The sequence below is a fragment of the Streptomyces massasporeus genome (assembly GCF_014648995.1).
GTDB classification, from domain to species: Bacteria; Actinomycetota; Actinomycetes; order Streptomycetales; family Streptomycetaceae; genus Streptomyces; species Streptomyces massasporeus.
In genome coordinates, this window is record NZ_BMSE01000016.1 from 173,014 (window position 1) to 227,272 (window position 54,259).

The following is a 54,259-nucleotide window of genomic DNA, read 5'->3' on the forward strand; positions in this document are numbered from 1 at the left end:
CGGCTGCAGGAAGCCCGCGTCCAGCTCGCCCGCGCCACCGAGGAATTGCGCAGCCGGCTCGGCCGCACCCCCACGGTCAAGGAACTGTCGGAGCTGATGAGCCTGCCCGAGGACGAGGTACGGGAAGCCCGACTTGCCGCCAACGGCTACAACTCCTCCTCCCTGGACGCCGCGATCGGCGGCAGCGAAGACGGCGAGAGCGCTCTGCAGGACTTCATCGGCGCCGAAGACCAGTCGCTGGAACTGGTGGAGGACTTCCACACCCTCGCCCCGCTCCTCGCCGAACTCGACGAGCGAGACCGGCAGATCATCCACATGCGGTTCGTGGAGGAACTCACCCAGGCCCAGATCGGCGAACACCTGGGCGTGTCCCAGATGCACGTCTCCCGACTCCTGGCACGGACCCTGGGCCGCCTGCGCGAAGGCATGCTCACTCAACGCTGAGACCACCGGCGAAAGCGACGCCAGGTCCGCAAAGTCCGCCGATGGACGTCGGCCAGAACCGGGCGACTGCGCTGCCGTCGAGGTGGGCGGTTGCCGAAGTCGGCCGATAAAGACGCCGGACGAAATGTGGATGACCACGCGCACGGAGACAGGGCCTCTCGGTAGCTCGGGCAGGCAAATCCGACCGAGCAGTGGGGGAGGCCCTGGTGTCCTTGTTGCACGTGTCCGAGCCGGTCCAGTTCAACTCGGCTGATACGGCCACCACTCCCGATGCCCGGTCCCAGCAGGACCGGACCGGGCATCGGGAGTCATAGGGGGCTGCCTGGGTCACGCCTCGGCCAGATCCAGGACTCCGAGCGCGATCTGCGTAACACGCCCCGGCACGTACTGCACGCCGCCTCGTCTGGTGAAGGTGCCAGCCTCAGCAGGCCGGCCTTGAACCACTGACACGCGCTGTGATCGGGAGCGGCCAGCTCAGAGCCGGTAATCCGCGGTGAGAGGGCCGGGTCCAATCTTTGAGGGAACACGTGCCGTCGTGGCGGGTTGACGCGTCAGCTCAGTTTGGCAGGACGGTGGTGCGTGCTGTCGCAGGCCATGCGCTCCACCTCGGTCGGCTCACGGGTTTCGGCGTCGGTGGAGACCCGGGTCATTGAGCCGTGCTCGCCTGTACTGGTGGATGGGCTGTCGGTCATGGTGGTGAGTGCTTCGGCGGCGGTGGCGTGGACCGGCAGGACTGCGTCGACGCCGGTGAGGGTGAGCATGCGCATCAGGCGGTCGGGGACGTGGGCGAGTCTGAGTGCACCGCCCGCCGCCTGGGTGGCGTGCCAGAGGCCGATGAGTGCGCTCAGACCGGCGGAGTCGCAAAAGCCGACCCGTGACAGGTTCAGGATCAGGTGCGGACACCCTTGCTGGATGATCTCCGAGGCTTCGCGGCGCAGGGTGTCCGCGGTGCGCGTGTCCACGTCCCCGGAGATTGTGGCGATCGCGAGGCCGGGACGGGGGTGCCGGACGGTCAGCTGGAGCGTGTCGGTCACGTCGGTCATCACTCCTGGCCGAAGTGTTCGGGCGCGGCGGCGGTGTGGGCGGTGGCAGCGACACCGCCGTCGGGTGTGGTGTGAGGGTGGGGGACGGACAGGGCCAGCAGGGCCACGTCGTCGCCGGCTCCGTCGGGCAGCGAGGCCAGCAGGGTGATGCTGTCCTCGACCAGGGAGGTGGCGGTGACGGGCGCGGTGCGCTGGTGGAGGAAGCCGGTCAGGCCGTCCTCGCCGAGCATGGCGCCCTCGGTGGTGCGGGCCTCGGTCAGCCCGTCGGTGTAGAGGAACAGGCTTTCCCCGGTCCTCAGGGAGAACGTGGTCTGGGCGAAAGGCGCCTGCGGGAAGGCGCCGACGAGCATGCCGCCCTTGGGGTGTACGGCCCGCACCCAGACGGCGCCGCTGTCGTCGGGACGGACATGGTAGGCCGGCGGGTGGCCACCGGTGGTGACGGTGACGGTGAAGCCGCCGTCCTCCCTGGGCTCGAGGAGGCCGAAGAGGACGGTGCAGAAGCGGCGGCCGGCGGTGACGTCGGTGAGCAGCATGGTGTTGAGCGAGCTCAGCACGGTGACGGGGTTGGTGTTGATCTGGGCCGCGGCGCGCAGGGTGTGGCGGGCCAGGGCGGTGACGGTCGCCGCCTCGGGTCCTTTGCCGCACACGTCACCGAGGAAGAACGCCCACCGGCCGCCGTCGAGGGGGAAGACGTCGTAGAAGTCGCCGCCCACGTCGTGCATGGAGGCGGTGCGGTAGTGGCAGGCCAGTTCCAGGCCCGGCACCACGGGAAGGGCCGGGGGCAGCAGGGTGCGCTGCAGGGTGGAGGCGAACGCGGCGATGGCGGCCTTGTCCCGCTCCGCGTTCTCCCGCGCCTCCCGTTCCGCCTCGGCCCGCGCCCGTTCCGCCTCGGCGTGCCGCCTCTCCGCTTCCCGGCGGGCCTGCTCGTCGCGCAGCGCGCGCAGCGCCGACAGCCGCAACTCCATCTCGTCCAGCACGATTGCGGCGAGATCGGCCAGGGTGGCAGTGTCCTCCTCGGTGATCGAGCGCGGCCGGGTGTCGAGGACATTGACCGTGCCCAGCCGGTGCCCGTCGGGGGTGATGATCGGAGCGGCGGCGTAGAAGCGCACGCCCATCTCCCCGGCGACCAGCGGATTGTCCACCGCGATGGGGTCTTTGAGGGTGTCGGGGATGACCATCGTGTCATCGCGCAGGATCGCCGAGCCGCACAGGCCCGGATCACGGCCGATCTCCGCGACACCCTCCAGGCCGTGGGCGGCCTTGAACCAGATGCGGTCGGTGTCCACGATCGTGACCGTTGCCACCGGCACGTCGAAGAGGCGGGCGGCCATCGCCGCCACCCGGTCGAACGCCCCGTCGGGCGGAGTGTCGAGGATGTCGTAGCGGCGCACCGCCGCGATCCGGGCCGCCTCCGCATCCGGGTCAGGGACCAGCTCGGGGCGGCGCCCGGGAGCCGGGTCGGTGGCCGATGCCTGCTGCATTGTCGGCTTTCCTCTCCGTCGATGGGCTGCCGCCGTGAACGACACGAACCGACGCAGCCTAAGTCGACCACACGTCCGAACGCCAATGCCGTCGTCAGCCGGGCCCACCGGCCCCGCGGACTGTTGGGCATGACGCTCGTTTGACGCTCTGGGCGTCCACACACGGGACAGCGAGTCGACGAAGGTGTTCTGACCTGGTCTTTTGTGCGACTCGCGCAGGCCGACATCATTCCGATGACGTCGCATGTGGAGTGCGTGGCTATGCTTGAGCCCGCGCAAAGGGCATCTGACCTGCTGATTTATCGATACCCCAGGTTGCGGGCGAGTCGTGCCGACATGTTTCCGTAGCAGAGGGGTCGTGGGTCGAGAACGCTCTGACTCAACGCCGTAAGGGATGGGTTCGGGAAATGGCTTGACGCTCGTTCGACGCTGTTCCTGACGAAGCGTGAGGTGGTCGTCACCTACACCTACGACCACTCCGCCGAGCCCCGCGGTCCGGCCACCGCGATGACCGACTCCTCGCCGGCACGTTCAAGGCGTCGTACGACGTCGACGGCGACCTCGTGAAGGAGACTCTGCCCGGCGGCCACACGATGACCCAGACCGCTGGCAAGCCCGGTCTTGGTGTCCGTCATCTGGGCGCTCAGGGCTTCAGGAGTAGGTTCGCGTGCGCGTGCCGCACAGGATCCGGACGGCGTCGCGCCGCCGGTTCCTCGGGCTTCGTCCTGGTTCACCAGTTCCCGTAGTCCTCCACATAGGTGGCGATCAGCTCGAGCAGGGCGTCGGCCCGGTGCCGGTCCTCGCGTTGCTCGCGCAGGGCCTTGTCGGCGGCCTGGAGGCGGGCCAGGGCGGCCGGTTCACCGTCGACCAGGTCGTCGACCACCGGCACCGTGGTGACCAGGTCCAGGCATTCGGTGAGCAGGCGGCGGGTGTCCGGGACGGGCGGAGCAGGGTCGGGGGCGGCGAAGTTGGTGGTCAGGTAGCGCGCGGGGTCGGTGAGGCTCCAGCCGACGACGGTGCCGTGCTGGACGAGGAGCGCCACGTCGGGGGCGATGCCGATGCGGGCATCCAGTGGTTCGTCGAGGACGTCGAGGTCGCGCAGGCAGGTCAGCACGGCATCGCCGGGAGCGCGGCACAGCACCGTGCACATCTCGTGCCGGAAGTCCTTGACCTCGTCCGCGCGGAGCCCGCCCGGGCGTACTTCGGGCTGGACGGGAATGCGGGCCGAGTCCTCGGCTGAGGCGGACTCTTCCGGAATTCGGAATGCAGCCCCGACCAACTGTCGGTCGCTCGGGGCGAAGCGGAAAACGTCGGGGAGGTCCCACAGCAGGTCCTGGCTGCCGAACGTCGCCGCGAGGAACTTCTCCCGTTCCACCCGGTCCGCATAGGGGGAAACGATCAGAGAAGTACCGTGGAGACGGGGAACGAGGTCGAGCGGCTCGTCCGTCACCGACGCGGACCCGCCGCCGTCGAACTTCAGTTTCGTCGTCATTACTGCCTCATCTTGATCTGTACCGCGGGAGGCTGGAAGCGGCCGTCCTTGGCGGGAATCCTGCCGTTCAGGATGTCCTCGTGCGTCACCGGGCGCCGGGGTCCGTGGGTTTCCCGCCGAGCGCTGTGGCCCTGGACTCGCCCTTGACGCCCGAGGGACCCTGCGCCGTGATGGCCTGGCCTTCCGCTGCCGGGCGATGTTGTGGGTGCGCTGTTCGCGGCCGGTCTTCAGCCGTGCGGCACGCTCCGACACCTGGTCAGAGGTCTGCCGCCCGAGCCGGTCCAGCCGCTGGGTGAAGTGCCCTGCGAGCTGCCGGATCTCGGCCTGCTCGGCGCGGCCGACGTTCCTGCCGCGTCCGGGGCGCCGGGCCCTGAAGTAGGTCGGCGCGGGTGCCGACGGCCTGGCAGAGGATGCCTGCGTCCACTCGTCGTTTGGATCCCGCCGGAAGGTTCCGGTGGCCGCTCTCCAGCTGCGCGCGAACCAGGTAGTGGCTCCGACGTTGGAAGACCGACTCTCACGCCGTGCGCCGTGGGGGTCGGGGTCTTTCAAACGGGATACGCCGTATGGATATGGCCGTCGCGGATGACGACTTCCACGTCTCTGGTCTCCCGCCCGCTGCCGTTGATGCCCACGGGCTCGCCGTGTTCGAAGCGGTGCAGATGGCTGTCCTGCCCGGCCCTGGCACGTGGGTTGGGGGTAGCAGGGGTGCCGTCGACGCCCTCCCGGAGCCGTCGGCCCAGGACGAAGTCGTCGCCCTCCCAGAAGAAGCCCTACCGCCCAGTGGCGCGGTGACTGAGTCGGGCAGTCCCAGTGGCCCCGGGTGGACGCGGTGGGTCGCTCCCAGGGAGTTGGTGACGCCGAGCAGGCCACCGGAGGGTTCATAGGTGTAGGTGGTGACGGCACCGTCGGCGTCGACGGTCGCTGTCGGGTGGCCGTGCTCGTCGTACGCGTAGCCACGCCTGCCGCCGTTCGGCAGAGTGATCGACAGGGGACGGTCGGAGGAGTCGTACGCGCAGGTGGTGGCCGTGCCGTCGGGGCGGATCACGGAGATGAGGTTGCCGCGCTCGTCGTAGCCGAAACGGGACGTATGGCCCAGCGGATTCGTGCGCGAGAGCAGCCGGTTGTACGCATCCCACTCGGCGTGGGTGGTATTGCCGAGCGGGTCGGTCTGGGCGACGACCTGTCGGCGCTCGTTGTACCGGTAGGTCGTGGTGTGGCCCAGCGAGTCGGTGTAGACAAGGCACGTACGCCTCAGCAAAGTTGCTTGATCTCCTGCTCGTAGGCTCGGGGGCGTGAGCCCCAACGGAGAGACGCCCGGCGACAGCCCTTCCGATCGCCATCGCCGGGAGCGGCCCGGGCCGGAGTCGCAGCATCTGGCTGAGCTCGGACCGGAAGGAACGTACGAAGCGGCGCAGCGGCTGTGCCGGACGGCGGCCGGCGACGGGCCCCGGGCAGCCTCCGTGGCGCGGACCGTCGGACGGATCGCCGAGACCCTCGCCGACACGCGTTCGCGGGACTGTGTGACGTTCGCTGTGGACCTCGTGAGTCGACTGCTGCCCGAAGGGGCCATGTCCCCCTGCGAGAGCGATCGACTGCTGCGTTCCGTGGCCGCGAAGCTGGTCAAGGCTCAGCATCTGCGCGACATCGAGCCTCTCTTCGGCGAGTTGCCGGACGGACTCCTGGGTCCGGCGGTCGAGCTGCGCGCCTGTCTCCTCGGAGAGCTGGCGCTGATCGGCTCGGGGACCGGTCGGCGCTCCCTGGACGCGTACGCCGAGAAGCTGCGTGAGCTGGGGCACCCGCTGGCCCGGCTGCCCAGGACGCGACTGGACGTGGAGCACCGGTTCACCGTTCGGGTCCGGGGACTGGGGTCGATCAAGACCACGAAGCAGCTCCGGTCGCGTTTCCCGGAGGCTCCCTCGACCGACGGCGGTGCGGTCGCCGGTCGCGGTGCCGGGGACGCTCGGGACGAGGGACGGGCGAACGCGGCTGCCCGGCCGTTCCGGGCCGGCGGATGGGCCCGTGAGCCCGAGGCGCGGTTCTTCACGCTGGCGAGCCCGCTCAGCCCCGACGACTTCGGCATCTCCTTCCTCAAGGAACTGCCCTTGGGCTGCCTAGAGGGCGAGGGCAGCCGCCGGGGAAGCGCGCTCGCCTGCGCGACGACACCCGACGACGTTCTCAACGAACTCTTCTCGGCTTCGTACGTCGGCGGAGTGAACGGCCACGGGCAGGGCGCTGCGTACGCGCGGCTGTACGCCTGGGAGAGTCTCTACGCGCTCATGGGGTTGCCCGGCGGGGTGCCTCTCCTGGAAGCCGTGCGGCGCGCGGCGGATCACCGGTGGCTGCGGTTCATGGCGTTCACGGACTGGTTCCACCACGACACCTCGGACGTGGCCTTCGCCGTACTCGATCCGACCCGGACCCGGGTCGCCGTCCTGGCAGCGACGGATACCGACGTCGACCGCGACGTTCTCGGGTAACGGAACCCCCTGCCGGTCCGGCCCGGCTCATCCGGAGCCGGGCCGCTGCCGACCTGCGCGGCGGATGCGGATGGGCCCGCGGGCCTCGGTCTCCGTGACGGGCCGGCCGGACCGGGTCACCTCGACCTTGCCGGCCGTCACCAGACGCCAGGCCGCTCGCCGGGCCGGTTCCATCAAAGCGCGCCAGCCCTCGTCGTCACCTTCGTAGGCCTCGCGGGCGGCGTCGGACGGACAGATCGAAGACGTGGCCGCACGCCGCTCCAGCAGGTTCATGATGACCTGCTCCAGTCGCCGGGTGAGCTGCCGCTCCGTCTCCGTCACGCCATCCAGTGTGCACCGCTCGACGGGCGGACGACGCTCGCCCACCCCGGGAACGTCAGGCGGAGTCGCCGCCTCCGCCCCGGCGCCGGGGGCCGGCGCCAGCATCAGCGCGCCGGTCACCAGCATCAGCACGCCCGTCACCGCGCGGCCCGCCGTCATGGTCCGGGCATCCAGGTCCGCCTCGCGCAGCGCCTCCGTCGGGCGGACCCGGGCGGCTCGCCGCGAGGCGGCCAGGGTCCCCAGCACGGCCATGAACAGGCCGCCGGCCTCCGCGAGCCGGCCGCTGTACCGGCCCAGGGAACCGGTCGGCTCGTCGGCGAAGACGATCTCCGGCTCGGCCACCAGCGTCCGCGCGATCGCGACCCGCTGCTGCTGGCCGCCGGACAACTGCGCGGGCCGGCGGTCGGCCTTGTCCGCCAGACCCACCTCGCCCAGCGCCACCATGACCCGGTCCCGCTTCACCGGCCGGCGCCGCAGCCGCAGCGGCAGGGCCACGTTCTCGAACTGCCACGCCGAGAGCAAGGGCGACGAACCTACCGGCGAACAGGCCGGCCGCGCAGTTCAGCAGCGTCGTCTTGCCGGATCCGGACGGCCCCATCGCAGCGGTCAGTGCCCGCTGCGAAAAGCCGAGACTGACCTCGCGCAGCACCGGCACGCTGCCTGCGGCGCCCGGGTAGCTCTTGGAGACGGCGGACAGCTGGACGGCCGGCAGTTGGATGCCGGTGAGCAAGGGACATGCTTCCAGTCCAGCAGCACGGGCCGCCCGGGTCAGTGGAGCTGCGGGGAGTCCTGGGGGTGGGTTTTCCCTACCGTCCGCCGAGGCCGGCGGCCGATTAGAGTGACCGGCGGACCAGCCCGCGCACGGCCCCGGAGGATACGCACCATGACCGTCGCCGTCTGGGAGGCCCTGCGAGAACGCCCCCTGCGTTTCGCCCTCTCCCTCTGGCCGCTGCGGTGCTGGGCGTTCCTGCTGAGTGGCACGGTCGTGGGCTTCTTCGCCCTGCTCCTGCTGACGGTCCTCCTCTTCGTGGGGGTGGGACTGTCCGTCGTGGGCGTCGGGGTGCTCGTCCTCATGGGAGTCGCCGTGCTGGGCATTCCCGTCGCCGCGCTGGAGCGGCACCGGTTACGGCTCGTCGAACCGGAACCTCTCCTCGACCCCCACGGTTCGCTCCCCGGCACGGGCGCCTGGCCCTGGCTGCGCACCCGGCTGCGCGAGCGGGCCACCTGGCGGGAACTGGGATACACCCTCGCCCTGGGCGTGGTCTTCACGGCCACGGGGATCGGCTTCGCCGCCCTGCTGGGCCTGTCGGTGCTGCTGACGGCGACACCGGTCATCGTGTGGGCGATCGCCCCCGACACCGTGATGCTGGTGCCCGGCCGGCCCATCTCCGACCCCGTCGCGGCCCTGCCCGGCAGCGCCGCGGGCCTGCTCGGACTGCTCGTCTGCGCCTACGTGGGCGGACTCCTCGCCGGCGCTCAGGTGTGGGTCGCCCAGTCCCTGCTGTCGGCGCGGGACGAGGACTTGAGCACTCGGGTCATCGAACTCACCCGTTCCCGCGCCCGGTTGGTCGACGCGTTCGAAGCGGAGCGACGACGCATCGAACGCGATCTGCACGATGGCGCCCAGCAGCAACTCGTGGCGCTCAGCATGACGTTGGGACTGGCCGAACTGGAGCTGCGAGGCCAGGACTCGCCGGCCACCCCCCTCATCGCCCGCGCCCGAGGCGAGGCCCGTCAGGCACTGGACCAGCTGCGTTCCCTGGTGCGCGGCATCCACCCCCAGGTCCTCACCGACCACGGACTGCCGGCCGCCGTGTCCGAACTGGCCCTGCGCAACCCGATCCCGGTGACCGTGGAGATGCACCTGCCGGACCGGTTGCCGTCGGCGGTCGAGACGACGGCCTACTTCACCGTCACCGAGGCGCTGACGAACGCCTCCAAGCACAGCGGCGCCGACCAGGTCAGCGTCGTCGGCCGACTGCGCGACGGAAAACTGGTCCTGCTCATCACCGACAACGGGCACGGCGGCGCGGACCCGGCAGCCGGAGCCGGACTGCAAGGATTGGCGGACCGTGTGGCCATTCTCAAAGGGAGACTCGTCGTGACCAGTCCCGTCGGCGGACCGACCCAACTGCGGGTGGAGGTGCCGTGCTCCGCGTAGTGCTCGCCGAGGACGCCGTCCTGCTGCGCGCCGGTCTGGTGGAGGTGCTGTCCCGAGTCGGACATGTGGTGACCGCAGCCGTCGGGGACGCCGGAGAACTGGCGCGCGCCGTGGACGCCGACCGGCCGGACGTGGTCATCACCGATGTGCGGATGCCGCCCGGCTTCCGCGACGAAGGGCTGAAGGCGGCACTGGAACTGCGCGGCCGGCACCCGGGCCTGCCGGTCGTGGTGCTGTCGCAGTACGTCGCCACGGCCTACGCGACGCAGTTGTTCAGCGGGGCTTCGTCGGCCGAGGGCGGACTCGGCTACCTGCTGAAGGACCGGGTCGGGGAGGTCACCGACTTCCTCGACGCGCTGGACCGCGTGGCGGGCGGGCAGACCGTGATCGACCCGGAGGTGGTCCGGGTGCTGCTCCAGCAGCGGACCGCCGACGAACCGCTGCAGCGCCTCACGCCCCGCGAGCGGGAGGTGCTGGCTCTCATGGCGGAGGGGCTCAACAACCAGGCGATCGCGCAGCGGCTCACCATCACGGAGGCATCGGTGGTCAAGCACTCGAGCAACATCTTCATGAAGCTGGATCTCGACCCGGCCGAGGGAAACCGGCGGGTCCTGGCGGTCCTCGCCCACCTCCGCCGGGAGGCCCCGCAGGTCTGACCGGGGCACCGACGGCTGCCGGGGGAGGGCCGGAGCCGTGTCAGCCCTCCCCGTCGCCCCGGCCGGACACGGCTGCCTCGAGGTCGGCGCCCGGGGAGAGCAGTCGCGTCAGCCGCTGCGCCGACGCGTCCCAGGACCACTGCGAAGTCACCCATGCCCGCCCGGAGTCGCTCATCGCCGCGGCCCTCTCGGGGGTGCGCAGGATCCCGGACACGGCGCGGGCCACGGCCCCCGTGTCCGCGCCGTCCACGACGGTGCCCGTCACCCCGTCGACGACCGCGTCCGGCGCACCCCCCGAGTCCCCGGCGACCACGGGCAGTCCGCTGGCCGCCGCCTCCAGGAACACGATGCCGAGCCCCTCCGCCTCGAGCCCTGCCTTCCGGGTCCGGCACGGCATGGCGAACACGTCCGCCGCCGCGTAGTACGGGGCCGTCGCCTCGTGGTCCAGCCCGCCGACGAACACCACGTGTCCGTCGGCGTGCCGGCGCGCGAGCTTGCGCAGCCGCTCCTCCTCCGGGCCGCTGCCCACGATCACCAGCACCGCCTCCGGCACGGCCCGCCGTACGGCGGGCAGCGCCCGTATCAGCATGTCCTGCCCCTTGCGCCGGACCAGCCGCGAGACGCACAGAACGACCTTGCGGCCCACGATGCCGTGCCGCTCCCGGATCTCCCGGGCCCGGCCGGAGACGGGCAGGAACGCCGCCGCGTCCACGCCTGGAACCAGCCGTACCAGTGCGGCCCGCGGCCCCAGCGCCGGCGCGATGCGGCGCCGGGTGTACTCGCCGAGGTACGTCACGGCGTCCACGTGGTCCCCGATGCGCCGCATCACCCGCCTGGCGCCCGGTGTGCGCGCCCACCAGATCTCGTGACCGTGCGTCGTGGCGACCATCCGCCGTATCCCACCGCGCCGCAGTGCGGGCGCCATCGCCGCGAGCGGCGCGGCCGCCCCGAACCAGACCCGGTCGCAGCCGTGCCGCCGGGCGATCTCCAGCGTGCGGCGGGTCACCCTGGGGGTGGGCAGCAGCATACGGCTGGGGTCCCGGACAACCGGGAACGGCAGAGTGGCGTCGTACGCGGCGGCACCCGGCTCGCCGGACGTGTAGACGACCACGTCGTTGCCCGGGATGCGGGTCGCCATGGCGTGGACGAAGGTCTCGATGCCGCCCTGGCGGGGCGGGAAGTCGTTGGTGACGATCAGGGTGGTGCCCATGGTGGTCGCTGCCTCAGGGTAGGGGGTGGTCAGGCGGTGAAGAGGTAGGTGCGGCAGTCGTCGGTGACGTGGGCGACGGGGCCCAGTGGCTGTGCCGCCGGCGATGGGCCTGGTAGCCGAAGCCGCGCAAGTGCCGCAGGACGTCAGCCGGATGCACGCCGTACTTCGCCGGGTGACGGCGCTCGATCTCCAGCAGCAGCGTGGGCCGGTGGCGGCGCAGCGTGGCCGAGCCGCCTTTCAGAACCGCGAGTTCGGTTCCTTCGACGTCGGCCTTGACGAACGCCAGCCGCTCCGTGCCGCTCTCGCGCGCCAGCTGATCGAGGGTACGGACGGGCACCGGCACGGTGTGGGGGGCGCGGAACTCGGCATGGGGCCCGGCCCGTGAGCACCGTCGGTGAGGTAGGCCCGGCCGTGTACGGGCAGCCCTCGCCGTACCGGCAGGCTGAGCCGGCCGCGCCCGCGCCGGTCACCCAGGGCGGCGCGGCGCACGGTCACGTTGCGGGCGCCCAGGAGCCGCGCGGTGACCCGCAGCCGGCGACAGGGGCCGGGCAGCGGCTCGACGCTGTGCACCCGGCCGGACGGCCCGGCCAGGGCGGCCAGCACCCTCGTGTGGAGCCCGTACTCGGCTCCCGCGTCCACGCACACCGACCCCGCCGGCACGAACGCCCGCAGACCCGCCACCTCGTCCTCGACGCACGGGAACCGGCGGGCGCTCCACCGCAGGGTGGCCCCCACCACCGCGGTGCGACGGGCCCTCACCGGGCACCCCGCGAGGCGGGAACAGGGGCCGGACGCGCAGGACGGGAGATCCGTACGACGAGGTCGTGCGCGGGCTCCTTCCGGTGGGCGCCGCCCGCCAGCCGGGCGAGCACGGCCAGGGTGACCGGCAGGGCGAGGTACCCGAAGCGCCCGGCCGGCGCGAGGAGGAACGCGACGCACAGGCCGACGGCAAGCCGGTCGGCGGCCGACACGAGGTCGTGCGGAGGCCGGACCAGGAGGGACACGAAGACGGCCAGCCCACCGGCCAGCAGGAGTGCGACCGCCGCGTACCAGCCGACCGGCCCGAGGTCGGCGAGCAACCGGCCCGGCAGCGGACTGGCCGCCGGGGTCTCGAACGGCCCGCGCCCGGTCGGGAAGGCGAACACCTGCTGCACCAGGGGCCCCGGTGACAGCAGCGCGCTCGGCAGAACGAGCAGGACCGTGCCCCCCACCGCCACGACCGCCGCGCGCACGGCCGCCCGGGTCCCCCCGCGGTGGGCGAGGAGCGTCACGGCGACCGCGACGGCGGGCCAGGCCGTCCACTTGAGGGAGCAGGCGGCGGCGAGCGCCAGCCCGGCGGCCACCGGCCGACGCCGCGCCGCGAACACCAGCGTGAGGAACAGCAGTCCGGTCAGCGGCAGGTCCACGCCGCTGACACAGAGCGGAAGCGCCACAGCCGGCGAGGCGACGAACGCGCCGACCGCGTCGCCACGCGACGCGCCGCCGCCGACCGCCGAGCGGCCGCCGGCCGGGCGCCGAGCCGCCCACAGACAGCCGAGGAACGCCACGGCGCACCAGAGCCGGGCGTCACCCAGCACCCCGGGCAGGGGACCGCTCTCGCCCAGCACCGCGCGCGGCAGCCCGAACACGGCCATGCCCGGCAGGTACGGGGTGACCTCGCCCACCGTGTGCGGGTCGGGCAGGTACGGCGTGGTCTGGCGCAAGGTCAGCAGCCCGGAGCGCTCGACCACGCCGACCTCGCTCTGCGCCGTGCCGGTCAGCACCAGGAGCACGAAGGGCACGACGACGGCCCCACCGAGGGCCAGGCAGACCGAGATGGCGCGGCCGCGTGGGCGCGACGACAGCGCGGCGACCGCCGCGCAGAGGTAACCCAGGCAGGCGCTCATGCCCCACACACGGTGCGGCTCGGGTGCCATGATGAAGGGAAAGACAGCGGCCCAGGCGGCTGCCACGAGCCAGCCGCCGCACCACAATTTCCGCTTGTCCGGACGAAGTTGAGCCCGATGAATCAGCACCCGTCCATTGCATCCGGAGCGTCGGGTCAGGTCATGACAGCCAGGTCGAGACCTGACGGTCGGGTTTTCCCCACCATCGGGCGTCCCGTCGCACAGGTCGGGGAGTCAGGGAGTCAGCCCCGACACGGCGGCCGTCGCGCGAGTTCAACGGCGACCTCGTCGGCCGTCGGATGGTCGATCTTGCCGACCACACGACCGCCGACGAGGAAGACGGCCCGGTCCGCGCAGGCCGCAGCCGCCGGATCGCGTGTCCCCATGACGACGGTGCGTCCGGCCTGCTCCACCAGGGTGCGCAGCACATCCATGATCCGGCGCGCACCGGCGTGGTCGAGCGCGTCCGTCGGTTCGTCGATGAACAGGATCCTGGGGCCCGCCGGCAGGGTTCTGGCGATATGGTCTCCAGCTCCCGGGAGCCCTGGAACACCTTGCCCTGGCTCGGCCGTTCCAGGCCCGAGGCGCACCGCAGAAGGGCGCTCTTGCCCGCACCGGAAGGACCCACGACCGCGGTGAGGGTTCGCTCCGGGAAGCCCACACTGGCTTCGAGGAGTGCCCCGCCACGGCCGGCGGCGCCGCGGTGGTCGACGGAGACCCTGACCAACTGGACAGCGGGGAGACGGACATCGTTTCTCTGCGACATGTCGGGCAGCCCTCGTCGAAGTCGGGATCTGGGGAGGATCCCAGTGCAACAGGGCGGCCGGGGGGAGGCAGTGGACCTGGCAGGAGAGTTCGGGGGTGGGTTACCCCACCACCTGCCATGTCTCAAAGTCGTCAGCAGGGGATCGGTGGGTCCTAGGCTCGGATGCGTCTTGTGATCTCGAAGGAGCCAGAGCAGCTGTGACTGACGGACGAGTGGTTGTCGTGACCGGTGGAGGCTCGGGCATCGGGGAGGCCACCGCCCGGCTGTTGCGCGAAGCAGGTCACCATGTGGTCGTCTCGGGCCGGCGGAGCGAGCCGTTGCGCCGTCTCGAGAAGGAGATCGGGGTGCTCGCGCATCCCTCCGACGTGAGGGACCCGGAGGCCGCCGACGGTCTCGTCCAGGCGGCCCTGGCCGCGGACGGACGACTCGACGGCCTTGTGCTCAACGCGGGCATCGGGCGCGGGGGGACCGTGGGCGACCTGTCGTTGGAGGACTGGGACGAGGTGATGCGCACCAACGTCACCGGTCCGCTGCTGCTTCTGCGCGCCGCGATCCCGCACCTGCTGGAGGCGAGGGGGGCGGTGGTCGCCGTCGCCTCGGTGTCCGCCCTGCGCAACGGTACGAGCAACGCCCCGTACGCCACGTCCAAGGCGGCCCTGCTCCAACTCTGCCGTTCGGTCGCCGTCGACTACGGGCGTCAGGGGGTGCGGGCCAACATCGTGTGTCCGAGCTGGGTGAGAAGCGAGATGGCCGACCGCCGCATGGCGCGCTTCGCCGCCGAGGCGGACCTGCGGGGTGAGGGCGTGGACGGCGCCTATGAGGAGGTGACCGGACTTCTTCCCCTGGGGCGTCCGGGTGAGCCGCGTGAGATCGCGGAGACCATCAGCTGGCTGCTGTCCCCGGCGGCGTCCTATGTGAACGGCGCCGTGCTGACCGTCGACGGCGGGGCGACGGCCCTGGATCCCGGGACGCTGGCGTTCGACTTCCGTGTCGCGCCCCGCCACGACGAGGCACCCGGCACTCCTCGATAGCGGCCCGGCCCTGTGGCTGCCGTGCTGCCCGCCCGTCACTCGCGGTGGGTCGGTGCCACCGGGTCGACTCGCTCGTCGTGCGGCCGGGGCAGCGCATCCGTCATCGACGGCCACATCCGGGCGATCCCCAGCAGTGTCGCGGGGCTGCCGTGTTCCACGCCGGGCAGCGGACGGGGGACGGACGGGGGCGCACCGACGAGCTTGGCCCGGCGGGCCCGGCCCAGCGATCCGGCCTGTGCGGCGGCGAGGCGGTGCTCGGCACCCCTGCCCGCCGGGCATGCCGGTGCGCCTCTTCATAGACGCCGGGTTGGACGAATCGCTGCAGGTCCAGGAGCGCGTCATAGGTCGACCAACGCGCCCCTCACCGTTGTCAGCCCCGCCGTCACGGTGAGACGCAGGGAGCGCACCCGGGTGGAATCGACCAGGAAGAGGAGGACCAACCCGGCACCGAGGACGCCGATCAGGTTCCGGGTCAGGGCGACCGTGTGGAGTTCCACGGCGGCGTGCGTGAGCCGGCCGACTACCCCGGGCTGGAAGAGCGTGATGGCGATGGCCGCAGCCAGGACCGTGAGCCACAGTCCCCGCCGGTGCGGCTGGCGCAGCGCGGGCCGGGCACGCAGGACGAGGGCGAACCACATGGTGACGATGCTGAGGAGCCCCACCTGGGTCGCCAGCTCAGATGCCGACGTCGTCCGTCACTCCCAGAAACGCGCCGAGACGGCCGAGACAGCCGGCCACCGGGCCGGTCTTCCCGGCGCACAACCTGACCCTGCACCGCCTGACACATCTCGGCGAGGCGGTACTCGGCCGCAGGGACCGACCGGCTCCGGCAACGGCCGGGACGGCCTGACCGTTCACGGCCTCACGGTGCCCGCGGGCCTGTCTCCGCCAAGGCCTCCGCCTCGTGGGTGCGTCGGGTGCCGGCGGTGAACTCGCGCGTGTAGGTCGCCTCGTCCATCGTGGCGCGCAGGCGGGCCGCGATGCGTTCCACGTCGCCCCGTTCCGCCGGGGGATGCGGAGCGCCCGCCCGTTCCCGGGTCGCCGCCGCCGTGCCGAGGAGGCGGGTCGCGCGGTGCGGGGCGCCTGCCAGGGAGTAGGCGCCGGCCAGCCCTTCGAGGGCCAGGGCGACCGAGCGGGGGTCCTTGGTCGTCGCGGCGGCGGCGAGGCCGTCCCGGTGGTGGGCCAGGGCCCGGTCGGCGTCGCCGCGCTGTTCGGCGATGAAGCCCAGTTCCGCCAGGACCAGTGCGAGGCCGGGGCCGTCACCGCGGCGGCGGTTCCAGGCGAGCCAGGGGCGCAGCCACTCCTCGGCGGCGTCGAGGCTGCCCTGGCGGCGGGCGCTCAGCGCCAGGCCCAGCGCGGCGAACTGCTCGGCCGGCTGGTTGCCCTGCCCGACCGCGATCCGCAGGGCGCGCCTGTGCAGGTCGTCGGCCTCGTCGTAGCGCTGGGTGAGCAGGGCGATCCTGCCGAGCCCCGACAGCTTCGTGGACATCTCGGGCCAGGTCTCCAGGGCCTGGGCGATCCGCAGGCTCTCCCGGTGCAGCTGGGCCGCGAGGTCGTAGTCGCCGTTGATCTCGGCGAGCCTGCCGAGCACGTCCGTCGTCTTCAACCGGCCCCACAGATCGCCCAGTTCCGCGAAGTGGGCGCGGGCCTCCTCGGCGTTGCCGCGCAGCGACTCCAGGTCCCCGCGGGCCAGGGCGAAGCACGCGCGGGTGGTCAGCGCGGCGGCGGTGCCCCACGCGTCGCGCAGGGTACGGAAGCGGACCAGGACACGCTCGACCCGCTGCTCGCCCTTGACCAGGGCCCCCACCGTCCACTGCGCGTGCGCCAGGAACCACTGCGCCCTGGTCGACTCCAGGGTGGACTCGGGCGGGTACTCCTCCAGGACGGCGCACCCCCGGTCGTGCTCGCCGAGCAGCAGCCGGATGCCCGTGTACCAGAACTCCGCCTCCACGCGCTCCTCGGGCGCGGCCTCGCCCGCCGTGTCCAGGGCCGTCGCCAGCGCCCTGCGGGCCTCGCCCAGCCGGCCGCGGACATACCAGTACCAGGTCAGCGAGTTGACCAGGCGCAGTGCCTCCTGCGCGGCCCCGGCCCGGTCGGCCTCGGCCAGCGCGCGCTGCACGTTGGCCGCCTCCAGGTCCAGGTACTGGAACCAGCGGGACTGCTCCCGCTCGTGCAGATGCGGCCGGGCCCGCTCGGCGAGGCGGACGCAGTGGCGCAGGTGCCGGGCGGCGGTCCCGGCGTGCTCACCGGACTCGGCGAGTTTGTCACGCGCGTAGACCGCGACCGACTCCAGCAGCCGGTAGCGCGGGCCCTGCGGTCCTTCGGTGCGGACGGCCAGCGAGCGCTCCACGAGCAGGCTCAGCGCGTCGAGGACGTCGGCGGGGGACACGCCGTCACCGGAGCACACGTCCTCCGCGGCCCGCAGCCCGCATCCCTCGCCGAACACCGACAGCCTGCGCAGCACGGTCCGTTCGCGGTCGTCGAGCAGCCCCCAGCTCCAGTCCAGCGTGGCCTGCAGCGTCCGGTGGCGTGACGGGGCGTCCCGGTAACCGCTGTTGAGCACCTTGAAGCGGTCGTCGAGCCGATCGTGCAGCTCCCGGATGCCCAGCGACCGCACGCGCGTGGCGGCCAGTTCCAGGGCGAGCGGGATGCCGTCGAGACGCCGGCACACGTCGGCGACCAGGGGAGCGGTGGTGGCGTCGAGCACGAACTCCGGGTCGGTCGCCCTGGTCCTGTCCACGAAGAGACGTACGGCGCCCGCACTCGTCAGCGCGTCGAGGTCCGGTCCGTCCTCCGGGGGCAGCGACAACGGCGTCACCGGGTACACCGTCTCGTCCCGGGTGCGCAGGGGCTCCTGGCTGGTCGTCAGGATGTGCAGGTGAGGGGCCCGGCCCAGCAGCAGGCCCGCCAGGTGCGCGACGCCCTCCACGACATGTTCGCAGTTGTCCAGCACGAGCAGCAGCCGCCGCCCGGCCAGGGCGTTCGCCAGGCGGTCCGCCGGGCCCCTGGCGTCGTCGTCCGAGCTGTTCTCCCGGATACCCAGCGTCGCCATCACCTGCTCGGCCAGCGCCTCCGCGCCGGCGAACCGCTCCAGGCCCCCGGCGTCCGCGAGCTCCACGAGCCAGGTGCCGTCGCCGAACGCGCCCGCCAGACTCTCCGCCGTGGCCTGGGCGAGCCGGGTCTTGCCGACGCCGCCCGGGCCGGTGAGCGTCACCAGGCGCCGCTGTAAGAGCAGCGCCCGGATCGCCCGCAGGTCCTGCTCGCGGCCCACCAGGGGCGAGGCCGAACCGGCGGGACCCGGACCCGCCTGACCCCCCGCGGCGGACGGCGCCGGAGGCTCCGGTCTCGCCAGGACCGGGTCGTGGCGCAGGATGGCCTGCTGCAGCGCCTCCAGGGACGGGCCGGGGGTCAGCCCCAGCTCCTCGTCGAGCCGGCGCCGCAGATCGTTGAAGCAGTCGAGCGCGTCGGAGGAACGCCCCGCCTGGTACAGCGCCCACATCAGCGCGCCCCGCAGCCCTTCGCGCAGCGGATGCTGCTCCACCAGCTCCGTCAGCTCGCCCACCAGCAGGCTGTGCTCCCCCAACTCCAGGCGCACCGCGGCGTGTTCCTCCACCGCCGTCAGGCGCTCCTCCTCCAGGCTCGCCGCGGTCGGCCGCACCGACGGCTGGTCGGCGAACTCGGCGAAGGCCGGCCCCCGCCACAGCGCCAGCGCCTCGGTGTACAGCGCCGCCCGCGTGACCGGGTCCGCGCCGGACCTGGCCCGGGCGACCAGGTCGCGGAACCGCCCGGCGTCGAGCGCCGCGGCGGGGACGTCCAGGACGTATCCGGGCGGCCGGTGCGCGATCAGTTCCCGGCCGCCCGCCTCCGCGTCCTCCAACGCCCGCCGCAATTGGGAGACTTTGGCCTGGAGCGACGCCGTCGGCCGGGCCGTGAACGTCGAGCCGCCCCACAGGTCCTCGATGAGCCGCGCCGCCGGGACGACCTGCCCGTGGTGGGCGAGCAGATCGGCGAGGAGCATGCGCACCTTGACTTCGGGTACCCGCACGACACGACCCTCGTCCGTGCGCACCTCCAGCGGCCCCAGCACCCCGAATTCCATGATCTCAGCGTAACCGGCCGACGACCGGCGCGACGTGCGACGAAAAGGGCTCGGCCACCGGCCCCGAAGGGCGCCCCGCGGCGTTTCCGAAGTCGTCCGAAGCGAATCCGAAGGGGCATATGCCAGGGTTCCCCGAGGAATGCGGTTCGGCGCTGGGGCGGAAGGCGGGGGCAGGTGGCCGAGAATGAACGACTGCGGCTGGTGATCATCATCGGCAGCATCAGGAAGGGCCGGTTCGGGCACGTCGCGGCGGAATGGCTGGCCTCGCGGGCCCGGTTGCGGCCCGACTTCGACGTGGACGTCATAGACCTCGCCACGGCCTGGCTGCCCGACGTGATGTCCGCCGACCCGTCGGCGCCCCGGCCCCAGGCCGTCAAGGACCTCGCGCCCTGGCTGCGGGCGGCCGACGCGTTCGTGGTGGTCACCCCCGAGCACAACCAGACCTTCCCGGCGTCCCTGAAGAACGCCATCGACTGGTACGACACGGAATGGCACGCCAAGCCCGTCGGATTCCTCTCCTACGGCGGCCCCTCCAGCGGATTGTGCGCGGTGGCGGCCCTGCGCCAGGTCTTCGGCGACGTCCACGCCGTCCCGGTGCGCGAGACCGTGAGCTTCCACAACTACTGGGAGCGGCTCGGCCCCGACGGCACCCTGGCCGCCTCCGACGACTGGGACGTGTCGGCCCGGCTGATGTTCGACCGCCTCAGCTGGTGGGCCGGTGTGCTGCACCGGGCCCGGGCAGAGCGCGGCTACCACGTACCCCAGGTGAACAGACAGGAGGGCAACGCGCCATGGACGGCCAGTGGTTCCGACGTTTCGCCGATCCCGAGCCCGACGCTCTCCGGCTGATCTGCTTCCCGCACGCCGGGGGCGCGGCCAGTGCGTACCAGCCGCTGTCCCGGCGGCTGCGCCCGCACGCCGAGGTGCGGGCGGTGCAGTACCCCGGCCGCCAGGACCGCCGGCTGGAGACGCCGGTGGCGGACATCGGGGAACTCGCCGCGGTCGTGGCCCGGAAACTTCAGGACGACGAAATGGCGGCGCCCTTCGCGTTCTTCGGCCACAGCATGGGCGCGCTGGTCGCCTACGAGACCGCCCGGATCCTGGAGGAGCGCGGCGGCCCGTCGCCCCGCAGGCTCTTCCTGTCGGCCCGGGGAGCGCCGGGGCCGCGGCGCAGTCCGCACGACGTCCTCCCGGACGACGACGCGATCCTGGCCGCCGTACGCCGGCTCGGGGGGACCGGCGTGACCCTGCTCGACGACCCGGAGCTGGTGGCAATGGTGCTGCCGGCTCTGCGAGCGGACTACGCGGCCCTCGCCGCGTACTCCTGGACGCCCCGGGAGCCGCTGCACACGCCGGTCACCGTGCTGTGCGGCGACGCCGACCCGGTCGTCTCCGTCCAGGAGGCGTCCGGCTGGCGGGCGTTCACCCGCGCCGAGACCGAGGTGCGGGTCTTTCCCGGCGGTCACTTCTATGTGGACCAGCGGCTCGACGACGTGGCCGAGGTGGTACTGCGCGGCGTCCGCTCGACGAGCGCCGCTCGGGCGGGCAACGACGCCCGCCATGACTGATCACGGGTGTTCGACGTACGGGGGTAGGCGTGGAATTCAAGGTTCTCGGGCCGCTTGACGTGGTGAGCGGCGGGCGCAGTCTGCCACTGGGCGGCGTCAAGCAGAGAGCGGTCCTCGGACTGCTCCTCCTCCACGCCAACCAGGTGGTCGCCACCAGCCAGCTCCTGGAGGCCCTGTGGCCCGAGGACGCCAGGCCGGTCACGGCCCGCAAGATGGTGCAGAACGCCGTGTGGGGGCTGCGCGCGCTGCTGGAGAGCGGTGACGGCGAAGGGCACGCGGCGCCCCGACTGCTCACCCGGGCACCGGGATACGTCCTGCGCGTCGACCCCGAGCAGCTCGACGCGACCCGCTTCGAGCGTGCCGTCGCCGCCGGCCGGGCCCGCCTGGACGCCGGGGAGGCGGCCGAGGCCGCCGAGCTGCTGGGGGAGGCCCTGGCCGAATGGCGCGGCTCCGCCCTGTCCGACCTGGCCGAACAGGGCGTGGAGTGGGCCGAACTGACCGCACTGCGGCAGCTGCGCCTGGACGCCATGGAGGACCGCTTCGAGGCGGAGCTGGCGTGCGGCCGGCACCACGCCGTGCTCGGTGAACTCACCTCGCTCGCCGAGGCCGAACCCCTGCGGGAGCGGCTGTGCGGGCAGTTGATGCTCGCCCTGTACCGCTGCGGGCGGCAGGCGGAGGCGCTGAGCGTGTTCAGCAGGGTGCGCCTTGCCTTGGTGGAGGAGTACGGCCTGGAGCCGTCCGCCGCCCTGCAGACCCTGCAGCACCGCATCCTGCGCCACGACCAGGCGCTCGCCGGCCCCACAGAGGTCCGCGCGAAGCCGGGCACCCCCGAGACGAGCGCACCGGGACGCCACGCGGCAGGGGAGACGAGTGCCGCGCGGGCCCCGGTCCGGATCACCGCGGACACCGCCTTTCCCGGGGCGGCCGGACCGGACGTCATGGCACCGGAACCCCTGAGGGCACCCGCCCTCCTGTCCGTCGGTGCCGCGGAGGCCGGGGACCGTACCGGCACGGCGGCCCCGTACGGCGTTGCGAAGCGCGGCGAACAGCCGGGCGTGTCAACGGGATTCGGCGTCACCGAGGGGGGCGCCGTCGCCGAGCGGCGGGACGTGTGCGTGCTCGTGGTGTGCACCGAGTCCGCCGGGGACGCCGCGGCCATGGGGGGCGAACAGCTGGACACCTCCCTGCACGACGCGGTCACCGTGCTCACCGAGAGCGTCGAGGACCGCTCCGGGACGGTCGTCGGCTCCATGGGCGGGCTGTGCGCCGCGCTGTTCGGACTGCGGTCGGAGCGCCCCGAGGCGTCGCTCGACGCGGTGCGCGCGGCCTTCGCGGCCCGTGACCGGCTGGCCTCACGGGCGGGCATGGTGATGCGTGCCGTGGTGATCTCCGGCAAGGCGATCGTGCGGCACGACCCGCACGACCCGAGCGCCGCCGTCTCGGTGGTGGGCACTCTGCTCGACAAGGCGCACGGACTGCTCTCCGGCGTCCCGGAGGGCGAGCTCTACGTGAGCGAGGACGTGGCCGGCGACACCGGCGCGTGGGTGAGCTACGACGAGACGACCGGCGCCGCCGACGGCGCCCCCGGCATCCGCAGGGCCCGGGCCCTGCACCCGGACGAGCCCGCCGGGCACGGCACCGACGCCCCGCGCCGACCCGAACTCGCCCTGCTGGAAAACCTGCTGGAGTACTCGCGCCACCATGACGTGCCCTCCCTGCTGACGGTGCTCGGCGATCACGGGGTGGGCAAGTCCCGCCTGCTCGCCCAGTTCGCGCACCGTGTCGCGGGCGACGCCGACGGGGTGCGGGTCGTACGGCCGCGCGTTCCGAGGGACGGCCAGGACGCCGCGGGTGTCGCGGCGGCGCTGCTGGAGGCATGGGCGCCGCGGCACGGGGCGCGGCACGACCCGCCGGAGCAGCGGATCAGGGCAGTGGTCCGCTCCGCCGTCGACTCCGACGTGGACGCCGCGCGGCTGCTGCGCGTGCTGTGCCCCGCGCCCCATCCCGGCCCGGCCGGACGCGGGGTCGACCTGCTCGCCGCCTGGGGCGAGGTGATCGAGCACGAGGCACGCCACCGCACCGTGGTGCTCTGCCTGGACGACCTCCACCTCGCCGACGACGCGGTGCTGGACTGGGCGGAGAGTCTGGGCGGCGCGGGCACCGGGGCGTTGCTGGTCGTCGCGTGCGGCCACTCGGACCTGCTGCGCCGTAGGCCCATCTGGGGCAGTGCCTGCGAGCACGCCGGCCGGCTGACCCTGCCGCGCCTGCGCGAACCGGCCGCCGCTCCACCGCCGCGGCGCACGCTGCCCTTCCTGGACTGCCGCCCCCGCCGCCAGGAGGAGCGGGCGCGGCCCTCCGGCCGGATCCACGCCGGGTTCCGGGGCAAGGCGGCCGAGCCGGTCGAGGTCCGACCCGGGCGACGGGCGGTGTGAGAGCGGGGTCGGCCGGGCGGCGCCACCCGCCATGACCGCCCGGCCGTCGTCACGCCGCCCCGGTGATCACACGCCCGCCACGCGGCGCCAGGCGGTCTTGGCGGGGGCCGGGGCGGTCGTGGCGCGGTTTGGGCGGTTGTGGTGTGAGGTGGGCTCTGGCGGGGTTCGGGCGGTCGTGGCGCGGTTTGGGCGGTTGTGGTGTGAGGTGGGCTCTGGCGGGGTTCGGGCGGTCGTGGCGCGGTCTGGGCGGTCGTGGTGCGAGGCGGGCTCATGGCGGGGCCGGGGCGGTCATGGCCAGGTCCGGAGCGGTCATGGCGCGGTGATGACCGGGCCGAGGAGTCGCGAATGGGTGGCGTGTGGGCGGGACTTGGTGTGCTGTCCGTATGGACATCGCATCCCCACAGACCCGCCGCCCCGCGCACGCCTCACCTCGCCCCGGGCGCGGATCCGCCGCCGAGATGGACACCCCGATGGCCGTCTTCGTCGGCGAGCGGTTCGCCGCGGCCCTGCACGAAGGACTGAGCCGGGCCGGCCGCCCCCGGCAGACCGGCCCGGCGCGGCCGGGCGACGCCGAACCGCTCGCCCGCCCGCCCGGGCACACCGTGGCACGGCAGGACGCCCTGCTCGCCGAGCACGCGGCGGAGATCCTGGCCCGCTTCGGCGTGGGGCTCAGGGCCGTGCCGGGCGTCACCGCGGCGGACCGGGCCAGGATGACCGCGTGGGCGCGGCGGGTGCTCGGCGAGGCCGGGCCCGCCGGACCGGTGGGGGCGGGCAAGCCGGCCCCCTGGGCGGCCCTGGCCGGGTCCCTGCTGGTCGAATCGGCCGCGGACGTCCTGCCCGACGGGTCCGTGGACGGCACGCGGGCCCTGGGCGCCCTCGCCCGTGCCATACGCCTCAGCGGCACGGGCGGGACGCGCTCAGGCGACCTCGGACTCCCGGACCGGCGGAAGCAGGGACTCCAGTAGCCGGTCCAGGGCGTCGCCCGTCTCCGGGCTGAGGCTGAGGGTCACCGTGCGCGGCTGCGCGGTGGCCCAGCCCGGCCGCCGGTCCGGCAGCCGGGAGTCCGCGCCGACGACGGTGAGCAGCGGCACGCCCGCGTGGGTCTGCGTGAGCCGCTCCACCATGTCCAGCAGCGTGTCGTCGGCGTACTGGAGGTCGTCCCAGATCAGCACCAGCGGCTGCTCGCGCGCCGCCCGCGCCAGGAACGCCCCCCAGGCCCGGAGCATCTCGCCGGGCATCTCCCATTCGTGCGCCGCCCGTTGCGGCGACAGCAGCCGGGCCAGGGGTGCGAACAGATCCGCCGCGCCGGCCGCGTCGCCGCCGAGACGGTTCAGGGTGGCCCGCAGCCGCGCCGTGGTGTGGGGTTCGAAGCAGTCGGGGTCGAGGCCGCAGTAGGCGGCGAGGATCTCCGCCGGCACCGACAGGGCGGAGCCGGTGTGCGGCGCCGGAACCGTGCCGGCCAGCACCCGCACCGGGCCGCCGTGGCTTTCCTCGACCCGCCGCTGAAACTCCATCAGCAGGCGTGTCCGGGCGCGACCGGACCCTTCGATGAGGGTGATCAGATGCGCCGTCGAGCGCTGCCGGGTGTGCGACAGCGTGTGGTGCATCAGCTCCAGCTCGCTGCCGTGGACGGCGGCGCCCGCCGGGCCCCACGCCAGGTCCGTGACGTCGTCGTGCAGGGCGTGCAGCTCCCACGGGGCCATGGCGGACGCGCAGGCACGCCGGAACGTCGCCGCCCGCTCGACCTGCCGGTGCGTCTCCTCGCAGACGTGGATCTCCCCGGCCTGCACATGGGCCAGCATCGTCCGGCAGGTGTCGACGAGCCTGCCGCCGTTCCAGGGCGGGGGCGGGTCGTCCGAGGGCCGGGGCGGAAGCAGGGCCTCCCCGGACGCCACGGCAGCGTGCACGGTGAGGCCGCGCACGGCGGCCTGCGGTGGTGCGAGCGTGCCGGTGGGGACGCTGAGGCTGTCGCGGACGGCGGCCGCGGTGCGGACGGCGCGCTCGGCGCGGTCGGCCGCGTCCGCCCCGTCGGCGAACACGGAGAGCACCGTCGAACCGAGCATGGCCGTGACCCGGCCGCCGTGGAGTCCGGTCTTCTCCCGGGCGATCTGGGTCAGCGCGTCGACCACCCGGTCCCGGTCCTCGGCCAGCACTCGCCCCAGTTCCGCGCCGAGCCCGAAACGGAACATGACCACGCTGGCGGTACGGGACGCCTGCCGACCGGGGGAAGGGACCTCGGCGGCGGAGCCGGCCGGCCCGCCGCGCGCGGGCGGATCGGTGCATGCGGCCCGCGTCGCGGGGGTGACGGCGGCAGGGACGGTGCGTAGGCCCGGCTGCGTGGGTGCGGCCGGTGTGGTGGGTCCGCCCGGCTCCGTGGGTCCGGTCGCTGTGGGTGGTGCGGCCGAGCCTCCGGGTGTGGCCGGGCCCGCGGGTGTGGCCGGGCCCGCGGGTGTGCCCGGGCCCGCGGGTGTGCCCGGGCCCGCGGATGTGCCCGGCCCGGTGTGCGCGGCGGCCGGTGCGGTGGCGATGCCCGGCCCGGTGTGTGCGGCCGGTGCCGTGCATGCGCCCGGCTGTGGGGGTGCGGCCGGTGCGGTGCTCGTGCCCCGCTCCGTGGGGGCGGTCGGTGTCGTCAATTCCACGGGAGCGGCCGACGCGCCGCGTGCGGCCGGACCCGCGGAGGCCGTCGCTGTCGCCGCGGATGCGGGGGCCGCGCCGGGCAGGGGCAGGGGCGGGGACGGCGCGGGCCGGGGCGCCGGGGCGAAGTCCGCCGGCTCCCTGTCGCCCACCGTGCGAGGCACCTCCAGCGTCGGGTCCTGGGTGAGGATCGCCTGCTGGAGCCGGTGCAGTTCGCGCCCCGGCTCCAGCCCCAGCCCCTCCACGAGCGCGGTACGCACCCGGCCGAAGACCGCCAGGGCCTCGGCCTGCCGCCCGCACCGGTACAGGGCCACCATGAGCTGCCCCGAGGCGCGTTCCCGCAAGGGCTCGGCGGCCACCAGACTCTCCAGGTCGGGCAGGACCAGCTGGTGTCGGCCGCAGGCGAGGGCGGCCTCGAAGTGGTCCTCCATGACATCGAGCCGGCGGTTCTGCAGGGCCGTCAGCTCCGGCCAGCAGATACCTTCTTCCACCAGGTCGGACAGGACCGGCCCGCGCCACAACGCCAGCGCCTCGCCCAGCGAGCGGCGGGCGGGCTCCACCTCGCCCGCCGCCAGGGCGGCACGGCCCGTGACCACCCGCTGCTCGTAGTCGAGCAGGTCGACGCGCTGCTGCGGCACCCGCAGCAGATAGCCGGGCGCGCGGGTCAGCAGCTCGGGCCCCTGCTCGCCGCGCGGCGGCCGGGACAGGACACCGCGCAGCTTCCAGACGGCGTTCTGCAGGATCTTGCGCGCCGTCATGGGCGCTTCGTCGTCGGCCCACAGGGCCGACAGCATCTGGCTGGTGGACACCACCTTGTTCGCGTGCAGCAGGAGATACGCCAGGACGGCGCGCTGCCGGTGCCCGCCCAGGTCCACCAGGCTGCCCGGCGGTCCTCCCGCCGGCTCGACTTCAAGTGGCCCCAGTAAGCGGAACTGCATGAACTCCCCCGTTTCGCTTGCTCCGGCGTACTGCGTTACCCGGGACCGGTGTGTCGCCCGAAGCTCGTCGACGCGGTCCGCTTCCCGTGGTGCCTCCGGTCGGGTGGGCCGGACCGGTCATGGCCGGCACCCGGCCGGAATGCCCTGGGAGTCCGCCGGTGGGGGGAGGCGGCGGCCCCAGGGTGGATCAGTGGCCCGCGGCGGTGAGTTCGTCGCCGGCCTGCTTGCGCAACAGTGTGCACACGTCGTGCAGTCCGGCGTACAGCTGTCCCAGTTCGGCGTCTGTGACATAAATCGAGGGTTCAAAACGCAACGTGCCGACCGCGCTGGCCGTCGGGAACGTCCGCACCCGGTGCCGGCGCAGCAGATGGCCCGCCAGGAAGTAGCCGAACAGGCCGCTCTGCGCGATCTGCCGCAACTCCGGCGAGGACGCCTCGGACTGATCGTGGAATTCCAGGCCCTGCATCAGCCCGTGTCCGCGTACGTCCGCCACCACGTCGGGGAACTCCGCCCGCAGCGCGTCGAGTGTCGCGTGCAGCGCCGCGCCGCGCTCCTCGGCCTGCCGGTAGGCCGCGCCGCCGTCCCGCTCCAGCAGTTCGAGGACCTTCAGGGCGATGTGGCAGGAGAAGCTGTCCTTGGCGAAGGTCGAGCTGTGCACGATCTCGAAGTCCCGGCGGTAGCGCTTCTCGCGCACCAGCATCACGGACGCCTTCGCGATGCCGCCGCCGAGTGTCTTGGCCAGGGTGTAGTAGTCACCGCGCAGGCCGGTCCGGGAACTGGCGAGCAGGGTGCCGGTGCGGCCCATTCCGCTCTGGATCTCGTCGACGACGACGGGGCAGTCGATCCGGGCGCAGAACTCCTGGATCTCCCGGGCGAACGCGCGGGACAGGACGCGGATTCCGCCTTCTCCCTGGATCGGCTCGACGAGGAAGGCGCAGAAGACGGGGAATTCGTGCTCCGTCACCGTGATCCTGCCGTTCTCCGTGCTCAGGCCGAGCAGGGTCCGGCGTTCACGCGCGTGGACCGCGTTCAGGTCCTCGGGGCTGTCGTGCGGGACGAACCGCGCCTGTGCGGCGAGGGACTTGAAGGGCAGCCGGTAGCCCTCGTTGTGGGTCAGCTGCACAGTGCCGGCGAGCTTGCCGTGGAAGCCGCCCTCCAGGGCGAGGAACAGCGGCGGGGCCGCGGCGACCTCGTCGTTGTGGCGTCTGATCGCCGCCTCCAGCAAGCCGAGGGCATCGTTGTCGTCCGCGGCGAGGGCGACCCCGAGGCGGGCGGCGGCCTCCCCGTGGACGGTGGCGGACCCGTCGTCCACCGCGGCCCGCGCCCGCGCGAGTCCGGCGTCGACGGAGCCGAGCAGTTCGGACACGCGTATGCCCCGGTCCAGTTCGGCGTGCTTCACGGCGGCTTCCACCGCTTCCGCGCCACTGTTCCCGAAGATGGCGTAATAAGGCTCGTCGTCGGAGAGTTCACGCGCGATGATGCGGTTGAGTTCGGCGGCCAGCCGGTTGGCGTACGGGTGGCGCGAGAACTGGGCGTGCACCGGTGTATGTTCGGCGAGCAGTTCACGGGCGTACGCGGTGATCTCGGGGTGGTGATGGCCGAGCAGCACCGAGCCGTAACCGCCGGCGAAGTCCACGACCGGGAACTCGGTGCCGTCGTCGTCCCGTACGTACAGCGTGTTCCCCTCGGCGCGCACGTACTCCACCGCCAGTCCCGCGGTGTCGAGTACCTGGCGGAGATAGGGCTCGGCGAGTTCGCGTTCCGCGGCTGCGGCGGAGGTCTCAGTCATGTCCTCAGGGTCCGATGGACGGGTAAACATCCGGTCACTGAAAGGTCATCGGTGACGGTCGGTCACTGAAGGCCCCCCGGTTACCCGGGCATGAAGGATCCGCGAGACGCCGCGACTACGTTGATTGCGCCGGCTGCCCCTTTTCGTGCGGACGGCACTGACGTGTCCCGTGACCCATCGGAGAGTGGCATGAATTCCGCGTCCGCCGAACTCGAACACGCTGCCGTGCGTTCCGGGCACGAGCCGGTACGCCCGGACCGGCTACGCGGGGTGATGTCCCGCTTCGCCACCGGCGTCACGGTCCTCACCGTGGGCGGGGAGCACCTGCACGCCATGACGGCGAACGCCTTCAGCTCGGTCTCCCTCGACCCCCCGTCGGTGTTGTGCAGCGTGGGCCACAGCGCGGTCATGCACGGCGCGCTCACCGGGGCCGGGCGCTTCGCCGTGAACATACTCGGCGCCCACCAGGAGCCGCTCGCCCGGCACTTCGCCGACAAGAGCCGCACGCTGGGTGCCGCCCAGTTCGAACGCGTCGACTGGCGCGCCGGCGAGCACACGGGGGCGCCGCTGCTCGACGACTCCGTGGCGTGGCTGGAGTGCGAGCTGACCGAGTCGCACGCGTTCGGCGACCACACCATCTTCATCGGCACCGTGCTGGCGGCGGGCGAGGGCGGGAGCGTTGACGAACTGCTCTTCGTCAACGGCCGCTTCGGGAAGCCGGCCACCGGCTCCTGACGGCCACGGCCCGACCGCCGCCGGTCCGGCGGGCGGACACGGCAGGGCGGCACCACCCACCGGTGGTGCCGCCCTGCCGTGTGTCTCGCACTGCGGTGTGTGGTGCACTGCCGTGCGTCATGGCCTGCCGTGTGACATGGCCTCCCGCCGCCGCGGGAGGCCGGCCGTCACAGGAAGTACGTGCCCGGGTCCATGCCGACCAGGACCCGCCCCTGGACCTCCAGGTTGGCGTCCCGCTGGACCAGGGCGTGCAGCGAGAAGCCCTGGATGTCGCGGTGGAACCGCTGCAGGGCGACCTCGCGCCGGATGACCGAGCCGCCGCTCGCCGTGTACAGCAGCTCGACGGCCTCCTTGGCGAGCTGCGCCGCGTACGCCGTCCGGCCGCGGATCACGGCCTTCTGCTCGTCGGTGGGCTGCTCGCCGGCGTCGGCGCTCGCCTGCAGGACCTCCAGCCACAGGTCCGCCAGGCCCTCGGCGGCGTCGATCTTGTTGGCGGCCGTGGCGACCTGGATCTGGGTGAGCGGGTGCAGCTTCTGGTCGGTCCAGTCGGTGTACGTGATCCCCCGGCCGGGCAGGCGCTCGAGGAACAGTTCGTACGCGCCGCGCGCGATACCGGTGAAGGCGGCCGCGACGCCGGACAGGACGTAGCCGAGCAGACCGTAGTTGCGGCCGGTGGCGCCCGTGTTCTCGCGGTCGCCGGTCGCGCTGACCATGGCCTCCTCCAGGGAGACCACGCGATGGGCGGGCACGAACAGGTCCTCGGCGGTGGTGGTGCAGCTGCCGGTGGCGGCTCCCGCGCTGACGTGCCAGTCGTCGGTGACCTCCAGCTCGGAGACCGGGACCAGCGCGACGAGTTCCTCGTGGGCCCCGTCGGGGTGCTCCACCATCGCGGCGAGCAGGTCCCAGCCGGCGCCCCGGACACCGGAGTTGTAGCGCCACGTGCCGTTGAGGCGGTAGCCGCCGTCGACGGGGGTGAGGGTGCCGGTCGGGGCGAAGACGATGGACACCCGGGTGTCGCCGCCTTCGAACACCTCCTTCTGCGCCCGGTCGGGGTAGAGGGAGGCGCACCAGGTGCTGGTGAGCCAGACCATGGTCAGCCAACCGGTGGACGGGCAGCCGCGCGCGACCTCGGCGATGACCTTGAACTGGTCGGCCACGCCGAAGTCGAGCCCGCCGTGGGCGCGGGGCACCGCGGCGCGGAACACCCCGGCCTTCTCCAGCAGTTGGATGTTCTCCTCGGGGATCCAACGCCGTTCCTCCGCCTCCGCGCCGTTCGCGCGCAGCGTGGGGACGGCATCGCGTACGGCGTCCAGTACGGACGCCAGTTCCTTCTGGTCGGTCATTGTCTCTCCGTCTCTCGTCGGGCCATCTGGGGGTTTTCCGGCACGGCGGAGCCCCCCTGGCGCACCAGGGGGGCTCCCTCTCGCGCTAGTCCGCGACGAGGCCGGTCGCGGCCACCGGGCGGTCGATGGCCATCAGCCAGCGGCCGTCGTCGGTCTTGCGGAGCACATCGGTGCAGACGCCTTCCAGCAGGACCGGCTCACCGTCCGGGCCGGTGGTGTCGATGGAGTACTCGACACCGATCAGCGCCACGTCACCGGCCACGTACGAGTGGGTGACGCTCGCCTTGAGGGTCGGCTTCGAGGCCAGGAACTCCTTGAAGAAGGCCAGCCGGTCGGCGCCGGTCAGGGGTTCGCCGGAGAAGTTCGAGACGGAGTCGTCGAGGTAGAGGCGGTTGAACAGCTCGCCGTCGCCCGAGTTGAAGACCTGGATGAAGATCTCGTTCTGGATGTCGGTGTCGGCGGTGAGGTCGGGGCGTTCCGGGTCGAAGGGGACGGTGAAGGACGTGGCTGACATGGGGATGCGGTTCCCTTCCGGGGGGTGGGTGGGTGATGCCTCGGTGGTCATTCCTCGCCCGCTGCCTGCCGGGCGGCACGCAGACCGGACTCGATGGCGCCGTCGATGTAGCCGCTCCAGCCGTTGGCTATGTCGCCGCTGGCGAAGGAGAGCCGCCCGCTGGTGTAGGTGACCTCCGGGTAGAGCGTGGTGAGCTGCTTCGGCTTGCGGAACGCCCAGCCGCCGCGCGCGTAGGGGTCGCGGCCCCAGTCGTGCGCCTTGACGCCGATGATGTCCAGGTTCACGCCGAGCTGCTGCACGGCCTTCTTCACCTGGGCGGTGTTGGTCGGGTCGAGCCCGGGATCGGTACTGAAGGCGATGTAGAGCATGCCTTCGGACGTTTCCTTGAACGGCAGCAGCATGGGGATCTGCGAGCCGCCCTCGGCGCCCTGGCCGTAGACCCGGCTGGCTCCCTTGCGGGCGTGGATCCACAGCTTCACCGCGTTCTTCACGGCGATGCCCTGGGTCGTCGCGGTGGTGAGCGCCGCAGGCAGGGACGGGCTGAACTTGACCGTGCTCAGGGCGTTGACCGGCATCGCGACGACGACCGCGGTGGCGCTGTAGCGGGTGCCGGAGGTGGTGGTGACGTACACCAGGGATCCGGTGTCGTTCACCGAGGCGACCGGCGAGCTGAGCTTGATCGTCGGCTTGGCCTCGTTGACCATCGCCTGGAGCAGCGCCTTGGTGCCCTTGGCGATGCGCCAGCGCATGGTGTCGTTCCAGCCCGCGTTGGTGTGGCCGGCCAGGGCCCACCAGTGGGCGAACATCGTGAAGGCGCCGTCCGTGCTGGCACCGCCGGCGTAGACCGCCGTCTGCCCGTTGACGAGGAGTTCCTCCTCGGGCGTGAGAGCCAGCTGGGTCAGGCGGTCGCGCAGCGTCAGCTTGTCCAGGCTCTGCAGCAGGTCGGCCCGGTGCAGGGGCTGGAAGGGCTTCTCGAAGTACGTCCGCGTGCCGTCGAACATGCGCTCGAAGACGGTGCCCATCCGGCCGAAGCCGTCCTCGGGCGTGAACTGCCGCGGGCCGGCCGGCGTCGGCAGCCACGTGGTCGAGATCGGCTCGTCCTCCTCCAGCGCCAGCTTGTAGCGCGTGAGTTCGGCGCCGAGGTAGGGCTGGGTCGGCTCGACCCAGGTCCCGCCGCGCTCGATCAGCTGACCGCCGTAGGTGTCCGTCCAGGTGCGGCCGCCGATGCGGTCGCGTGCCTCCAGGACGAGCACCCGCTTGCCGCGGGCGCGCAGTTCGCGGGCCGCGGTGATGCCGGCGAAACCCGCGCCGATGACGATGACGTCCCAGTCCGCCGCGGCACCGCGGGTGGCGGCCGAGGCGGCCGGGGCGAACGGAGTCAGGGCGGGTACCGCGACGGCGGCCGCCCCGGCCGCCTTGAGCAGGGTGCGGCGCGTCGGCCGCCGCCCGCCGATGGGTCCGGTGCTGTGCATGGTGCTGTGTGTCCCCCGTGTACTCGGTGCCGGCCCGCCGTGCGGAACCGGCATCTCACTCATGAGCCAAGGTGTTTTCGGTGCTGCGTGCCGTGGCGCTCGTGCCGGTCAGCTCGCCTGGCCGTACGGGTCGTCGATGGCGTAGCGCCACACCCCGTCCTCGCCCCGGGTCAGCACGTCCACCCCGACACCGGCCAGGTGGTCGGTGGTGCCGTCGGCGCCGGTGATGTCGATCGTCCAGTCGACGATCATCAGCGCGGTCTCGCCGGTCACGAACACCTGCCGGGGCTTGGCCGCCATACGCGGCCCGGCCTCGAGGAATTCCCGCTGGTACTTACGGCGCTCGTCACCGCTGAGCGGCTTGCCCGGTTCCCAGACGGCGACAGCGTCGGCGGTGTAGAACTTCTCGACCGTCTCGTAGTCGCCGGCGTTGACGGCCTCGACGTAGCGGGCGGTGTGGTTTTCCAGTTCCGCGACGATCTCGGACATGGCGGAAATCGACCTGCCTTCTTGGCTGGAGAAACGTTTGAGGGGAACGTTCAGGGAAAGGAACGTCCACGCGGCTGCTGCACGGGCAGTGCGGGTGCTCGTGCATTTCCGTGGCCGACACTATTCGGGCGGGTTCAACGTTCCAGCCACGCTGCGGTAATGCCGTGGTCTCCCCGCGGGCGGGGCGCGACATGACAGTGCCGCCGGGCGACTCTGTCCGAGTCGCCCGGCGGCACGTGATCCGGTGAGCGGGGGAAGGGCGGCAGGGGCCTCGGGCCGCGCGCGTCCCGGCATGCGGCGCTCTCGGGCCCGGCACTCCCGGGCCTGGCGCGGCCTCAGGCCTGGCGCACCCGGCCGTCCCAGCGCCAGGCGCCGCGGCGCGGCAGCCCGGGCAGCGCGGCGCGCCCGGTGCACCACAGCAGGGTCTCGGCGGGGGAGTGGCCGGTGGGCGCGTCGGGGAAGAGCCGCTCGACCACGGGCGCCGCCAGGGCGTCCGACGGGGTGTACTCCACGCCTACCGCCTGCGCGATGTCCCGCCCGTGGACGACGAGTTCGAGCACGCCCATCGCGGCGAAGCCGGCCGCGTCGGAGTGTCCGTAGGGGTGCCAGGCGCGGACCTCCGGCGGGGTGTCGCGGACGGTGCCGGCGAGCAGCGTGCCCGCGATCCGGATGCCCTCCAGGGCGGCCGGGACCGGGGCGTGTCCGTCGATCGAGGAGAACAGGGTGATGTAGCGGTCGGTGGGGCGGGCGATGAGCAGACCCGCGTACCCCACGACCCCGAGCGCGATGTGCGAAAGCGTCTCCCGACAGCTCCAGTCCAGATCACCCGCCTTTCCGCGCCAGTCCTGATCGGCTCCCTTTTCGAGTGCCGAGGTCGTGTCCTCGGCCGCCGTCGTCACGAGTTCGGGCCATGAAAGAGTCATGCTGGGATGTTCCCATACGGGCCTTTGCGAGCATCGCCCGCTCATTTCCCGGTCAGTGCCCGGTAATTGTCGGGTAATGGTGCGTCAGATCGTCTCCGGTTTCCGGAGGTACGGCAGTGATGACCAGGCGATGAGTGTGCTCTTACTCATTTCTCCGGGGCCTTCGTTAAGGTTTTGAACTGCCGGGGAGCGTATGGGTTCTCACGCCTCTCGACCGGCAGTAGGAATCACAATCGAGGAGCCGGAATGGCCACGAACGACGACCTGGCAGCCGTACTGGAAGCCGTGGACAGCATCGTCCCGACCCTGCGCGAGAACGGCCGCGCCGCCGAGGACCGCGGCTGGCTGCTCGACGAGAGCATCGAACTCCTGGAGAAGGCCGGGGTGTTCCGCATGGCCGTGCCGCGCCGGTTCGGCGGGCTCGACCTGCCGCTCGCCGACCAGGCCCGGGTCATCACCGAGATCGGCCGCGGCTGCCCCGCCGCCGCCTGGGTGACGATGGTCTGGGTGACGAGCACCTGGACGGCGACGCTCTACCCCGACCGGGCCCAGGAGGAGGTCTTCGCGTCCGGCTCCGTCAAGATCTCCAGCGCGTTCGCGCCGACCGGCGTCGCCGTCCCCACCGAGGGCGGCTACCTCCTCAACGGCACCTGGAAGTTCAACACCGGCTGCAAGGGCGCCGACTGGGACTTCACCGCCGCGATGGTGCGCAACCCCGACGGCACCGAGGGCGAGATCATGGCCCTGGTCCCCATGTCGGACCTCAAGATCGTCGATGACTGGGACGTCTCGGCCGGCGCCGCCACCGGCAGTGCCACCGCGGTCGCCGAGGACGTCTTCGTACCGGCCCACCACGCCGTGTCGTTCGAGGAGGTCATGGTCAGCGCGACCGGCGACCGCTCCAACATGGGTGCCACCGGCCGCAACTACGGCCTGCTCAGCTTCGTCATGGCCGAGTGCGCCGCCGTGTTCATCGGCATCGCCCGCGGCGCCTACGAGCTGTTCCTCGAGCGCCTCCCCGGACGCGGCATCACCTACACCGACTGGACCGACCAGAAGCTGCACCCGCTCACCCAGATCCAGGTCGCCACGGCGGCCAACAAGATCGACGCCGCCGAGGCCCTGTCGGCCCGCTGGCTCACCCTCCTCCAGGAGCGCGCCGACGCCGGCGAGCAGCCCACCGACGAGGAGAAGGCCATCGTGCGCGGCCAGACCGGCTTCGCCGCCCAACTGGCCAAGGAGGCCGTGGAGATCCTCCACAACGCCAGCGGCGGCTCCGTCATCCGGCGCGACGTCCACCTGCAGCGCTTCCACCGCGACATCCAGGGCTTCTCGCTGCACGCGCTCGCCAACGCCGACGTCAACCTCGAACTCCAGGGCCGCGTCCTGGTCGGCCTGGAGCCCGGCACCGTCTTCCTCTGAGTCGACGCCCCGGACCCCCTCTTTCACCGGCGCGCCCCGCGTGCCGGTTCGCTCAGCACACCACTTTCGTACTGGAGGAACTGATTCATGGGTGACAACCACACCTCGGTGTCGGTGCTCGGCCTCGGCCTGATGGGGCAGGCCCTGGCCGCCGCCTTCCTGAAGGCGGGTCACGCCACCACCGTGTGGAACCGGTCGGCGGACAAGGCCGACGGCCTCGTCAAGGACGGCGCCGTCCTCGCCGCGAAGCCCGCCGACGCCGTCGCCGCGAGCGACCTCGTGATCGTCTGCGTGTCGACGTACGACGTGGTGCACGACGTCATCGGCTCGCTCGGCGACGCCCTGCGCGGCAAGACCGTCGTCAACCTGACCACGGGCTCCTCCGAGCAGGCCCGGCAGACCGCCGAGTGGGCGGAGAAGAACGGCGCCAAGTACCTCGACGGCGCCATCATGATCACCCCGCCCGGCATCGGCGCCGAGACCTCCGTCCTCTTCTACGCGGGCGACCAGGCCGTCTTCGACGCGCACGAGCCCGTGCTGAAGCTCCTCGGCGGCGGCACCACCTACCTCGGCACCGACCACGGCAAGCCCGCCCTGTTCGACGTGTCGCTGCTCGGCCTGATGTGGGGCGCCCTCAACAGCTTCCTGCACGGCGTGGCCATCGTGGAGACCGGCGGCGTCAAGGCGCAGGAGTTCCTGCCGTGGGCCCACATGTGGCTCGACGCCATCAAGATGTTCACGGCCGACTACGCCGCGCAGATCGACGCCGGCGACGAGAAGTTCCCGGCCAACGACGCCACCCTGGAGACGCACCTGGGCGCGCTCAAGCACCTCGTCGAGGAGTCCGAGGCGCTCGGCGTCGACACCGAACTGCCCAAGTACTCCGAGGCGCTGATGGAGGGCATCATCGCCCAGGGCCACGCCAAGAACAGCTACGCCAGCGTCGTGAAGGCGTACCGCCGCCCGAACCAGTGAGCATCGGGCCCGGTATTCGCTTCACCCCCTGACGAAGGGGCCGGTTCCGAATCCCCCGTCGGAACCGGCCCCTTCCCCATGCCCGGAACACCGGCGCCCCGGAATCGGACGCGCCCAAATCTTCCTGCGTTTCCAGACCTCGTTTCCAGACCTTGTTTCCGGACCTTGTTTCCGTCCGCCGGTCACGTCGATCCCGTGCGCTTTCCGTCCCGCAATTCCCGCTCTTCGCGAAAGGTGTGTTCCATGACCGAGAACGGCGACAGCACGACCCCCCGCGCCCACGGACGCGTCACCAGAAGAACCGTTCTCAAGGCGGCGGGCGCCTCCGCACTCGCCGCCGGTGCCGTCACCGCGACGGGGTCCTCCGCCGCGGCGGAGGACGGCAAGCCCTACGACGCCATCGTGGTCGGCGCCGGATACGCGGGCGGCACGGTCGCCCGCGAACTGGGCGCCCGCGGCATGAAGGTCCTGGTGCTGGAGGCCCGCGGCCGGATCGGCGGCCGCATCGAACCCGGCACCCTGGCCGGCCAGCACATCGAACTGGGCGGCGGCTGGTTCGGCCCCGGCCAGGACCTCGTGGCCCGCGAACTGAAGCGCTACTCGCTGACCACCACCGAGGACGTCCACGCCACCCGCATGGTCATGCCCGGACCGAACGGCTACGCCAGCCACTCCCCGCAGGAGGCGGGCGCCCGCCTCAACAGCCTCTTCGCGGACTTCTACGCCGGCTCCGAGCAGTACTTCGAGCGGCCCTACGAGCCGCTCCACCGCAAGGACCTGCTGGCGTCCGTGGACCGCCTCTCGCTCGCCGACCGCATCGCCCAGCTCCAGCTGACCGGCGTCGACCACGACTGGGTGAGCGGCGCCACGTCGGTGTTCGCCGGCGGCAACCGCACCGGCTCCCTCACCGGCCTGGCCCAGTGGTACCAGCTCGCCGGCGGCACCTACGACAAGTTCCTCTCGGTGATGAGCGAGCTGCCCCAGGGCGGCATGATCTCCATCCTGGAGCGGATGCTGCGCGAGTCCGGCGCGACCGTCAGCCTCAACTCGCCGGTCACGGCGATCCGCGAGCGCGGCGGCCTCACCCACGTCGAGGTGCGCGGCGGCCGGGTCCACCAGGCCCCGGTGGTCGTGCTCGCCACGCCCGTCAACATGTGGTCCACGCTCACCTTCGAGCCGGGCCTGCCCAAGGTGTACGCCGACGCAGCCCGCGAGGGTCTCGGCGTCCCGCACGCCACCAAGCTGTGGCTGCGCGTGCGGGGCACCTCCGAGGCGGTGTCCGCCCAGGCCCCGGAGGGCGCCCCGATCCTGCTGCTGATCCCGCAGAAGCAGCTGCCCGACGGACGCATCTTCGTCGCCTTCACCGGTCCGGCCCTCGACGTGTCCGACCCGCAGGCGGTACGCGCCGCCGTCCGCGGACTGCTGCCGGAGGCCAGGGTGGTCGAGTACCGGGCGAAGGAGTGGCACAAGGACCCGTACGCGCGCGGCGGCTGGGGCCTGCGCCGACCGGGACAGCTCCTGCGTCAGCTGCCGGACATCCAGCAGCCGTTCGGCCGCATCGTCTTCGCGGGCGGTGACATAGCGAGCGGCTGGAACGGGGCCTTCGTCGAAGGCGCCCTGGAGTCCGGCTTCCGAGCCGCGGAACAGGCCGCGACCCTCGCGGGCTGACCGACGGCAGCGCCATGACCGGGCGGTGGAAAACGGGGAGTGCGGTCCCCGACCACCGCCCGGTCATGGCGCCTTCTCCTTTTCCCCTCCTTTTCGTCCGGACCGAATTACCGAAGCGAGGCCGGACACTGAGAAGGGTGAGAGACCCCCCTGCCTACGATCGGGCCGAACATTCCCCCACTCAGCAGTCTTGCGGTAATTCGGCCGAAAGGGCAGTCGAGCGCGATGACGAATCAGCACCAGTCCGAATCGATCGGGACGCGCCGTGCACGGAGCGAGGACATCGCGGTCGTCGGCCTTTCCTGCCGTCTGCCCGGAGCGGGGAATCCCGAGGCCTTCTGGGATCTGCTCAGCACCGGCACCTCCGCCATCACCCCGGTCCCGGCGGACCGCCTGAAGCCCGCGACCTCCGGCGAGGCCGCGTCCGAGGGCACCGGACCCGGCGTGCGCCACGGGGGCTTCCTGGAAAGCGTCGACACCTTCGACGCCGGCTTCTTCGGCATCGCCCCGCGCGAGGCCCGCGTCATGGACCCGCAGCAGCGCCTCGTGCTCGAACTGGCCTGGGAGGCACTGGAGAACGCCGGGATCGTCCCGGCCACCCTGCGCGGCAGCCGCACCGCCGTGTTCGTCGGCACCCTGCGCGACGACTACGCCGCGCTGCTTTACCAGCACGGCGCCCGAGCCGTCACCCAGCACACCATGACCGGAGTCAACCGCGGCGTGATCGCCAACCGGGTCTCCTACCACCTCGGCCTGCGCGGCCCCAGCCTCACCGTCGACTCGGCCCAGTCCTCCTCGCTGGTCGCCGTGCACCTGGCGTGCGAATCCCTGCGCGCCGGCGAGTCCGACGCCGCCATCGTCGCCGGAGTCAACCTCAACATCCTCGCCGAGGCCGCAGTCGCCGGGGAGCGCTTCGGCGGCCTCTCGCCCGACGGCACCACCTACACCTTCGACGCCCGCGCCAACGGCTTCGTACGCGGCGAGGGCGGCGGCGCCGTCGTCCTCAAGCCGCTGTCCCGGGCCCTCGCGGACGGCGACGACGTCCTCGGCGTCATCCACGCCAGCGCCGTCAACAACGACGGATCCACCGCCGGACTGACCGTGCCCGGCCAGGAGACCCAGGAGCGGGTGCTGCGCGAGGCCTACGAACGCGGCGGCCTCGCCCCCGAAGCCGTCCAGTACGTCGAGCTGCACGGCACCGGCACGCCGGTCGGCGATCCCATCGAGGCCGCCGCACTGGGCGCGGTGCTGGGTACGGCCCGCTCCGACGCAGGTCCGCTGCGGGTCGGGTCCGCGAAGACCAACGTGGGCCACCTGGAGGGCGCCGCGGGCATCGTCGGCCTGATCAAGACCCTGCTGGCCCTGCGCCACCGCCGCCTGCCCGCCAGCCTCAACTTCGACACCCCGAACCCGGCGATCCCGCTGGCCGAACTCGGCCTGGAGGTGCAGCGCGAGACGGGTGACTGGCCCGCCCCCGACCGGGCGCTCATCGCCGGTGTCTCCTCGTTCGGCATGGGCGGCACCAACGCCCACGTGGTCCTGGGGGAGGGGCCGGCCACACCGGCACCGGCCGAGGCCCCGGACGGGGACGGCGTCCTGCTGCCCTGGGTCGTCTCCGGCCGCGACGCCGCCGCCCTCGCCGCGCAGGCGGACCGGCTGAGCGCCGCCGTGACCGCCGGACCCGGGCCCCGCCCCGAGGACATCGGCCACTCCCTGGCCACCACCCGCACCGTCTTCGACCACCGGGCCGTCGTCCTCGCCGACGACCGGGCCGGCATGGTCGCCGGCCTGACCGCCCTGGCCGGTGGCCGCGCCGCCGCGCAGGTCGTCACCGGAGCCGTCCGCCCCGGCACGACGGCCTTCCTGTTCACCGGGCAGGGCGCCCAGCGCGCCGCCATGGGACGGGAACTGCGCGACGCCTTCCCGGTGTTCCGCGCCGCCTTCGACGAGGTGTGCCGGGCCTTCGCCCCGCTGCTCGACCGGCCCCTCGCCGAGGTGATCGACTCCGGGACCGGCCTGGACGACACCGCCTGGACCCAGCCCGCGCTCTTCGCCGTCGAGGTCGCCCTGTACCGCCTCGTCACCTCCTGGGGCGTCACCCCCGGCCACGTGGCCGGGCACTCCATCGGGGAGATCGCGGCCGCCCATGTAGCGGGCGTGCTGTCCCTCGACGACGCCGCCCGGCTCGTCGCCGCCCGGGGCCGCCTGATGCAGGAACTGCCCGCCGGCGGCGCCATGGTCGCCGTCGAGGCCACCGAGGACGAGGTGCTGCCCCTGCTCGCCGCGCAGGACGGCCCGGTGGCCGTCGCCGCCGTCAACGGGCCCCGCGCGACGGTGCTCTCGGGCGCGCTCGACAGCGTCACGGCCGTCGCGGAGCAGCTCGCCGCGCAGGGCCGCAGGACCCGCCGTCTCACGGTCAGCCACGCCTTCCACTCGCCGCTGATGGACCCGATGCTGGAGCCCTTCCGCGCGGTCGTGGAGGAGCTGACGTTCCACGAGCCGCGGATCGCCGCCGTGTCCACGGTCACCGGCGCCGCCGTCGCACCGGGCGAGTGGACCTCGCCCGCCTATTGGGTCGAGCAGGTGCGCCGTCCGGTCCGCTTCCTCGACGCCGTCCGCACCCTGGAGGACCTGGGCGCCGCCACCCTGCTGGAACTGGGCCCCGACGGCGTCCTGACCGCGCTGGCCGCCGCGAGCGCCCGCGACACCGGGGCCACCGCTCCCGTCGCCACACTCCGCGCCGGACGCGCCGAGACCCGTTCCCTGCTCACCGGCGTCGCCGCCGCGTTCGTCCGCGGCACGCCCGTCGACTGGGCGGCCGTGCACGCCGGCGGCCCGGGCCGCCGCGTCCCGCTGCCCACCTACGCCTTCCAGCGCGAGCGCCACTGGATCGACGGCCCGGCCGCACCCGCCGCACAGGCGCCCGCGCCGGGCCTGCCGGACGCCGCTACCGCCACCACAGGAGCCGGGACCGCCACCACAGGAGCCGGGACCGCCATCACAGGAGCCGGAACCACCGCCGCGGCCCCGGACGCCCCGGGCCCGCACGCCCCCGACGCCACCGCCCTCGTGCTGGAGCAGGTCGCGGCCGTCCTGGAGCACACCGACGTCCGGCGCGTCGATCCGCACGCCGCGTTCAAGGACCTCGGCTTCGACTCCCTGATGACGGTCGAGCTGCGCGACGCCCTCGCCGCCGCCACCGGCCTGAAGCTGCCCAGCGGCCTGCTGTTCGACCACCCCACCCCGGCCGCCCTCATCGCCCACCTCACCACCCTCCTTGCCGGCCCGGACACGGCCGCCCGCACCGAGGACCGGCCGGGCGGCACACCCGACATGGCGCACGAACCCATCGCCATCGTCGGCATGGCCTGCCGCTACCCGGGCGGCGTCACCTCTCCCGAGGAGCTGTGGAACCTGGTCGCCGACGGCCGGGACGCCATATCCGGCTTCCCCGGCGACCGCGGCTGGGACGCGGGCCTGTACGACGCCGACCCAACCCACGGCGGTCACAGCACCGTCCGCGAGGGCGGCTTCCTGCACGACGCCGCCCTGTTCGACAACGAGTTCTTCGGGATCTCGCCCCGCGAGGCCCTCGCCATGGATCCGCAGCAGCGCCTCCTCCTGGAGACCGCCTGGGAGGCCGTCGAGCGGGCCGGCCTGGACGCCGCCGCCCTCAAGGGCAGCCGTACCGGCGTGTTCGTGGGCGCCACCACCCTCGACTACGGGCCCCGGATGCACGAGGCCCCCGACACCGTCGAGGGACACCTCCTCACCGGCACCACGCCGAGCGTCATGTCCGGCCGCATCGCCTACCAGCTCGGTCTGCTCGGCCCGGCCGTCACCGTCGACACGGCCTGCTCCTCCTCGCTGGTCGCCCTGCACATGGCGGTGCGCTCCCTGCGCTCGGGCGAGACCAACCTGGCCCTCGCGGGCGGCGCGACGGTCATGTCGTCGCCCGGCATGTTCGTGGAGTTCTCCCGCCAGCGCGGCCTGGCGGCCGACGGTCGCTCCAAGTCCTTCGCCGCGTCCGCCGACGGCACGTCCTGGGCCGAGGGCGTCGGCCTCCTGGTCGTGGAGCGGCTGTCGGACGCGGTGCGCAACGGGCACCGGGTGCTTGCGGTGGTGCGGGGCAGCGCGATCAACCAGGACGGCACGGGCAACGGTCTCACCGCCCCGGTCGGCCCCTCCCAGCAGCGCGTCATCCGCGACGCCCTTTCCGATGCCCGTCTCGCTCCGGCCGAGGTGGACGCGGTGGAGGCGCACGGCACGGGCACGCGGTTGGGTGACCCGATCGAGGCGCAGGCGTTGCTGGCGACGTACGGCCAGGATCGTGAACAGCCGCTGTTCCTGGGTTCGTTGAAGTCGAACATCGGGCACGCCCAGGCCGCCGCGGGTGTCGGCGGTGTGATCAAGATGGTGCAGGCGATGCGGCATGGTGTGCTGCCGCGGACGCTGCATGTGGACGAGCCGTCGCCGTTCGTGGAGTGGGATACGGGCGCGGTCGAGTTGCTGACCGAGGAGCGGGAGTGGACCGCGCGTGACGGTGAGCCGCGTCGCGCGGGTGTCTCGTCGTTCGGTATCAGCGGGACGAACGCGCATGTGGTGGTCGAGGAGTTCGTCGCGGCGCAGGACGAGGCGGAGCGGCCGGAGCCGTCCGGGCCCGTTCCGTTTGTGCTGTCCGCGCGGGACGAGGCGGCGCTGCGCGCCCAGGCCCGGCGCCTGCACGACGTCGTCACGGAGAGCGGCACGCACCCCGCCGACCTCGGCGCGTCCCTCGCCGTCACCCGCACCGCACTGCCGCACCGCGCCGTGGTCACCGCCACGGACGCCGACACGCTTCTCGCCGGTCTCGCCGCCCTGGCCGACGGCGAGGAGACCGCCCAGGTCGTCACCGGTAGCGCCGCGGGCGCGGGCCGCACCGCCTTCCTGTTCACCGGGCAGGGCGCCCAGCGCGCCGGCATGGGTCGCGAACTGTACGCCGCGTCCCCGGTGTTCGCGGCGGCCCTGGACGAGGTGTGCGAGGCCCTCGACGAGCACCTCGAACCGCCGCTGCGCACGGTGATGTTCGCGGAAGCCGACACCGAGCCCGCCCGGCTGCTGCACCGCACCGCCTACACCCAGCCCGCCCTGTTCGCCGTAGAGGTCGCCCTGTTCCGGCTCCTCGCCCACCACGGCACCACACCCGACCTGCTCGCCGGGCACTCCATCGGCGAACTCGCGGCGGCCCATGTCGCGGGCGTGCTGTCCCTGGCCGACGCGGCCCGGCTGGTCGCGGCCCGCGGGAGGCTCATGGAGGCGGCACGCGCGGGCGGCGCCATGATCGCCGTGGAGGCCACCGAAGCCGAGCTCGCCGACGACCTTCAGAAGGCGGCGGGCCGATTCGACCTCGCCGCCGTCAACGCCCCCGACTCCCTCGTGATCTCGGGCGACGAGGACGCCGTGGAGGAACTGGCCGGACAGTGGCGCGCCCGGGGCCGCCGCACCCGCCGGCTCCAGGTCAGCCACGCCTTCCACTCGCCGCACATGGACGAGATCCTCGACGAGTTCCGCACGATCGCCGAGGACCTCACCTTCCACGCGCCACGCATCCCGATCGTCTCCACGGTCACCGGCGAACTCGCCACCCCGGACGAGCTGACCTCGCCCGGCTACTGGGCACGGCAGATCCGCCGGCCCGTACGGTTCGTCGACGCCGCCCGGGCCCTGCACCGGCACGGCGCCACCGTGTTCGTCGAGACCGGCCCCGACGCCGTGCTCGCCCCGCTGACCCGGGCCGCCCTGACCGACGCGGACGCGGTCGTCGTCCCGATGCTGCGGGCCGGGCGCCCCGAGGGCGAGACCTTCCTCGCCGGGATCGCCACGGCCTGGACCGGCGGCGCGCCCCTCGCCGCCGAGACCTTCCACCCCGGCGCCCGCCTCGTCGACCTGCCGACCTACCCCTTCCAGCGCGAGCGCTACTGGCTCGCGCCCGAACGCCCCCTCGACGCCCGGGGTCTGGGTCTGGACCCGGCCGGGCACCCGCTCCTGCACGCCTCGATGGAACTGGCCGGCAGCGACGGGCTGGTGCTCACCGGCCGCCTCGCCGTCGCCGACCAGCCCTGGCTCGCCGACCACACCATCACCGGCACGGTCCTCGTGCCCGCCACCGCGTTCCTGGAACTGGCCCTGACGGCGGCGGGCCGCCTGGGCATCGACCAGATCGACGAACTGACCCTGGAAGCACCCCTGGAGCTGCCGGAGCAGGGCGCCGTGCGCGTCCAGGTCGCCGTCGGCGCACCGGACGCCTCCGGCAGCCGGCCCGTGGAGATCCACGCCTGCCCGGACAGCGGTCCGGACGCCGAGCAGCTGTGGACACGGCACGCCTCCGGCACCCTCGGCGGCACCCTGCCGGCCGGCCCCGACCTGAGCCAGTGGCCGCCCGCCGACGCCGACGAGATGCCCCTGGACGACGCCTACGAACGCCTCGCCGGACTGGGCTACACCTACGGCCCGGCCTTCCAGGGCCTGACCCGCCTGTGGCGCACGGCCGACGCGCTGTACGCCGAGGTCGCCCTGCCCGACGCGCACAGGAGCGGCGCCGACCGGTTCGGACTGCACCCCGCCCTCTTCGACGCGCTCCTGCACCCCGTGGTGCTGCACGCCGCCGGGGACGACACCGCCGCGGACACCATCCGGCTGCCGTTCGCCTGGTCCGGAGCGTCCCTGCACGCGGGTGGCGCCGACACCCTGCGGGTGCGGATCGAGCCCGGTGGGTCCGGCACCTACGCGCTGCACGCCGCTGACGCCGTCGGTGCTCCCGTCATCAGCGTGGAGTCCCTCGCCCTGCGCCCGGTCGCCAAGGACCGGATCCGCTCCGCACCACGGCTATACGACGCCCTGTACGGCGTGGAGTGGACGCCGGTCGCGATGCCCGGGGGCGATGCGCCGAGTGTCGTGGAGGCGACCGATCTCACGCAGGTGGACGGCACGGCCGATGTGGTGCTCGTACGCGCCCCGGCCGGTGACGGACACGGCGATGTGGTGGCCCGTGCCCACCACACGGCGGAGGTGTTCCTGCGCCTGGTGCAGGACTTCCTCGCCGACGAGCGCCTGGCCGACGCGCGCCTCGCGGTGCTCACCCGGGGCGCGGTGGCCGCCGCACCCGGCGACCTCGTCTCCGAGCCCGCCCAGGCACCTCTGTGGGGCCTGCTGCGCAGCGTGCAGTCCGAGCATCCGGACCGGGTGGTCCTGATCGACGCCGACGTCCCCACCGACGACCGGCTCCTGGCCGGCGCCCTCGCTTCGGGTGAGGCGCAGGTGGCGGTGCGGTCGGGTGGGTTGGTGGTGCCGAGGCTGCGGCGGGCGGTGCCGGGTGGGGGTGGTGCGGTCGCCTGGGGCGAGGGCCCGGTGTTGGTGACGGGCGGTACCGGTGGTCTGGGTGCCGTGGTGGCCCGGCATCTGGTGACGGTGCACGGGGTCCGCTCGCTGGTGCTGGTGAGCCGGCGCGGTGAGGCGGCACCCGGCGCGGCGGAGCTGCGGGCGGAGCTGGAGGCTCTGGGCGCAGCCGTGAGGCTCGCGGCATGTGATGTGACCGACCGGTCCGCCCTGGCCGAACTTCTCACCGAGGTGGGCGAGTTGTCGGGCGTGGTGCACACGGCGGGTGTGCTGGACGACGCGACGGTGGAGGGGCTGACGCCCGAGCGGTTGCATTCCGTGTTGCGTCCGAAGGTGGACGCGGCGTGGCATCTGCACGAGCTGACCCGGGAGATGGGCCTTCAGGCGTTCGTCCTGTACTCGTCGGTGTCGGGTCTGCTGGGTACGGCGGGTCAGGCGAACTACGCCGCCGGCAACGCGTTCCTGGACGCGCTGGCGGCGCACCGCCGGGCGGCCGGACTCCCCGCGACCTCCCTCGCCTGGGGCCTCTGGGACGGCACCCACGGCATGGGCGGCACCCTCGGCGATGCCGACCTGGCCCGCTGGACGCGCCAGGGCATCAGGACCCTCACCCCCGAGCACGCCCTGGCCCTCTTCGACGCGGCCCTGGCCGGTGACGACGCGCTGCGCGTGCCCGTGGTCTTCGAGCAGCGGGCACTGCGCGCCGAGTCCTCACCCCTGCTGCGCGACCTGGCCCCGGCACCCCGCTCCCGGCGCACCGCCGCCCGCGCCTCCGACGCGGGCACCGAAGGCACCACCTGGGCGCAGCGGATCGCAGCCCTGCCCCAGGAGCGGCGCCGCGAGACCGTCCTCGACCTCGTCCGCGGCATCGTGGCCGGCGTCCTCGGCCACACCGACCCGCAGCGCCTCGATCCCAAGCGCGCCTTCAAGGAGAGCGGCTTCGACTCCCTCGCCGGCGTCGAACTGCGCAACCGCCTGAACACCGCCACCGGACTGCGGCTGTCCGCCACCGTCGTCTTCGACCACCCCACACCCGACGCGGTCACCGACCACCTGCTCACCCGGATCGAGGACACCGCCACCCCCGCCCCGGCCCGCGCCCCGCGGCCCACCGCCGCCCGGGACGAGCCGATCGCGATCGTCGGCATGGCCTGCCGCTACCCGGGCGGCGTCGCCTCACCGGACGACCTCTGGCGGCTGGTCTCCGAGGGCGGGGACGCCATCAGCGAGTTCCCCGGAAACCGAGGCTGGGACCTGGACGGCCTCTACGACCCGGACCCCGCCCACACCGGCACCTCCTACGTCCGGCACGGCGGATTCCTGCACGACGCCGACCGGTTCGACCCCGCCTTCTTCGGCATCCCGCCGCGTGAGGCGACCGCCATGGACCCGCAGCACCGGCTGCTGCTGGAGACGGCCTGGGAGGCGTTCGAGCACGCCGGCATCGACCCGACCGGCCTGCACGGCTCGGACACCGGCGTGTTCGCGGGCGCCATGTACGACGACTACGCGTCCCGCCTCGCGGCGAGCCCCGAGGAGTACGAGGGCTTCCTGCTCGCCGGCAACCTCTCCAGCGTCGTGTCCGGCCGGCTCTCCTACACCTACGGCTTCGAGGGCCCGGCGGTCACCGTCGACACGGCCTGCTCGTCCTCGCTGGTCGCCCTGCACCTCGCGGCGAACGCGCTGCGCAACGGCGAGTGCTCGCTCGCCCTCGCCGGCGGCGTGACCGTCATGGCCGGGCCGCACGTCTTCGTGGAGTTCTCCCGCCAACGCGGCCTGTCGCCCGACGGCCGATGCAAGTCCTTCGCGGCGGCGGCCGACGGTGTGGCCTGGTCGGAAGGCGTGGGCCTGCTGGTGGTGGAGCGCCTGTCGGACGCGATCCGCAACGGACACCAGGTGCTGGCGGTCGTGCGGGGCAGCGCGGTGAACCAGGACGGCGCCTCGAACGGCCTGACGGCACCGAACGGCCCGTCGCAGGAGCGCGTCATCCGCCAGGCACTGGCCTCGGCCGGTCTGTCCGCCTCCGAGGTGGACGCGGTGGAGGCACACGGCACGGGCACGCGGTTGGGTGATCCGATCGAGGCGCAGGCGTTGCTGGCGACGTATGGCCAGGATCGTGAACAGCCCTTGCTGCTCGGGTCGTTGAAGTCGAACATCGGGCACGCGCAGGCCGCCGCGGGTGTGGGTGGTGTGATCAAGATGGTGCAGGCGATGCGGCATGGTGTGCTGCCGCGGACGCTGCATGTGGACGAGCCGTCGCCGTTCGTGGAGTGGGACGCGGGTGCGGTCGAGTTGCTGACCGAGGAGCGGGAGTGGATCGCCCGGGACGGCGTGCCGAGGCGTGCGGGTGTCTCGTCGTTCGGTATCAGCGGGACGAACGCGCATGTGGTGGTCGAGGAGTTCGTGGTCCCCGAGGAGGCGGCCGAGCGGCCGGAGCCGTCCGGGCCCGTTCCGTTCGTGCTGTCCGCGCGGGACGAGGCGGCGCTGCGCGCCCAGGCCCGGCGCCTGCACGACCACGTCGGCCGCCATCCCGAGCAGTCCCTCGCGGACCTCGGCTGGTCCCTCGGCACCCGCCGGGCCCGGCACGGCCGCGGGGCCGTGGTGGCCGCCCGGCACCGCGCCGAGCTGCTCGACGGACTCGCCGCGCTGAGCCGCGGTGAGACCACCCCGGCCGCCCAGCGCACCCCCGCGTCACCGCGCGGCAAGACCGCCTTCCTGCTGACCGGGCAGGGCGCGCAGCGCCTCGGCATGGGCCGCGAACTGTACGCCGTGTCCCCGGTGTTCGCGGCGGCCCTCGACGAGGTGTGCGCCCACCTGGACCCCGAACTCATGCGCCCGCTGAAGTCGGTGCTCTTCGCCGCCGAGGACAGCGCGGACGCGGCGCTGCTCGACCAGACGGCGTTCACCCAGACCGCGCTGTTCGCCCTGGAGACCGCGCTGTTCCGCCTCGCCGAACACCACGGTCTCACCCCGGACTTCCTGCTCGGCCACTCGATCGGCGAGGTCACCGCCGCCCACCTCGCGGGCGTCCTCGACCTGCCCGACGCCTGCGTCCTCGTGGCCGAACGCGGCCGGCTGATGCAGGCCGCACGGGAGGGCGGCGCCATGGCCGCCGTCGAAGCCGGAGAGGACGCGGTACGCGCCGCGCTCGCCCCCTACGGCGACCGGGTCGCGGTCGCCGGTGTCAACGGCCCGCGATCCACCGTCATCTCGGGTGACGCCGACGCCGTGGACGAGCTCGCCGCCCGGTTCAAGAAGGAGGGCGCCCGGGTCAAGCGCCTCCCCGTCAGCCATGCCTTCCACTCGCCGCACATGGACGAGATCCTGGACGAGTTCCGCGCGATCGCCGAGGACCTCACCTTCCACGCGCCGCGCATCCCGATCGTCTCCAACGTCACCGGCGCACTGGCCACCGCGGAAGACCTCGCCTCGCCCGACTACTGGGCCCGGCACATCCGCGAAGCCGTCCGCTTCCTCGACGGCGTACGCCTCCTGGAGGCGGCGGGGGTCACCGAGTGGCTCGAACTCGGCCCCGACGGGGTGCTGAGCGCCCTGGTCGCCGAGTCCCTGGAACAGCCCTCCGGCGTCGTGGCGCCCCTCCTGCGCAGGGGCCGCTCCGAGCCGGAGGTGTGCGCCGCCGCCCTCGGGCTGCTCGCCGCACGCGGTGCCGACATCCGCTGGGACACCGTCTTCCCCGAGGCGCACGGCACCGACCTGCCGCTCTACGCGTTCCAGCGGCAGCGCTACTGGCTGGACGCGCCGACCACCGTCACGGACGCCGCGGGCTTCGGGCTCGTGGCGGCCGACCACCCGCTGCTCGGCGCCGCCGTCCCGCTGGCCGACCGCGACGAACACGTCCTCACCGGACGCCTGTCACGCGGCACGCACCCCTGGCTGACGGAGCACGCCGTCTCCGGCACCGTGCTCGTGCCCGGCACCGGACTGCTCGAACTCGCCCTCCGGGCAGGCGAACAGCTCGGCGCCGCCACGGTCGAGGAACTCACCCTGGCGGCCCCCCTGGTGCTGCCCGAACGCGGCGGCCTACACCTCCAGGTGTCCGTCGGCGCCGAGGACACCGACGCGACCCGCCCGGTGCGCATCCACGCCCGGCCGCACGGCGACCCCGGCCACGACGGAACCTGGACCCTGCACGCCTACGGCACCCTGAGCGCCGGCACCGACGCGGCCGGGGCGTCCCTCACGGTCTGGCCCCCCGCCGGAGCCCGCGAGATCGACCTCACCGGCGCCTACCAGCGTCTCGCCGAGCAGGGCTACGCCTACGGGCCCGCGTTCCGCAACCTGCGCCGGCTGTGGACGGTCGGCGACGACCTCTGCGCCGAGGTCGCCCTCGACGAGGACCAGCGCGGCGAGGCGCGCCGGTTCACCCTCCACCCGGCCCTGCTCGACGCCGCCCTGCACCCGCTGCTCCCCGGAGTCGCCGGTGACGACGGCCGGCCGGTGCTGCCGTTCTCCTGGGCCGGAGTGAGCGCGACCGCCACGGGCGCGTCCGTGCTGCGGGTCCGACTCGCCGGAGCGGCGGCACCCGAGGCCGCGAACGGCGGTTCCACGACGGTCGCGCTCACCGTGGCCGACGGCTCGGGCGCACCGGTCGCCGAGGTGGCGGAACTGACCCTGCGCCCGCTGTCCGCCGAGTCGCTGCGCACCGCCGGCACCGGCTCCGCCGACGGCCTGCTCAAGGTCGAGTGGAGCAGGCCGGCCATCGCGGAAGCCACGGCCGACCTCACCACCTGGGCGGTCCTCGGATCCACCCCGGACCTCGGCCTGACGGACGGCACGGTCCGCTCCTACGCGGACCTCGGCGCGCTGGCCCGGGACGTCGAGGCGGGCGCACCCGTGCCCGCGGTCGTCCTCGCTCCCCACTTCTCCGCGCCCGTCGGCGAGACGCTGCCGGACACCGCCCGGGAGGCCGCTCACCAAGCGCTCGTCCAGGTGCAGGAGTGGCTCGCGGACGACCGGTTCGCGGACGCCCGCCTCGTGGTCACCACCCTGGGCGCCGTGGCCACCGCGTCCGACGAGGACGTCACCGACCTGGCCCACGCCCCGCTCTGGGGCCTGCTGCGCACGGCCCAGTCGGAGAGTCCCGGCCGCATCCAGCTCCTGGACCTCGACGGTAGGGGCACGTCTGCCCTCACCGCCGCAGTCGCCTCGGGTGAGGCGCAGGTGGCGGTGCGGTCGGGTGGGTTGGTGGTGCCGAGGCTGCGGCGGGCGGTGCCGGGTGACGGTGGTGCGGTCGCCTGGGGCGAGGGCCCGGTGTTGGTGACGGGCGGTACCGGTGGTCTGGGTGCTGTGGCGGCCCGGCATCTGGTGACGGTGCACGGGGTCCGCTCACTGGTGCTGGTGAGCCGGCGCGGCGCGGCGGCACCCGGCGCGGAGGAGCTGCGGGCGGAGCTGGAGGCTCTGGGCGCTTCGGTGACCGTGGCCGCGTGTGATGTGACGGACCGCGCTTCGCTGTCCGAACTGCTGCTCGGCGTGGGTGAGTTGTCGGGCGTGGTGCATACGGCGGGTGTGCTGGACGACGTGACGGTGGAGGGGCTGACGCCCGAGCGGTTGCATTCCGTGTTGCGTCCGAAGGTGGACGCTGCGTGGCATCTGCACGAGCTGACCCGGGACATGGACCTTCAGGCGTTCGTCCTGTACTCGTCGGTGTCGGGTCTGCTGGGTACGGCGGGTCAGGCGAACTACGCCGCCGGCAACGCGTTCCTGGACGCGCTGGCGGCGCACCGCCGGGCTGCCGGACTCCCCGCGACCTCCCTCGCCTGGGGCCTCTGGGAGGAGACCAGCACCATCACCGGTCACCTCGCCGAGGCGGACCTGCGCCGCCTGGCGCGCTCCGGCCTGCTGCCGCTGGCCACCGACGACGCGATGGCCCTCTTCGATGCCGCTCCGGCCACCGGAGAGAGCGTCCTCGCCGTCACCCGGCTCGACACCCGGGCGATCCGCGCCCTGGGCGACGGGGTACCGCCCCTCCTTGCCGGACTCGTCCGCGCCACGAGCACACGCCGCGCGGTGGCCTCGGGTGACGCCCCCGCCGGTCGCCCGGAGGGCCAGGGGCTCGCCGAGCGGCTCGCGGCCCTGGCCGCCCCCGACCGGGAACGGGCGCTGGTGGACCTCGTCCGCGGCCGGGTGGCCGCCGTCCTCGGGCATGCCGACCACACGGCGATCGACGCCGACCGGCCGGTCCAGGAACTCGGCTTCGACTCCCTGACCGCCGTCGAGCTGCGCAACCAGCTCGCCACCGAGACGGGACTACGGCTGCCGACCACCCTCGTCTTCGACCAGCCCACGCCGAGGGCGCTCGCCTCGTACCTCGGCGACCGCCTCACCGTCGAGGAGACCGCGCCGGACGAGCCGGTCCTCGCGGAACTGGCCCGGCTCGAAGCCGCCATCGAGGCGGCCGCCACCGACGCGTCCGCCCACGGCCGGATCACCGCCCGACTGCGCGAACTCCTCGACGCCGCCGACAGCGCGGCAGGGGCCCCGGCCGGCGCCTCGGCCCAGGACCTGGACGACGACCTGGACGACGACCTGGACTCGGCCACCGACGACGAACTCTTCGCCCTCGTCGACGAGCTGAACTGAGCGACGAACTGAACTGAGCGACGAACTGAACTGAGCCACACCGCCCACTTAGGCACCGATCACCACACGACACACGGGAGTTGACACACCATGGCGGGCGAGGACAAGCTCCGCGACTACCTGAAGAAGGCCGTCGCCGATGCCCGTGAGGCACGCCGGCAGCTGCGGGACATCGAGGACAGGCGACGCGAGCCGATCGCGATCGTGGGCATGGCCTGCCGCTACCCCGGCGGCGTGTCCTCGCCCGACGACCTGTGGCGCCTCGTGGCCGACGGCACCGACGCCGTCGGCGGGTTCCCCGGCAACCGGGGCTGGGACGTGGACGGCCTCTACGACCCGGACCCCGACCGCACGGGCACCTCGTACGCCCGCGAAGGCGGATTCCTCTACGACGCCGACCAGTTCGACCCGGCCTTCTTCGGGATGTCGCCGCGCGAGGCCATGGCGATCGACCCGCAGCAGCGGCTGCTGCTGGAGACGGCCTGGGAGGCGTTCGAGCACGCCGGCATCGACGCCACCGCCCTGCGCGGTTCGGACACCGGCGTGTTCACGGGCCAGATGTACAACGACTACGGCTCACGCCCCCATCTGCCGCCGGAGGACTTCGAGGGCTACCTGTTCAGTGGCAGCGCCGGCAGCATCGCCGTAGGTCGGCTCTCCTACACCTACGGCTTCGAGGGCCCGGCGGTCTCCGTCGACACGGCCTGCTCGTCCTCGCTGGTCGCCCTGCACCTCGCGGTCAACGCGCTGCGCAACGGCGAGTGCTCGCTCGCCCTGGCCGGCGGCGTCACGGTGATGTCGACACCGGTGGCCTTCCTGGAGTTCTCCCGCCTGCGCGGCCTGTCGCCCGACGGCCGCTGCAAGTCCTTCGCGGCCGGAGCCGACGGTGTGGCCTGGGCGGAGGGGGCCGGTGTTCTCGTCGTGGAGCGGCTGTCGGACGCGGTGCGCAACGGGCACCGGGTGCTGGCGGTGGTGCGGGGCAGTGCGGTGAACCAGGACGGTGCCTCGAACGGTCTGACGGCGCCGAACGGCCCGTCGCAGGAGCGTGTCATTCGTCAGGCCCTCGAGAACGCTCGTCTCACGCCCGCTGAGGTGGACGCGGTGGAGGCACACGGCACGGGCACGCGGCTGGGCGACCCGATCGAGGCGCAGGCGTTGCTGGCGACGTACGGCCAGGATCGTGAACAGCCCTTGCTGCTGGGGTCGTTGAAGTCGAACATCGGGCACGCGCAGGCCGCCGCGGGTGTCGGCGGTGTGATCAAGATGGTGCAGGCGATGCACCACGGTGTGCTGCCGCGGACCCTGCACGTGGACGAGCCGTCACCGTTCGTGGAGTGGGACACGGGCGCGGTCGAGCTGCTCACCGAGGCGCGTGACTGGCCGGCACGGGAGGACGCGCCGCGCCGCGCGGGTGTGTCCTCCTTCGGATTCGGCGGCACCAACGCGCACGTGATCCTCGAAGAGGCCCCGGCCGCCCCGCCCGCCGAGACCACCGGCTCCCGCGCCCTGCCCGTACTGCCGTGGCTCCTGTCCGCCCGCACGCCCCAGGCGCTCACCGCCCAGGCCGACCGGCTCCACGCCTTCGCCTCGGCCCCCGGCGCCCCCGCCCCCCTGGACATCGCCTACTCCCTGGCCACCACCCGAGCAGACCTCCCGCACCGCGCCGCGGTCGTGGGCACGGGGCCCGCCGAACTCCTCGACGGTCTCCGCCACCTGACCCCGGTCAGCCCTACAGGGGGTGCTCTGGCGGTGGTGTTCTCGGGTCAGGGTGCGCAACGGGCTGGGATGGGGCGGGAGTTGTATGTCTCGTTCCCGGTGTTCGCGGGGGCGTTGGATGAGGTGTGCGGGGTGTTGGATCCGTTGTTGGGTGGTTCGTTGAGGGAGGTGATGTTCGCGGTCGAGGGGTCGTTGTTGTCGCGGACGGGGTGGACGCAGCCGGCGTTGTTCGCGTTTGAGGTGGCGTTGTTCCGGTTGGTGGAGTCGTGGGGTGTGCGGCCTGGTTTTGTGGCGGGTCATTCGGTGGGGGAGTTGGTGGCTGCGCATGTGGCGGGGGTGATGGATCTGGGTGAGGCGGCTCGGTTGGTGGCGGCGCGTGCGGGGTTGATGCAGGCGTTGCCGGCCGGGGGTGTGATGGTCGCGGTGGAGGCTTCTGAGGGGGAGGTTCTGGCCGCGATCGGTGAGCGTGGTGACGCGGTGGGTGTGGCGGCCGTGAACGGTCCGTCGGCGGTGGTGATCTCGGGCGCGGACGATGCGGTTGAGGAGGTGTTGGCTGCTCTGCCGGGTCGGCGTATCCGTCGTCTTGAGGTGTCGCATGCG

At 73.0% G+C, this 54,259-nt stretch carries 35 protein-coding genes and 3 pseudogenes (1 of these 38 cut by a window edge); 15 read left to right on the top strand and 23 right to left on the bottom strand.

The window, feature by feature from the left end; translation table 11 throughout:
- A protein-coding gene (locus tag IE153_RS29845) for an RNA polymerase sigma factor SigF (protein ID WP_189592882.1) crosses the window boundary here: on the top strand, positions 1-444 show its 3' portion. 405 nt of this gene lie to the left of the window's left edge; only the last 444 of its 849 coding nucleotides appear in the window; the start codon falls outside the window, past its left edge; it ends in the stop codon at positions 442-444.
- A 551-nt stretch (positions 445-995) separates the two neighbouring features.
- On the opposite strand, the gene IE153_RS29850 is transcribed toward IE153_RS29845, so the two are convergent.
- From IE153_RS29850 to IE153_RS29870, 5 genes are all read right to left on the bottom strand, one after another.
- On the bottom strand, positions 996-1,487 hold the full coding sequence (locus tag IE153_RS29850; RefSeq protein ID WP_189592883.1) for an STAS domain-containing protein: 492 nt from the start codon (positions 1,485-1,487) through the stop codon (positions 996-998).
- Positions 1,487-2,968: a PP2C family protein-serine/threonine phosphatase gene (locus tag IE153_RS29855; protein ID WP_229829251.1), complete on the bottom strand. Its 1,482-nt coding sequence runs from the start codon at positions 2,966-2,968 to the stop codon at positions 1,487-1,489. Before IE153_RS29855 ends, IE153_RS29850 begins: the two co-directional genes overlap by 1 nt.
- Before the next feature lie 467 nt (positions 2,969-3,435).
- The gene (locus tag IE153_RS29860; RefSeq protein WP_189592884.1) at positions 3,436-3,603 is read right to left on the bottom strand and encodes a hypothetical protein; all 168 of its coding nucleotides are present in this window, start codon (positions 3,601-3,603) and stop codon (positions 3,436-3,438) included.
- Between the two features lie 95 nt (positions 3,604-3,698).
- Positions 3,699-4,460, bottom strand: a complete 762-nt coding sequence (locus tag IE153_RS29865; RefSeq protein ID WP_189592885.1) for a hypothetical protein — start codon at positions 4,458-4,460, stop codon at positions 3,699-3,701.
- A 514-nt stretch (positions 4,461-4,974) separates the two neighbouring features.
- The gene (locus tag IE153_RS29870; protein WP_189592916.1) at positions 4,975-5,718 is read right to left on the bottom strand and encodes an RHS repeat protein; all 744 of its coding nucleotides are present in this window, start codon (positions 5,716-5,718) and stop codon (positions 4,975-4,977) included.
- Positions 5,719-5,752: 34 nt separating this feature from the next.
- Between IE153_RS29870 and IE153_RS29875 the strand changes: the two genes are divergently transcribed.
- Positions 5,753-6,937, top strand: coding sequence for a DUF6183 family protein (locus tag IE153_RS29875; protein WP_189592886.1), 1,185 nt, complete (start codon positions 5,753-5,755; stop codon positions 6,935-6,937).
- A gap of 27 nt (positions 6,938-6,964) precedes the next feature.
- Here the strand turns inward: IE153_RS29875 and IE153_RS29880 are convergent, their stop codons facing one another.
- Together IE153_RS29880 and IE153_RS41945 are read right to left on the bottom strand one after the other, a co-directional pair.
- Positions 6,965-7,258: a DUF3253 domain-containing protein gene (locus IE153_RS29880; RefSeq protein WP_189592917.1), complete on the bottom strand. Its 294-nt coding sequence runs from the start codon at positions 7,256-7,258 to the stop codon at positions 6,965-6,967.
- Positions 7,259-7,621: 363 nt separating this feature from the next.
- Positions 7,622-7,702, bottom strand: a pseudogene (locus tag IE153_RS41945) (ABC transporter ATP-binding protein); the annotation flags it as partial.
- Positions 7,703-8,141: 439 nt separating this feature from the next.
- Here IE153_RS41945 and IE153_RS29895 point away from each other — a divergent pair.
- Together IE153_RS29895 and IE153_RS29900 are read left to right on the top strand one after the other, a co-directional pair.
- Positions 8,142-9,419 (top strand): sensor histidine kinase, encoded by a 1,278-nt coding sequence (locus tag IE153_RS29895; protein WP_189592887.1) that lies wholly within the window; start codon positions 8,142-8,144, stop codon positions 9,417-9,419.
- The gene (locus IE153_RS29900; protein WP_189592888.1) at positions 9,407-10,075 is read left to right on the top strand and encodes a LuxR C-terminal-related transcriptional regulator; all 669 of its coding nucleotides are present in this window, start codon (positions 9,407-9,409) and stop codon (positions 10,073-10,075) included. The genes IE153_RS29895 and IE153_RS29900 overlap by 13 nt, the downstream gene beginning before the upstream one ends.
- A gap of 40 nt (positions 10,076-10,115) precedes the next feature.
- Here the strand turns inward: IE153_RS29900 and IE153_RS29905 are convergent, their stop codons facing one another.
- The 6 genes and pseudogenes from IE153_RS29905 to IE153_RS41955 all read right to left on the bottom strand — a co-directional run.
- Positions 10,116-11,285 (bottom strand): glycosyltransferase family 4 protein, encoded by a 1,170-nt coding sequence (locus IE153_RS29905; RefSeq protein WP_189592889.1) that lies wholly within the window; start codon positions 11,283-11,285, stop codon positions 10,116-10,118.
- A 13-nt stretch (positions 11,286-11,298) separates the two neighbouring features.
- Positions 11,299-11,622, bottom strand: coding sequence for an FkbM family methyltransferase (locus IE153_RS42455; RefSeq protein WP_268251869.1), 324 nt, complete (start codon positions 11,620-11,622; stop codon positions 11,299-11,301).
- Positions 11,523-12,044, bottom strand: coding sequence for an FkbM family methyltransferase (locus tag IE153_RS42460; protein WP_308432215.1), 522 nt, complete (start codon positions 12,042-12,044; stop codon positions 11,523-11,525). The genes IE153_RS42455 and IE153_RS42460 overlap by 100 nt, the downstream gene beginning before the upstream one ends.
- Positions 12,041-13,201 carry a glycosyltransferase 87 family protein gene (locus IE153_RS29915; RefSeq protein ID WP_229829252.1) on the bottom strand — a complete coding sequence of 387 codons (1,161 nt, stop codon included), beginning with the start codon at positions 13,199-13,201 and terminating at the stop codon, positions 12,041-12,043. The genes IE153_RS42460 and IE153_RS29915 overlap by 4 nt, the downstream gene beginning before the upstream one ends.
- A gap of 212 nt (positions 13,202-13,413) precedes the next feature.
- Positions 13,414-13,605, bottom strand: a complete 192-nt coding sequence (locus IE153_RS41950) for a hypothetical protein (protein ID WP_229829256.1) — start codon at positions 13,603-13,605, stop codon at positions 13,414-13,416.
- A 101-nt stretch (positions 13,606-13,706) separates the two neighbouring features.
- Positions 13,707-13,937: pseudogene (locus IE153_RS41955) on the bottom strand (ATP-binding cassette domain-containing protein); the annotation flags it as partial.
- Positions 13,938-14,134: 197 nt separating this feature from the next.
- Between IE153_RS41955 and IE153_RS29925 the strand changes: the two are divergent.
- Entirely contained in the window at positions 14,135-14,968 is an 834-nt protein-coding gene (locus tag IE153_RS29925; RefSeq protein ID WP_189592892.1) for an SDR family NAD(P)-dependent oxidoreductase, read from the top strand.
- A gap of 35 nt (positions 14,969-15,003) precedes the next feature.
- Here the strand turns inward: IE153_RS29925 and IE153_RS42465 are convergent, their stop codons facing one another.
- From IE153_RS42465 to IE153_RS29935, 3 genes are all read right to left on the bottom strand, one after another.
- Positions 15,004-15,126 carry a hypothetical protein gene (locus IE153_RS42465; protein WP_268251870.1) on the bottom strand — a complete coding sequence of 41 codons (123 nt, stop codon included), beginning with the start codon at positions 15,124-15,126 and terminating at the stop codon, positions 15,004-15,006.
- Positions 15,127-15,306: 180 nt separating this feature from the next.
- Positions 15,307-15,606 (bottom strand): hypothetical protein, encoded by a 300-nt coding sequence (locus IE153_RS41960; RefSeq protein WP_229829253.1) that lies wholly within the window; start codon positions 15,604-15,606, stop codon positions 15,307-15,309.
- A gap of 224 nt (positions 15,607-15,830) precedes the next feature.
- Positions 15,831-19,067, bottom strand: a complete 3,237-nt coding sequence (locus IE153_RS29935) for an AfsR/SARP family transcriptional regulator (RefSeq protein WP_189592893.1) — start codon at positions 19,065-19,067, stop codon at positions 15,831-15,833.
- 174 nt (positions 19,068-19,241) lie between these two features.
- Here IE153_RS29935 and IE153_RS29940 point away from each other — a divergent pair, with 174 nt between their 5' ends.
- The 4 genes from IE153_RS29940 (at position 19,242) to IE153_RS29955 (ending at position 24,032) form a co-directional block, all read left to right on the top strand.
- Positions 19,242-19,916, top strand: a complete 675-nt coding sequence (locus tag IE153_RS29940; RefSeq protein WP_189592894.1) for an NADPH-dependent FMN reductase — start codon at positions 19,242-19,244, stop codon at positions 19,914-19,916.
- Positions 19,859-20,635 (top strand): thioesterase II family protein, encoded by a 777-nt coding sequence (locus tag IE153_RS29945; RefSeq protein WP_189592895.1) that lies wholly within the window; start codon positions 19,859-19,861, stop codon positions 20,633-20,635. The genes IE153_RS29940 and IE153_RS29945 overlap by 58 nt, the downstream gene beginning before the upstream one ends.
- Before the next feature lie 29 nt (positions 20,636-20,664).
- Positions 20,665-23,067, top strand: coding sequence for an AfsR/SARP family transcriptional regulator (locus IE153_RS29950; protein ID WP_189592896.1), 2,403 nt, complete (start codon positions 20,665-20,667; stop codon positions 23,065-23,067).
- A 383-nt stretch (positions 23,068-23,450) separates the two neighbouring features.
- Positions 23,451-24,032, top strand: coding sequence for a hypothetical protein (locus IE153_RS29955; protein WP_189592897.1), 582 nt, complete (start codon positions 23,451-23,453; stop codon positions 24,030-24,032).
- On the opposite strand, the gene IE153_RS29960 is transcribed toward IE153_RS29955, so the two are convergent.
- Both IE153_RS29960 and IE153_RS29965 read right to left on the bottom strand, forming a co-directional pair.
- The gene (locus IE153_RS29960; protein WP_189592898.1) at positions 23,985-26,639 is read right to left on the bottom strand and encodes an ATP-binding protein; all 2,655 of its coding nucleotides are present in this window, start codon (positions 26,637-26,639) and stop codon (positions 23,985-23,987) included. The genes IE153_RS29955 and IE153_RS29960 overlap by 48 nt on opposite strands.
- A gap of 187 nt (positions 26,640-26,826) precedes the next feature.
- Positions 26,827-28,428, bottom strand: coding sequence for an aspartate aminotransferase family protein (locus IE153_RS29965; RefSeq protein WP_189592899.1), 1,602 nt, complete (start codon positions 28,426-28,428; stop codon positions 26,827-26,829).
- Positions 28,429-28,617: 189 nt separating this feature from the next.
- Here IE153_RS29965 and IE153_RS29970 point away from each other — a divergent pair, with 189 nt between their 5' ends.
- Complete coding sequence (locus IE153_RS29970; protein ID WP_185014320.1) at positions 28,618-29,163, top strand: flavin reductase family protein; 546 nt, start codon at positions 28,618-28,620, stop codon at positions 29,161-29,163.
- A gap of 167 nt (positions 29,164-29,330) precedes the next feature.
- Here the strand turns inward: IE153_RS29970 and IE153_RS29975 are convergent, their stop codons facing one another.
- The 5 genes from IE153_RS29975 to IE153_RS29995 form a co-directional block, all read right to left on the bottom strand.
- Entirely contained in the window at positions 29,331-30,506 is a 1,176-nt protein-coding gene (locus tag IE153_RS29975) for an acyl-CoA dehydrogenase family protein (RefSeq protein WP_189592900.1), read from the bottom strand.
- An 85-nt stretch (positions 30,507-30,591) separates the two neighbouring features.
- The gene (locus tag IE153_RS29980; protein WP_189592901.1) at positions 30,592-31,020 is read right to left on the bottom strand and encodes a YybH family protein; all 429 of its coding nucleotides are present in this window, start codon (positions 31,018-31,020) and stop codon (positions 30,592-30,594) included.
- 47 nt (positions 31,021-31,067) lie between these two features.
- Complete coding sequence (locus IE153_RS29985) at positions 31,068-32,492, bottom strand: flavin monoamine oxidase family protein (protein WP_229829254.1); 1,425 nt, start codon at positions 32,490-32,492, stop codon at positions 31,068-31,070.
- A 108-nt stretch (positions 32,493-32,600) separates the two neighbouring features.
- Positions 32,601-32,981, bottom strand: a complete 381-nt coding sequence (locus IE153_RS29990) for a YybH family protein (protein WP_189592903.1) — start codon at positions 32,979-32,981, stop codon at positions 32,601-32,603.
- Positions 32,982-33,316: 335 nt separating this feature from the next.
- Positions 33,317-33,904, bottom strand: coding sequence for a maleylpyruvate isomerase N-terminal domain-containing protein (locus IE153_RS29995; RefSeq protein WP_142158599.1), 588 nt, complete (start codon positions 33,902-33,904; stop codon positions 33,317-33,319).
- 246 nt (positions 33,905-34,150) lie between these two features.
- On the opposite strand from IE153_RS29995, the gene IE153_RS30000 reads away from it, so the two are divergent.
- The 5 genes and pseudogenes from IE153_RS30000 to IE153_RS30020 form a co-directional block, all read left to right on the top strand.
- Positions 34,151-35,326, top strand: coding sequence for an acyl-CoA dehydrogenase family protein (locus tag IE153_RS30000; RefSeq protein WP_031110015.1), 1,176 nt, complete (start codon positions 34,151-34,153; stop codon positions 35,324-35,326).
- Positions 35,327-35,413: 87 nt separating this feature from the next.
- Positions 35,414-36,301, top strand: a complete 888-nt coding sequence (locus tag IE153_RS30005) for an NAD(P)-dependent oxidoreductase (RefSeq protein ID WP_189592904.1) — start codon at positions 35,414-35,416, stop codon at positions 36,299-36,301.
- 243 nt (positions 36,302-36,544) lie between these two features.
- Positions 36,545-37,969: a flavin monoamine oxidase family protein gene (locus IE153_RS30010; protein ID WP_189592905.1), complete on the top strand. Its 1,425-nt coding sequence runs from the start codon at positions 36,545-36,547 to the stop codon at positions 37,967-37,969.
- Positions 37,970-38,194: 225 nt separating this feature from the next.
- Positions 38,195-51,943, top strand: a complete 13,749-nt coding sequence (locus IE153_RS30015) for a type I polyketide synthase (protein WP_189592906.1) — start codon at positions 38,195-38,197, stop codon at positions 51,941-51,943.
- Positions 51,944-52,036: 93 nt separating this feature from the next.
- Positions 52,037-54,259: pseudogene (locus tag IE153_RS30020) on the top strand (type I polyketide synthase); the annotation flags it as partial.

Coding starts and splice junctions, on each gene's coding strand:
- IE153_RS29850 (WP_189592883.1), bottom strand. CDS start 1,487: ATGACCGACGTGACCGACACGCTCCAGCTGACCGTCCGGCACCCCCGT.
- IE153_RS29855 (WP_229829251.1), bottom strand. CDS start 2,968: ATGCAGCAGGCATCGGCCACCGACCCGGCTCCCGGGCGCCGCCCCGAG.
- IE153_RS29860 (WP_189592884.1), bottom strand. CDS start 3,603: ATGACGGACACCAAGACCGGGCTTGCCAGCGGTCTGGGTCATCGTGTG.
- IE153_RS29865 (WP_189592885.1), bottom strand. CDS start 4,460: ATGACGACGAAACTGAAGTTCGACGGCGGCGGGTCCGCGTCGGTGACG.
- IE153_RS29895 (WP_189592887.1), top strand. CDS start 8,142: ATGACCGTCGCCGTCTGGGAGGCCCTGCGAGAACGCCCCCTGCGTTTC.
- IE153_RS29905 (WP_189592889.1), bottom strand. CDS start 11,285: ATGGGCACCACCCTGATCGTCACCAACGACTTCCCGCCCCGCCAGGGC.
- IE153_RS29915 (WP_229829252.1), bottom strand. CDS start 13,201: ATGGCACCCGAGCCGCACCGTGTGTGGGGCATGAGCGCCTGCCTGGGT.
- IE153_RS41950 (WP_229829256.1), bottom strand. CDS start 13,605: ATGGATGTGCTGCGCACCCTGGTGGAGCAGGCCGGACGCACCGTCGTC.
- IE153_RS41960 (WP_229829253.1), bottom strand. CDS start 15,606: ATGTGGTTCGCCCTCGTCCTGCGTGCCCGGCCCGCGCTGCGCCAGCCG.
- IE153_RS29935 (WP_189592893.1), bottom strand. CDS start 19,067: ATGGAATTCGGGGTGCTGGGGCCGCTGGAGGTGCGCACGGACGAGGGT.
- IE153_RS29945 (WP_189592895.1), top strand. CDS start 19,859: ATGGACGGCCAGTGGTTCCGACGTTTCGCCGATCCCGAGCCCGACGCT.
- IE153_RS29955 (WP_189592897.1), top strand. CDS start 23,451: ATGGACATCGCATCCCCACAGACCCGCCGCCCCGCGCACGCCTCACCT.
- IE153_RS29960 (WP_189592898.1), bottom strand. CDS start 26,639: ATGCAGTTCCGCTTACTGGGGCCACTTGAAGTCGAGCCGGCGGGAGGA.
- IE153_RS29965 (WP_189592899.1), bottom strand. CDS start 28,428: ATGACTGAGACCTCCGCCGCAGCCGCGGAACGCGAACTCGCCGAGCCC.
- IE153_RS29970 (WP_185014320.1), top strand. CDS start 28,618: ATGAATTCCGCGTCCGCCGAACTCGAACACGCTGCCGTGCGTTCCGGG.
- IE153_RS29975 (WP_189592900.1), bottom strand. CDS start 30,506: ATGACCGACCAGAAGGAACTGGCGTCCGTACTGGACGCCGTACGCGAT.
- IE153_RS29980 (WP_189592901.1), bottom strand. CDS start 31,020: ATGTCAGCCACGTCCTTCACCGTCCCCTTCGACCCGGAACGCCCCGAC.
- IE153_RS29985 (WP_229829254.1), bottom strand. CDS start 32,492: ATGCACAGCACCGGACCCATCGGCGGGCGGCGGCCGACGCGCCGCACC.
- IE153_RS29990 (WP_189592903.1), bottom strand. CDS start 32,981: ATGTCCGAGATCGTCGCGGAACTGGAAAACCACACCGCCCGCTACGTC.
- IE153_RS29995 (WP_142158599.1), bottom strand. CDS start 33,904: ATGACTCTTTCATGGCCCGAACTCGTGACGACGGCGGCCGAGGACACG.
- IE153_RS30000 (WP_031110015.1), top strand. CDS start 34,151: ATGGCCACGAACGACGACCTGGCAGCCGTACTGGAAGCCGTGGACAGC.
- IE153_RS30005 (WP_189592904.1), top strand. CDS start 35,414: ATGGGTGACAACCACACCTCGGTGTCGGTGCTCGGCCTCGGCCTGATG.
- IE153_RS30010 (WP_189592905.1), top strand. CDS start 36,545: ATGACCGAGAACGGCGACAGCACGACCCCCCGCGCCCACGGACGCGTC.
- IE153_RS30015 (WP_189592906.1), top strand. CDS start 38,195: ATGACGAATCAGCACCAGTCCGAATCGATCGGGACGCGCCGTGCACGG.